This is a genomic window from Arthrobacter sp. UYCu723, from assembly GCF_054059215.1.
Genome location: NZ_JBSSBW010000001.1, coordinates 1,927,425 through 1,982,360, shown reverse-complemented (window position 1 = coordinate 1,982,360; position 54,936 = coordinate 1,927,425). Strand labels below are relative to the sequence as shown.

54 protein-coding genes and 2 pseudogenes (2 of these 56 running past the window's edge) are annotated in these 54,936 nt (G+C 68.0%); 27 read left to right on the top strand and 29 right to left on the bottom strand.

All coding sequences use genetic code 11. The annotated features are described in order from the left end of the window. From ACVWZ8_RS09325 to ACVWZ8_RS09315, 3 genes are all read right to left on the bottom strand, one after another. Positions 1–356, bottom strand: partial view of an SGNH/GDSL hydrolase family protein gene (locus ACVWZ8_RS09325; RefSeq protein WP_456504468.1) — the beginning only. The gene continues 406 nt to the left of window position 1, outside the view; only the first 356 of its 762 coding nucleotides appear in the window; its start codon is at positions 354–356; its stop codon lies beyond the left edge, outside the window. 82 nt (positions 357–438) lie between these two features. Further along, positions 439–2,265 (bottom strand): glutaminase A, encoded by a 1,827-nt coding sequence (glsA, locus tag ACVWZ8_RS09320; RefSeq protein WP_456504467.1) that lies wholly within the window; start codon positions 2,263–2,265, stop codon positions 439–441. 56 nt (positions 2,266–2,321) lie between these two features. After that, positions 2,322–2,816, bottom strand: a complete 495-nt coding sequence (locus ACVWZ8_RS09315) for a MarR family winged helix-turn-helix transcriptional regulator (protein WP_456504466.1) — start codon at positions 2,814–2,816, stop codon at positions 2,322–2,324. A gap of 102 nt (positions 2,817–2,918) precedes the next feature. Here ACVWZ8_RS09315 and ACVWZ8_RS09310 point away from each other — a divergent pair, with 102 nt between their 5' ends. Then, positions 2,919–3,212 (top strand): YciI family protein, encoded by a 294-nt coding sequence (locus ACVWZ8_RS09310; RefSeq protein ID WP_426979598.1) that lies wholly within the window; start codon positions 2,919–2,921, stop codon positions 3,210–3,212. Here the strand turns inward: ACVWZ8_RS09310 and ACVWZ8_RS09305 are convergent. From ACVWZ8_RS09305 to ACVWZ8_RS09280, 6 genes are all read right to left on the bottom strand, one after another. Then, entirely contained in the window at positions 3,209–4,042 is an 834-nt protein-coding gene (locus tag ACVWZ8_RS09305) for an SGNH/GDSL hydrolase family protein (protein WP_456504465.1), read from the bottom strand. The two genes, ACVWZ8_RS09310 and ACVWZ8_RS09305, sit on opposite strands and share 4 nt — an antisense overlap. A gap of 90 nt (positions 4,043–4,132) precedes the next feature. Then, positions 4,133–5,209 carry a siderophore-interacting protein gene (locus tag ACVWZ8_RS09300; RefSeq protein ID WP_456504464.1) on the bottom strand — a complete coding sequence of 359 codons (1,077 nt, stop codon included), beginning with the start codon at positions 5,207–5,209 and terminating at the stop codon, positions 4,133–4,135. Further along, on the bottom strand, positions 5,206–6,036 hold the full coding sequence (locus tag ACVWZ8_RS09295; RefSeq protein ID WP_456504463.1) for an ABC transporter ATP-binding protein: 831 nt from the start codon (positions 6,034–6,036) through the stop codon (positions 5,206–5,208). Before ACVWZ8_RS09295 ends, ACVWZ8_RS09300 begins: the two co-directional genes overlap by 4 nt. Position 6,037: 1 nt before the next feature. Further along, the gene (locus ACVWZ8_RS09290) at positions 6,038–7,108 is read right to left on the bottom strand and encodes a FecCD family ABC transporter permease (protein ID WP_426979759.1); all 1,071 of its coding nucleotides are present in this window, start codon (positions 7,106–7,108) and stop codon (positions 6,038–6,040) included. 74 nt (positions 7,109–7,182) lie between these two features. After that, on the bottom strand, positions 7,183–8,214 hold the full coding sequence (locus ACVWZ8_RS09285; protein WP_456505926.1) for a FecCD family ABC transporter permease: 1,032 nt from the start codon (positions 8,212–8,214) through the stop codon (positions 7,183–7,185). Positions 8,215–8,329: 115 nt separating this feature from the next. Continuing rightward, on the bottom strand, positions 8,330–9,466 hold the full coding sequence (locus ACVWZ8_RS09280; protein WP_456504462.1) for an iron-siderophore ABC transporter substrate-binding protein: 1,137 nt from the start codon (positions 9,464–9,466) through the stop codon (positions 8,330–8,332). 241 nt (positions 9,467–9,707) lie between these two features. Between ACVWZ8_RS09280 and ACVWZ8_RS09275 the strand changes: the two genes are divergently transcribed. After that, entirely contained in the window at positions 9,708–11,660 is a 1,953-nt protein-coding gene (locus tag ACVWZ8_RS09275; protein WP_426979604.1) for an MFS transporter, read from the top strand. Then, entirely contained in the window at positions 11,657–12,205 is a 549-nt protein-coding gene (locus ACVWZ8_RS09270) for a TetR/AcrR family transcriptional regulator (protein WP_426979605.1), read from the top strand. Before ACVWZ8_RS09275 ends, ACVWZ8_RS09270 begins: the two co-directional genes overlap by 4 nt. A gap of 85 nt (positions 12,206–12,290) precedes the next feature. Here the strand turns inward: ACVWZ8_RS09270 and ACVWZ8_RS09265 are convergent, their stop codons facing one another. From ACVWZ8_RS09265 to ACVWZ8_RS09255, 3 genes and pseudogenes are all read right to left on the bottom strand, one after another. After that, positions 12,291–15,746, bottom strand: coding sequence for an ATP-binding protein (locus ACVWZ8_RS09265; protein WP_456504461.1), 3,456 nt, complete (start codon positions 15,744–15,746; stop codon positions 12,291–12,293). 194 nt (positions 15,747–15,940) lie between these two features. Continuing rightward, positions 15,941–16,714: pseudogene (locus ACVWZ8_RS09260) on the bottom strand (DUF4194 domain-containing protein); the annotation flags it as partial. Between the two features lie 2 nt (positions 16,715–16,716). Then, positions 16,717–18,189: a DUF3375 family protein gene (locus ACVWZ8_RS09255; protein WP_456504460.1), complete on the bottom strand. Its 1,473-nt coding sequence runs from the start codon at positions 18,187–18,189 to the stop codon at positions 16,717–16,719. A 153-nt stretch (positions 18,190–18,342) separates the two neighbouring features. Between ACVWZ8_RS09255 and ACVWZ8_RS09250 the strand changes: the two genes are divergently transcribed. The 4 genes from ACVWZ8_RS09250 to ACVWZ8_RS09235 all read left to right on the top strand — a co-directional run bounded on the left by ACVWZ8_RS09250 (position 18,343) and on the right by ACVWZ8_RS09235 (position 22,371). Next, positions 18,343–18,723, top strand: a complete 381-nt coding sequence (locus tag ACVWZ8_RS09250; protein WP_456504459.1) for a PepSY domain-containing protein — start codon at positions 18,343–18,345, stop codon at positions 18,721–18,723. Between the two features lie 185 nt (positions 18,724–18,908). Next, complete coding sequence (locus tag ACVWZ8_RS09245; protein ID WP_426979610.1) at positions 18,909–19,235, top strand: hypothetical protein; 327 nt, start codon at positions 18,909–18,911, stop codon at positions 19,233–19,235. Positions 19,236–19,298: 63 nt separating this feature from the next. Beyond that, positions 19,299–21,314, top strand: coding sequence for an acyl-CoA dehydrogenase family protein (locus ACVWZ8_RS09240; protein ID WP_426979611.1), 2,016 nt, complete (start codon positions 19,299–19,301; stop codon positions 21,312–21,314). 166 nt (positions 21,315–21,480) lie between these two features. Beyond that, complete coding sequence (locus ACVWZ8_RS09235) at positions 21,481–22,371, top strand: hypothetical protein (protein WP_456504458.1); 891 nt, start codon at positions 21,481–21,483, stop codon at positions 22,369–22,371. 46 nt (positions 22,372–22,417) lie between these two features. On the opposite strand, the gene ACVWZ8_RS09230 is transcribed toward ACVWZ8_RS09235, so the two are convergent. Then, positions 22,418–22,858: a YchJ family protein gene (locus tag ACVWZ8_RS09230; RefSeq protein WP_456504457.1), complete on the bottom strand. Its 441-nt coding sequence runs from the start codon at positions 22,856–22,858 to the stop codon at positions 22,418–22,420. A 230-nt stretch (positions 22,859–23,088) separates the two neighbouring features. Here ACVWZ8_RS09230 and ACVWZ8_RS09225 point away from each other — a divergent pair, with 230 nt between their 5' ends. The 5 genes and pseudogenes from ACVWZ8_RS09225 to ACVWZ8_RS09205 all read left to right on the top strand — a co-directional run. Beyond that, complete coding sequence (locus ACVWZ8_RS09225; protein ID WP_456504456.1) at positions 23,089–23,754, top strand: hypothetical protein; 666 nt, start codon at positions 23,089–23,091, stop codon at positions 23,752–23,754. Between the two features lie 40 nt (positions 23,755–23,794). Beyond that, positions 23,795–24,799 carry an aldo/keto reductase family protein gene (locus ACVWZ8_RS09220; protein WP_456504455.1) on the top strand — a complete coding sequence of 335 codons (1,005 nt, stop codon included), beginning with the start codon at positions 23,795–23,797 and terminating at the stop codon, positions 24,797–24,799. Between the two features lie 3 nt (positions 24,800–24,802). Then, on the top strand, positions 24,803–25,657 hold the full coding sequence (locus ACVWZ8_RS09215; RefSeq protein ID WP_426979616.1) for an SDR family oxidoreductase: 855 nt from the start codon (positions 24,803–24,805) through the stop codon (positions 25,655–25,657). A 145-nt stretch (positions 25,658–25,802) separates the two neighbouring features. Continuing rightward, a complete protein-coding gene (locus ACVWZ8_RS09210) occupies positions 25,803–26,936 on the top strand; it encodes a sulfite oxidase (protein WP_426979617.1) in 1,134 nt (377 codons plus the stop codon). A gap of 7 nt (positions 26,937–26,943) precedes the next feature. Next, positions 26,944–27,072 (top strand): annotated as a pseudogene (locus ACVWZ8_RS09205) (DUF1003 domain-containing protein); the annotation flags it as partial. 31 nt (positions 27,073–27,103) lie between these two features. Here ACVWZ8_RS09205 and ACVWZ8_RS09200 read toward each other — a convergent pair. The 4 genes from ACVWZ8_RS09200 to ACVWZ8_RS09185 all read right to left on the bottom strand — a co-directional run bounded on the left by ACVWZ8_RS09200 (position 27,104) and on the right by ACVWZ8_RS09185 (position 30,460). Further along, positions 27,104–27,883, bottom strand: a complete 780-nt coding sequence (locus ACVWZ8_RS09200; RefSeq protein WP_426979618.1) for an SDR family NAD(P)-dependent oxidoreductase — start codon at positions 27,881–27,883, stop codon at positions 27,104–27,106. 81 nt (positions 27,884–27,964) lie between these two features. Further along, on the bottom strand, positions 27,965–29,629 hold the full coding sequence (locus ACVWZ8_RS09195; protein ID WP_456504454.1) for a DUF4389 domain-containing protein: 1,665 nt from the start codon (positions 29,627–29,629) through the stop codon (positions 27,965–27,967). A 58-nt stretch (positions 29,630–29,687) separates the two neighbouring features. Next, on the bottom strand, positions 29,688–30,134 hold the full coding sequence (locus ACVWZ8_RS09190; protein WP_456504453.1) for a flavodoxin family protein: 447 nt from the start codon (positions 30,132–30,134) through the stop codon (positions 29,688–29,690). After that, positions 30,131–30,460: a hypothetical protein gene (locus tag ACVWZ8_RS09185; RefSeq protein ID WP_456504452.1), complete on the bottom strand. Its 330-nt coding sequence runs from the start codon at positions 30,458–30,460 to the stop codon at positions 30,131–30,133. The genes ACVWZ8_RS09190 and ACVWZ8_RS09185 overlap by 4 nt, the downstream gene beginning before the upstream one ends. Before the next feature lie 323 nt (positions 30,461–30,783). Between ACVWZ8_RS09185 and ACVWZ8_RS09180 the strand changes: the two genes are divergently transcribed. Continuing rightward, positions 30,784–32,295 carry an amidohydrolase family protein gene (locus tag ACVWZ8_RS09180; RefSeq protein ID WP_456504451.1) on the top strand — a complete coding sequence of 504 codons (1,512 nt, stop codon included), beginning with the start codon at positions 30,784–30,786 and terminating at the stop codon, positions 32,293–32,295. A 20-nt stretch (positions 32,296–32,315) separates the two neighbouring features. On the opposite strand, the gene ACVWZ8_RS09175 is transcribed toward ACVWZ8_RS09180, so the two are convergent. Further along, positions 32,316–32,825, bottom strand: coding sequence for a hypothetical protein (locus ACVWZ8_RS09175; RefSeq protein ID WP_456504450.1), 510 nt, complete (start codon positions 32,823–32,825; stop codon positions 32,316–32,318). A 162-nt stretch (positions 32,826–32,987) separates the two neighbouring features. Between ACVWZ8_RS09175 and ACVWZ8_RS09170 the strand changes: the two genes are divergently transcribed. Beyond that, positions 32,988–34,328 (top strand): HNH endonuclease, encoded by a 1,341-nt coding sequence (locus tag ACVWZ8_RS09170; RefSeq protein WP_456505925.1) that lies wholly within the window; start codon positions 32,988–32,990, stop codon positions 34,326–34,328. Between the two features lie 28 nt (positions 34,329–34,356). Here the strand turns inward: ACVWZ8_RS09170 and ACVWZ8_RS09165 are convergent, their stop codons facing one another. Further along, entirely contained in the window at positions 34,357–34,797 is a 441-nt protein-coding gene (locus tag ACVWZ8_RS09165; protein ID WP_426979623.1) for a fibronectin type III-like domain-contianing protein, read from the bottom strand. A 74-nt stretch (positions 34,798–34,871) separates the two neighbouring features. Here ACVWZ8_RS09165 and ACVWZ8_RS09160 point away from each other — a divergent pair, with 74 nt between their 5' ends. From ACVWZ8_RS09160 to ACVWZ8_RS09150, 3 genes are all read left to right on the top strand, one after another. After that, complete coding sequence (locus tag ACVWZ8_RS09160; RefSeq protein WP_426979624.1) at positions 34,872–35,123, top strand: type II toxin-antitoxin system Phd/YefM family antitoxin; 252 nt, start codon at positions 34,872–34,874, stop codon at positions 35,121–35,123. Continuing rightward, positions 35,120–35,392, top strand: a complete 273-nt coding sequence (locus ACVWZ8_RS09155) for a Txe/YoeB family addiction module toxin (protein ID WP_426979625.1) — start codon at positions 35,120–35,122, stop codon at positions 35,390–35,392. The genes ACVWZ8_RS09160 and ACVWZ8_RS09155 overlap by 4 nt, the downstream gene beginning before the upstream one ends. Before the next feature lie 335 nt (positions 35,393–35,727). Continuing rightward, positions 35,728–36,345: a uracil-DNA glycosylase family protein gene (locus ACVWZ8_RS09150; RefSeq protein ID WP_426979626.1), complete on the top strand. Its 618-nt coding sequence runs from the start codon at positions 35,728–35,730 to the stop codon at positions 36,343–36,345. Positions 36,346–36,393: 48 nt separating this feature from the next. On the opposite strand, the gene ACVWZ8_RS09145 is transcribed toward ACVWZ8_RS09150, so the two are convergent. Together ACVWZ8_RS09145 and ACVWZ8_RS09140 are read right to left on the bottom strand one after the other, a co-directional pair. Next, positions 36,394–37,635, bottom strand: a complete 1,242-nt coding sequence (locus ACVWZ8_RS09145) for a type II toxin-antitoxin system HipA family toxin (RefSeq protein WP_456504449.1) — start codon at positions 37,633–37,635, stop codon at positions 36,394–36,396. Continuing rightward, a complete protein-coding gene (locus ACVWZ8_RS09140) occupies positions 37,632–37,979 on the bottom strand; it encodes a type II toxin-antitoxin system Y4mF family antitoxin (RefSeq protein WP_456504448.1) in 348 nt (115 codons plus the stop codon). The genes ACVWZ8_RS09145 and ACVWZ8_RS09140 overlap by 4 nt, the downstream gene beginning before the upstream one ends. Positions 37,980–38,184: 205 nt before the next feature. On the opposite strand from ACVWZ8_RS09140, the gene ACVWZ8_RS09135 reads away from it, so the two are divergent. From ACVWZ8_RS09135 to ACVWZ8_RS09105, 7 genes are all read left to right on the top strand, one after another. After that, the gene (locus ACVWZ8_RS09135; protein ID WP_426979628.1) at positions 38,185–38,928 is read left to right on the top strand and encodes a FadR/GntR family transcriptional regulator; all 744 of its coding nucleotides are present in this window, start codon (positions 38,185–38,187) and stop codon (positions 38,926–38,928) included. A gap of 33 nt (positions 38,929–38,961) precedes the next feature. Next, positions 38,962–40,044 (top strand): asparaginase, encoded by a 1,083-nt coding sequence (locus ACVWZ8_RS09130; RefSeq protein ID WP_426979629.1) that lies wholly within the window; start codon positions 38,962–38,964, stop codon positions 40,042–40,044. 8 nt (positions 40,045–40,052) lie between these two features. Continuing rightward, on the top strand, positions 40,053–41,468 hold the full coding sequence (locus ACVWZ8_RS09125; protein ID WP_456504447.1) for an aspartate ammonia-lyase: 1,416 nt from the start codon (positions 40,053–40,055) through the stop codon (positions 41,466–41,468). Between the two features lie 13 nt (positions 41,469–41,481). After that, a complete protein-coding gene (locus tag ACVWZ8_RS09120; RefSeq protein WP_426979631.1) occupies positions 41,482–43,029 on the top strand; it encodes an amino acid permease in 1,548 nt (515 codons plus the stop codon). Positions 43,030–43,216: 187 nt separating this feature from the next. Further along, on the top strand, positions 43,217–43,846 hold the full coding sequence (locus ACVWZ8_RS09115; RefSeq protein WP_426979632.1) for a DedA family protein: 630 nt from the start codon (positions 43,217–43,219) through the stop codon (positions 43,844–43,846). Between the two features lie 124 nt (positions 43,847–43,970). Then, positions 43,971–45,287: an ATP-binding protein gene (locus tag ACVWZ8_RS09110; protein ID WP_456504446.1), complete on the top strand. Its 1,317-nt coding sequence runs from the start codon at positions 43,971–43,973 to the stop codon at positions 45,285–45,287. A 9-nt stretch (positions 45,288–45,296) separates the two neighbouring features. Further along, positions 45,297–45,962, top strand: a complete 666-nt coding sequence (locus ACVWZ8_RS09105) for a transmembrane-type terpene cyclase (RefSeq protein ID WP_456504445.1) — start codon at positions 45,297–45,299, stop codon at positions 45,960–45,962. Here the strand turns inward: ACVWZ8_RS09105 and ACVWZ8_RS09100 are convergent. Together ACVWZ8_RS09100 and gluQRS are read right to left on the bottom strand one after the other, a co-directional pair. Further along, on the bottom strand, positions 45,938–46,570 hold the full coding sequence (locus ACVWZ8_RS09100; RefSeq protein ID WP_456504444.1) for an HD domain-containing protein: 633 nt from the start codon (positions 46,568–46,570) through the stop codon (positions 45,938–45,940). The genes ACVWZ8_RS09105 and ACVWZ8_RS09100 overlap by 25 nt on opposite strands. A gap of 22 nt (positions 46,571–46,592) precedes the next feature. Then, on the bottom strand, positions 46,593–47,489 hold the full coding sequence (gene gluQRS, locus ACVWZ8_RS09095; protein WP_456504443.1) for a tRNA glutamyl-Q(34) synthetase GluQRS: 897 nt from the start codon (positions 47,487–47,489) through the stop codon (positions 46,593–46,595). A 400-nt stretch (positions 47,490–47,889) separates the two neighbouring features. Between gluQRS and ACVWZ8_RS09090 the strand changes: the two genes are divergently transcribed. Then, positions 47,890–48,348, top strand: a complete 459-nt coding sequence (locus tag ACVWZ8_RS09090; RefSeq protein WP_354239288.1) for an Lrp/AsnC family transcriptional regulator — start codon at positions 47,890–47,892, stop codon at positions 48,346–48,348. A gap of 25 nt (positions 48,349–48,373) precedes the next feature. Here ACVWZ8_RS09090 and ACVWZ8_RS09085 read toward each other — a convergent pair whose 3' ends face one another. After that, on the bottom strand, positions 48,374–48,826 hold the full coding sequence (locus ACVWZ8_RS09085; RefSeq protein ID WP_456504442.1) for an Lrp/AsnC family transcriptional regulator: 453 nt from the start codon (positions 48,824–48,826) through the stop codon (positions 48,374–48,376). Positions 48,827–48,933: 107 nt separating this feature from the next. Between ACVWZ8_RS09085 and ACVWZ8_RS09080 the strand changes: the two genes are divergently transcribed. After that, positions 48,934–49,590, top strand: a complete 657-nt coding sequence (locus tag ACVWZ8_RS09080; protein WP_456504441.1) for a LysE family translocator — start codon at positions 48,934–48,936, stop codon at positions 49,588–49,590. Positions 49,591–49,601: 11 nt separating this feature from the next. On the opposite strand, the gene ACVWZ8_RS09075 is transcribed toward ACVWZ8_RS09080, so the two are convergent. The 5 genes from ACVWZ8_RS09075 to ACVWZ8_RS09055 all read right to left on the bottom strand — a co-directional run bounded on the left by ACVWZ8_RS09075 (position 49,602) and on the right by ACVWZ8_RS09055 (position 54,433). Then, positions 49,602–49,958: a nuclear transport factor 2 family protein gene (locus tag ACVWZ8_RS09075; RefSeq protein WP_456504440.1), complete on the bottom strand. Its 357-nt coding sequence runs from the start codon at positions 49,956–49,958 to the stop codon at positions 49,602–49,604. A 109-nt stretch (positions 49,959–50,067) separates the two neighbouring features. Continuing rightward, positions 50,068–50,568 carry a DUF456 domain-containing protein gene (locus tag ACVWZ8_RS09070; protein ID WP_456504439.1) on the bottom strand — a complete coding sequence of 167 codons (501 nt, stop codon included), beginning with the start codon at positions 50,566–50,568 and terminating at the stop codon, positions 50,068–50,070. A 121-nt stretch (positions 50,569–50,689) separates the two neighbouring features. After that, positions 50,690–51,901, bottom strand: coding sequence for an NAD(P)-dependent malic enzyme (locus ACVWZ8_RS09065; RefSeq protein ID WP_426979648.1), 1,212 nt, complete (start codon positions 51,899–51,901; stop codon positions 50,690–50,692). A gap of 284 nt (positions 51,902–52,185) precedes the next feature. Beyond that, complete coding sequence (locus ACVWZ8_RS09060; RefSeq protein ID WP_456504438.1) at positions 52,186–52,887, bottom strand: helix-turn-helix domain-containing protein; 702 nt, start codon at positions 52,885–52,887, stop codon at positions 52,186–52,188. Positions 52,888–53,068: 181 nt separating this feature from the next. After that, on the bottom strand, positions 53,069–54,433 hold the full coding sequence (locus tag ACVWZ8_RS09055; RefSeq protein ID WP_456504437.1) for an MFS transporter: 1,365 nt from the start codon (positions 54,431–54,433) through the stop codon (positions 53,069–53,071). Between the two features lie 102 nt (positions 54,434–54,535). Here ACVWZ8_RS09055 and rraA point away from each other — a divergent pair, with 102 nt between their 5' ends. Then, on the top strand, positions 54,536–54,936 hold the 5' portion of the coding sequence (rraA, locus tag ACVWZ8_RS09050; RefSeq protein WP_456504436.1) for a ribonuclease E activity regulator RraA. The gene runs 76 nt beyond the window's last position; 401 of the gene's 477 nt are visible here — the first part of the coding sequence; it begins with the start codon at positions 54,536–54,538; its stop codon lies beyond the right edge, outside the window.

The window sequence follows — 54,936 nt, the reverse complement described above, 5'->3', positions numbered from 1 at the left end:
GTGAACATGACAATCGTGGCGCCGGTGGCCTTGAGCTTGCGGATGCCGGCGTCGTAGTCCACCAGCAGGTCGTCGATGTCCACCTTGGGCCGGAGGATGTCGTTGGCGCCGGCGTAGATGCTCACGATTGTGGGTTTGAGCGCGACGGCGGCATCGACCTGCTCGGCCATGATCTGCCGCAGTTTCCGGCCGCGGATGGCAAGGTTCGCGTACCCGAAGTCCGGATCGGCGGCGCCGAGCTGCTCGGCCACCCGGTCCGCCCAGCCCCGTACGCCGTTGGGACGGGCGGGGTCGTCGTCGCCGACGCCTTCCGTGAAGGAGTCTCCAAGGGCTACATAGCGGGACGTGAAATCCATGGACCCAGTCTGCCAGCAGTTGCCCCAAGCAAACAAAGCAGGGCAACAAAGCAGGCGCCAACACAGCCGGGCAAACAAAGCCCTACTCCCGGATCCGCACCGCCGATTCGCGCAGGTACTGCTCCACCCGGGTGTAGGCGTCCCGGGTGAGCGCCTTCCACAAGGCGATGGCCAGCCGCGGGTTGCTGCCTTCCAGTTCTGTGATCGCCTCGGCGCTGAGCACCATCACCCCCACCGGTCCGACCGCCCTGACAGTGGTTTCCTGCCGGCTGCCGCTGCCGAGCGCGAGCTCCCCGAAGGTCATGCCCGCGCTGAGGGTGTTGAGTTTGACCCGCTCCGCGGTGGGTCCCGGGGAGGTACTGCTGACCTTGCCGGAGGTGATGAAGTAGACCCCGCCGAACCGCAGCCCGACGCGGCGGATGACGTCGCCGTCGTCGTACTGCTTCGCCGTCATGAGCGCCGCCAGGGCCTCGGCGTCCGCCGCGTCCAGCGGAGCGAGGGCCGGCGAGGCAGTCACGGGGACGTGGTCCGGCAGCAGCAGCTGGGTCCCGTAACGCTCCAGCAGGCGGTTTTCGCAGTATTCGACGGCGGCGCTCCGGGTGGCGAACGACGGAACCCCGGGCCCGTCCGCTCCCGAGAACTCCTCCAGCGATGCCGCCACCGAGCCGTCCGTTTCGACCAGCACCAGTTCGCGGCCCGCATCGGCCATCCCCTGCCGGGCCAGGGCCAGCATCCGCAGGGCGACTTCGCTCACCTGATCCGTTCGGCGCAGGTCCAGGACGGCCAGTTCGACGTCGTCCTCGAGGCCGCTGAGTTCGCGCACCATGGATTCGGTCCCGGCAAAGAGCAGGTCGCCGTTGAGCTCGATCACGCGGGCACGGCGGCCATGTTCCCGGAGGACATCGGCGGCTTCGTCGTTGCGGCGGATCCCCGACGGTGTCTCGGTGACGTCGTAGGCGGCGAGGATGGCGGAGCGGCCGGTCCGCGCGGCCCGGACAAAGTGCAGTTCCATGTCCCGGGACAGCCGCTGCGCCGTCGCCAGGCCGCGCACGCTGCTGCCGTGTTCATCCAGCGGCGGCGAGTAGACCGCCAGCCCCACTTGCCCGGGCAGGACCGCGATGATCCCGCCGGCCACCCCGCTCTTGCCGGGCATGCCGACGCTGCTGATCCAGGCACCGGCGTCGTCGTACATGCCCGAGGTCATCATCACCGACAGCACACGCTCCACCGGGCCGATCTCCAGGACCCGCTTGCCGCTGAGCGGATTCCGGCCGGCGTTGGCGAGCGTAGCGGCCATGATCGAGAGGTCCAGGCAGTTCACCAGCACCGAGCACTGCCGGAAATAGTCCTCGAGGACCGGCGCGGGGTCGTCCTCGATGATGTTGAAGGAGCGCAGCAGGTGGGCCAGGGCCGTGTTGCGGTGGCCGTGCTTGAGTTCGGATTCGTACACCCTCTCGCTCACCGAGAGCTGCCGGCCGGCGAAGGCCGAGTACGTGCTGAGGATCCGTTTGAAGCCGGACTGGCCGCCGGAGCCCTTGATCAGGGAGGTTGCCGTCAGGGCGCCGGCGTTGATCATGGCATTCGCCGGACGCCCGGTACCCTCGGCCAGGGAGATCTCGTTGAAGGAATCACCCGACGGCTCGACGTCCACCTTGGCGTCAACAACCTCATCGCCCAGGTCCTCCAGGGCCAGTCCGTAGGTGAAGGGCTTGGAGATCGACTGGATGGTGAACTCCTCACGGGTGTCCCCAACCTCGTACACCTTCCCGTCCACGGTGGCGAGTGCGATGCCGAAGTTGTCCGGATCGACATTCGCCATCGCCGGAATGGTGCTGTAGGGCTTGCCGTCCCTGAGCTGGGCTATCTCGGCGTGGATCTGGCGCAGGTAGCTCTGGATCGGCGATTCCATAGGACCAACACTAAGCGTCGCCGTGCGGCGGGCCCGCGGCTGACCTGCCGGCCGGCCTACTGCCCGGCCTGGTCGGTTTCGCGCAGGATCCAGTGGTCGTCGTCGAGCCGGGCCACGATTTTCTCGCCGATCCGGGCGAGGTCGGCGACGTCTTCCTCGCTGAGGGCATCGAGGAACAGCGAACGGACGGCCTCGACGTGGCCCGGGGCGAGCTGTTCGATCGTGACCATTCCGGCGTCGGTGAGGTGCGCGGTCGTGACTCTGGCATCCCCGGGGTGCGTGCGGCGCTCCACCCAGCCACGGTTCTGCAGCTTGGTGACCACATGCGAAAGCCGCGACAGGGAGGCGCTGGTGCGCGCGGCGAGTTCGCTCATGGGCAGGAACCGGCCCTCGGTCTCGGACAGCATCGCCAGCACGTTGTAGTCGAAGAGGGAGAGCTTCCCCGCGTTGTGCAGCTGCGTGTCCAGGGCGGCGGGAAGCAGCGTGTTGATGCTGAGCTGGGCCAGCCAGGCCCGGCGTTCGTCGGCGTTCAGCCAGCGCGGTTCGGTCATGGCTCCATTCTAGGAGATGTGAAGCTTGACAGTTCAACCTCGGGGAGCCGCGTCCTTGGCTCCGCCCGGGTGGGTGCCGCGGGCAGGCGGTAGGCTGACCGTATGTACGTAGTCTCCCTGACCTATAAGGTCCCCGACGAGATCGTTGAATTCCATCTTCCGGCGCACGTGACGTGGCTGCAGAAGGCCTTCGACGACGGCGTCTTCATGGTTGCGGGACGCAAGATTCCGCGCACCGGCGGGCTGCTGCTCTCCAATGCGGACCGGGCGGTCCTGGATGCATCACTGGCCCGGGACCCTTTCTACGTCAACGGGGTGGCCCACTTCGAGGTGATGGAGTTCCATGCCAACCGGGTGGCCCCGGGCTACGAGAACCTGCTGGACAGCCCGGCTTAGTCCGCAGGTATTCTGTCGGTCAGTTTCTTCAGGCCTTTCCGGGGAACCCTGACCGGCTCCGGCCAGCGCGGGCTCAGCTCGTCCCCGAGGGTGACGCCGCGGAGCTTGCGTCCGAAAAGCGGCAGCACCCAGTCGTGGACCCAGCGGCGCTGCCGGCGTTCCCAGTCCCGGAGCCCGAGCTTCGCGGGCGCCTCCCGGTCCTTGAGCTTGAACTTGTGCGGCACGCCGAGCTGGTCGAGGACCTGGCCGGCGAGGTATTTGTGGCCCACCGTGGACATATGCAGCCGGTCCGAATCCCACATCCGGGGATCGTGGAACGCGTCAAAGCACCAGTAATCGACCAGTACGGCCTCGTAGCGGGCCGCCACTTCGCGGACGCGCTGATTGTAGATGGCATTGCGCCTCTTCAGCGGTTCAAGCAGGGGCGAGACCTTGACGTCAAAGCCCGTGAACAACACCACCGTGGCCCCGCTCGCGGCCAGCGTGGCGACGAGGATTTCGTAGTCCTTCATGAGGGCGTCGATGTCGGTGCCGAAATCGAGGATGTCGTTGCCGCCCGCGTACAGGGTGATGAGCGTGGGTTCCATGGCCAGCGCCGGTTGCAGCTGTTCGGCGGTGACGTGGCGCAACCGCTTGCTGCGGATTGCAAGGTTGGCGTACTCCCATCCCGGCTCCGCCTTGGCCAGCTTCTCCGCCACCCGGTCCGCCCAGCCGCGCACCCCGTTGGGCAGCCGGGGGCTGTAGTCCCCCACCCCCTCGGTAAAGGAATCCCCCAGGGCAACATAAAGCCGCCGCCCGCCCGGGCCCGGGTTCAGAAGGTTCTCGGCCATGGCGACACGCTATCCCCCCCGAACGACGTCGGGGTTAACAAGCGGGGCACAACACGTGAGCGGCCGGAAGCCGACACACGGGAGCCTCGCTCAGAGCTCGGCTTTCCCCTGCCGCCAGTACCCCATGAAGGCGACCTGCTTCCGGTCGATCCCCACGTCCCGCACCAGGTAGCGGCGCAGCTCCTTGATGGCCCCGGCTTCGCCGGCAATCCAGGCGTAGAACGGCATCGCCCCGGCCGGCTTGTCCGGATTCCGGCTGGCACCGAGTGCGGCGGAATCCATCCGGGCCGGGGTTTCCCACAGAATGTCCTGATCCACGTTGACGTCCTCAAGCTCCGGTCCGGCAGCGTTGCCGGTGGTCTTGATGCCCACCCAGCCGGGCACGGGCACGGCGGCGCGGACCGCTTCGCCCAGCAGTTCGCCGTGCGGACGCGAGCGGCCGATTGCTGCACCGCGCGCCAGCCAGGTGATCTCGACGTCGGCGGCAGAGCTGAGGTCCTGGAAGTCACCGGCCTCCGGGACTTCCAGGATGGCGTGCCCGCTCATGTAGGCCGGGAGGCTTTCGAGGATGGCGCCGATCGCCGGAACAGCAGTTTCGTCCCCGGCGAGCAGCACGCGCTGGGCCAGGCCCGGCCGCCATTCGATGCCGGAGTAGGTTTCCGCGGTGACGCAGTGGGCCGCCCGGTTGTTGGGTCCGATGAGCGTGAGGGCATCCCCCGGCTTGGCCGTCAGCGCCCAGTTTGCGGCGGGACCGCCGTTCCCCGAACCGTCGAAGTGCAGCACGAAGTCGACGTCGATTTCCGGGTAGACGGCGTCGAGTCGTTCCCGCCGCACGGTGTAGGTGCGCATGGATCCCCGGGTGGCCGGGTCCATGGCGAGCCATTCCCGGTACCAGCCGGACTCCGCCATCCGGAATTCCGGCAGCGGCACCTGCGTTCCGTCCGCGGCCAGTGAGAGAATCATCAGCTTGACCCGTAGATCCAGGGTGCTGCCGTGTACACCGAAGCCGCGCAGCGAGTAGCCGCCGAAGGTGATCCGGCGGAAGTTGGGGCTCAGCTCCTGGACTGCCGTGACCTGGACATCGAACGCCAGCGTCATCGGTTCGGTGGCCGGTGCGGATATCACGGAGGCGGCCGCGCGGGCCGGGCTGTTGTTGACTGCGCTCATGGGACCAGCTCCAGGGTTGTGGGTACGGTATGCGGGGACTCGGCATGGTGGCGGCCGAGGGGAATGATCAGCGGGGTTCCGGACACCGGGTCCGGGACCACGCGGGATTCGAGTCCGAATACGTCGCGGATCAGCTCCTCAGTGACCACCTCGAGGGAGGTGCCCTCGGCCACGATCCGTCCGGCTTTCATGGCGATGACGTGGTCCGCGTAGCGGGCGGCGAGGTTGAGGTCGTGCAGCACGATCGCCACCGTGGTGCCCCGACGGCGGTTCAGGTCGGTAATGAGGTCCAGCACTTCCACTTGGTGGGCGAGGTCAAGGTACGTGGTGGGCTCATCCAGCAGCAGCACCTCGGTTTCCTGTGCCAGGGCCATCGCAATCCACACCCGCTGGCGCTGCCCGCCGGAAAGCTCATCGACGTTCCGCGCCACGAGCTCCAGCGTCTCCGTGGCGGTGAGCGCATCCTGCACGGCCCGCTCGTCGTCCGCCGACCAGGATCGGAAGAAGCCCTGGTGCGGGTAGCGGCCGCGGCCCACGAGGTCCCTCACCGTGATCCCGTCCGGTGCCGTCGGGTGCTGCGGGAGCAGGCCGAGGGTCCGGGCGACCTCGCGCGCGGGGCGGCTGTGGATGTCCTTCCCGTCGAGGGTGACCATGCCGGAGGCGGGCTTGAGCAGCCTGGACAGGCCGCGGAGGAGGGTGGATTTCCCGCAGGCGTTGGCGCCGACAATCATGGTCACCCGGCCCGCCGGGATGCCGGCGGACAGCCCCTCGATGATGGTGCGCTGACCGTACTTGAGCGTCAGGGCTGAGGCGTGCAGAGCGGCCATCTCAGGCATCCTTTCGGTTGGACGTGACGAGGAGCCACAACAGGAAGGGCGCGCCGAGCGCACCCGTGACCACACCGACCGGCAGGACGGTGCCGACCAGCAGCAGCGGGGCAATGTTCGCGGCGAAGTAGTCTGCCGCGAGGACGATCAGGGCACCGACGAAGGCCGACGCCGGGAGGCTGGCTTTCCGCGTGAAGCGGCGCGCTATGGGACCGGCCAGGAAGGCAACGAACGCCACGGGGCCGGCCGCGGCGGTGGCGACTGAGGCGAGGGCGACGGCGGTGGCCACCAGGCCGAGCCCGGCAGGACCCACGCGGATGCCGAGCCCTGCGGCGGCGTCGTCGCCGAGCTCCAGGATCCGGAGCGGTCCGGCCAGGACAACGACGGCGGGCACCAGGACCAGCAGTGAGAGGCCCAGCACGCCGGCACGGTCCCACGTGGCGGAGTTGAGCGAACCATTCAGCCAGATCAGGGCCTCGGCCGCGGTGCGGATGTCGGTGCGGGTCATGAGGAAATTGACCACGGCGTTCAGCGCGGCGGCGATGCCGATGCCGGCCAGGATGAGGCGGCTGCCGGCGGCGTTGCCGCGGTTGCCGCCGCCGGATCCGAGGGAACCGCTCCTGGAAATTCCGTAGATTGCTGCCGCGACCCCCAGTGCCCCGCAGAGCGCGGCTCCGGAAACGGCCGCGCCCGATGCCCCGAAGATGACGATCGCGGTGACGGCGGCGGCGCTGGCCCCGTAGCTGATGCCGATGACGTCGGGGCTCGCCAGCGGGTTGCGCAGCATGGTCTGGAACACGCCTCCGGACAGTCCGAAGGCAATGCCGATCAAGGTTCCGATGACGGCCCGCGGCAGTTTGTTTTCCATCACGATGAAGCTGGCGCCAGGGATCTTCGGGCCGCCAGTGAAGTGTGCCGCCAGAATCCTGAAGAAGTCTGGAACGGTCACGGTGTAGCTGCCCAGCAGCACTCCCGCGGCAAAGAGGGCCACCACGGCGAGGGCCAGGGCGGCGGTGCGGACTGGCAGAGTCCGGCGCAGGGCTGGCCCCGGCAGGGAGGCGCGAGCGGACACTAGGGGCCCGGTTTCTGCGGATTTCGGGGCCTCAAGTGCCCGCTCGCGCTCAGCGGTGGAGAGGTCGGGGGTGCTCACAGCCCGGCCCCCTTCCCGCGCCGGACCAGCCACACGAACACCGGGGCACCGACGAGGGCCGTCATGATCCCGGCCGGGACCTCGCCGGGGAGCAGGATGACGCGGCCGGCCACGTCGGCCGCCAGCAGCAGAGCCGGGGCAAGAATCATCGACAGTGGCAGGATCCAGCGGTAGTCCGGGCCGGCCAGGAAGCGGACGGCGTGCGGAACCACCAGGCCGACGAAGCCGATGGGGCCCGCGAGCGCCGTGGCCGAGCCGCACAGCAGGACCACGCCCAGGGCGGTGATGCCCCGGACCACCCCCACGCGCTGGCCCAGGCCGCGGGCAATATCGTCGCCGAGGGCAAGGCTGTTCAGGATCCGGCCGGTGCCAAGCACAACCACCGCACCAAGCGCGAGGAACGGCAGCCCGGGCAGGACGACGGACCAGTCACGGCCCGCGATCCCGCCGACCTGCCAGAACCGGAACCGGTCCAGGGTGTCCTGGCTGGAGACCAGGATGACGTTCATCAGCGAATACAGGCCGGCGCTCAGGGCCGCGCCCGCCAGGGCGAGTTTGACCGGCGTCGCGCCTTCCCGGCCCATGGACGCAATCAGATACACCACGACGGCGGCCGCCGCGGCGCCGATGAACGCGAACCAGATGTACCCGGTCAGGGATGAGACGCCGAAGACGTAGATCCCGGTGACCACGGCCAGGGCGGCGCCGGCGTTGACGCCGATGATGCCGGGGTCCGCGAGCGGGTTGCGGGCGACGCCCTGCATGGCGGCACCCGCGAGACCCAGGGCTCCGCCTGCCAACAGGCCCAGGACAGTGCGCGGGATCCGCGCGTGGATGACGGCGTGGTTGCCGTCGGCGGGGTCGAACTGTGTCAGCGCCTGCCAGACAGTGCCCAGGGGAACCCCCCGGGCACCGACCGTCAGCGACGCTGCGCAGACCAGGACAAGTACGACGACGGCGGCCAGCAGCCAGGCGGCCTGCTTTCCGGCCTCCCTTTTCTGCGCGCGAACGGGCAGTTGCGGCCCCATTTCGGGCGTTTTCAGGGCCTCAAGTGCCCGTTCGCGCGGGGTGAGGCGGGCCGAAAGTGCGCTGAGGGCACTGCCGGCGGGCGCCGTCGTCGTACTTTTCGTCATGGAAGCGTACTTACTTCACCGCGGCTGTGACGTTATCCGCTGCGTTCGCCAGCTGCGGCAGGAACGTGTCCAGCGACCACGGCAGGCTCAGGGGCGAGGAAGCGGAGATGGACAGGGTCAGCGTGTTGTCCGAGTCGGCGACCAGGGCGCCGTTCTTGATGGCCGGGATCTGGCCGAGCAGCGGGTCGGCCTTGATGGACCCGGTGGTGGCCGCGTCCGGGACCCAGGTGACGAAGACGTCCGAGTTGAGCTCGTTGGCCTTTTCAGCGGACCACGGGATGAAAAATTCCTTGGAGCCCTTCGAGTTGTCCTCCACAACGGACGCCAGCTTCATGCCGATTTCGGTGAGGAAGCGCGGACGGTTGTCGTTTGCGGTGTAGACGTTGACGCCGTCGCTCTTGTCCGGTTCCAGGTTGCCGTAGATGAAGGATTTGCCGGCGATCTGCGGGTATTTGGAGACCCTGTCCTTGATGGCGGCCTCGGTGTCGGAGACCAGCTTGGCGGCTTCGGCTTCCTTGCCCAGGACCTTACCGATGATGGCGGTGGACTCCTGCCAGGGCGTGCCGTAGGCCAGCTCCGGGTGCGCCACGACGGGTGCGATTTCGCTGAGCTTCTTGTAGTCCTCTTCGGTCAGGCCGGAGTAGGCGCCCAGGATGACCTCCGGGTTCAGCTTGGCGATCTCGGTGAAGTTGATGCCGTCAGCCTCGGAGAACTGGACCGGGGCCTTGTCCGTGCCGAAGCCGGCGCCGAGCTTTTCCAGCGCGGCGTCCTTCCACGGCGTGGAACCTTTGTCGTTGCCGCCCCATTCATTCTTGGGGACGCCCACGGGAACCACTCCGAGGGCGATGGCGACGTCGTCGTTGACCCAGGAAACAGTGACAACGCGCTTGGGCTGTTCCTTGATGGTGGTCTCACCGAAGACGTGCTTGACGGTGACCGGGAACTGCGAGCTGGATGACGTGCTGGCGGCCGAGGAGCCCGCGGAGGCGGAGCCGGCGGGGCCCGTGGAGCAGGCGGTCAGGGAGAGTGCGGCTGCGGCGAGGACGGCCGTTGCCTTGCCGGCTGTCTTGAGCAGGGCGCGGCGGGACGGGCCGGCGGTCAGGCCGCGGCGGCCTGCGCCCGGGCCGGAGAAGAGGAGGGAAGTCACGGAACTCCTTAGGTGAGTGATGCAAACCTAAGTAAGGCTAGCCTATCCTACGGCTAATTAAGCAAGGTTAGCGTAACGTAATTGTCTCCATCGCACTCCCGAAGGGGATTCCCGGCCCCAGCAGTGGGCAGCCACACAGCGCCAGGTGTTGATTTCAGGGGGTGAACGATGGTTCACTCGAAGGAGTAAACGAGCGTTCACCACCCCGGAACCGCCGTCGCGCAGCAGGAGGCTCCCGCCCATGACACAAAACAGCACCCGATCCCTGTCCCCGGGAGCCATCACCGCCGTGCTGGCCCTCAGCGGAACCCTTGTCGCCCTGATGCAGACTCTCGTCGTGCCGCTGCTGCCGGACTTCCCCCGGATCCTCGACGTCACCTCCGACGACGCCTCATGGCTGGTCACCGCTACCCTGCTGTCCAGCGCGGTGGCCACACCGATCGTTTCCCGCAGTGCCGACATGTACGGCAAACGGAAAATGATGGTGGTGTGCCTTGCCATCATGGTGGCCGGCTCCGTCATCGCCGCGGTGGGCGGCTCCTTCCTGTGGCTGATCATCGGACGGGCCCTGCAGGGCTTCTCAGCGGCCCTGATCCCCGTTGGCATCAGCATCATGCGTGACGAGCTGCCGAAGGAAAAAATGGGATCGGCCGTGGCACTGATGAGCGCCACACTGGGGATCGGCAGCGCCATGGGCCTGCCGCTGGCCGGGCTGCTGTACGAAAGCCTCGGCTGGGAATCGATCTTCTGGGTGTCCGCCGGCGCGGGCGCCCTGCTGCTCCTGGCCGTGGTGCTGGTGGTGCCGGAGTCCCGCGTGCGTACGCCGGGCCGGTTCGACTACCTCGGCGCGGTGGTGCTCTCGGCCGCCCTGGCGTCACTGCTCCTGGCCATTTCCAAGGGAGGCTCGTGGGGCTGGGGATCGGAGCCTGTGCTGCTGCTGTTCTGTGCCGCCGCATTGCTCCTCGCGGCGTGGGTTCCCTATGAACTCAAGATCGGCCAGCCGATGGTGGACCTGCGCACATCCGCCCGCCGCCCCGTGCTCCTCACCAACCTGGCCTCGCTGCTGATCGGCTTTGCCATGTTCGCCAATATGCTCCTCACCACCCAGCAACTCCAACTGCCTGCCTCCACCGGCTACGGGTTCCAGCTGAGCGTCGTCACCGCGGGCCTCTGCATGGTCCCGTCCGGGCTGGCCATGGTGCTATTCGCACCGGTCTCAGGCGGCATCATCAGACGCTTCGGCGGACAAACAGCCCTCATCGCCGGTGCCGCCGTCATGATCGCGGGATACGTGGGGCGCGTCTTCTTCTGGGACTCAGTCGTCTCCGTAATCATCGGCTCCACCGTCGTCAGCATCGGCACAGCCATTGCGTACGCCGCAATGCCCACGCTGATTATGGGAGCCGTACCGATCACGGAAACGGCGTCGGCCAACGGGCTCAACAGCCTCGTGCGCTCCATTGGAACCTCGACGTCGAGTGCCGCCGTCGCCGCCGTCCTCACGTCAGTGACGCTGACTGCTGGAGCTGTCCGCCTTCCGTCCTTCGAAGCGTTCAGGGACGTGTTCTGGATGGCGGCCCTGGCCTCGACGGCATCCATCGCCGCGGCCGTCTTTATTCCCCGCGCCGCGGCCACCCCCAAAGCCGCAGCCCCGGCCACGGCCGCGCATGAACTCGTGGTCCAGGGCCGCGTCCTGACGGCGGCACACCGCCCCGCGACTCCCGCCGTCGTGACTGTGCTGCAGACCACGGGCGAGCCGGTGGACTGGAGCAGGGTGGACAGTGACGGCAACTACTCGGTGGCGCTGCCCGGCGCGGGCAAGTATCTGATGGTGGCCAACGCCGCCGGCTGGGCGCCCATGGCGGAAGTGTTCGACTTCGACGGCCGTACTCTTCAGCAGAACTTCCACCTGGACAACCGGCTGGAGCTCGACGGCGTGGCCAGCGTCGGGGGGACACCGGTCCCCGGCGCGGTGGTCACCCTGCTCCAGGCCACCGGCGAACACCTCGCCACCACGCTTGCCGACGCGGCGGGCAGGTATGTGTTGCCCCTTCCCGTGGCGGGGCGCTACATCGTGACTATGCTTCATCCCGTGACACATCAAGCCGCGGCCCGCAAGCTCGCCGTCGATAACCGCTCCCTTGCGGCCGATCTCGACGCCGACCCCCTCCGCGCGGAGCCGGTGCACGCGTGAGCAGCCCGAGCCATGCCGCCATCCTCGACGCCGCCGGCCGGCTCTTCGGCGAGCGCGGATACCGTGCCGTGACGGTGCGTGACATTGCCGCCGACGCCGGAGTGTCTGCCGCCCTGGTGATGAAGCTGTTCGTCTCGAAGGACAAGCTGTTCGCCGCCGCGCAGCCGGACGAATCGCTGCTGACGGACCTGGACGTCCCGGCGTCGGAACTCGGCAGCGCCCTGGTGTTCCGTGTCCTGATGCGGCGGGAACGCGGGATGCAGGAGCCCTGGGCCATGATTCCGTTCACCATCCAGGACTCACCGGATCCCGACGCCGCCCGGGGAGAAACGCGCGAACGGTACCTGGCCAGCATTGCGGGCCTGGTCGGGGACTCAACGCCGGACCGCAGGTTCGCCTCGACAGTGATCGCCCTGATGACGGGATTCGGCGAAACCGTCCGGGCGCTCGGGCTGTTCGACGGCTGGGACTTCGACGAGCTCGTGGCGTACTACGGGGCGATCGTCCAGGCCCAGATCGACGCGTGCCAGGCCGCACGGCCCTGACCGCCCCTGGATTCGGCTCCCCCTCAGCTCCCGCAACCCAAACGCCGACGCCTCCTCACATCAGGTGAGGGACCGTCCGGGGTGGTCACCGGAGCACGATGTCCACGGGATTGGCCTCGGATCGCCATAGACCCTCGCCGCCCGGGCGCGGCCCGATCACCGGAGCCGTGAGCACACCGGAACGGTTGGTCCGCTTGTCCCGCAGGATCTCGGTGACCGATCCGAGGTGCCGGGAAAGGTCGATCACGTTCTCCGGGGCGGCCAGGAGCAGCTGGAAGCCGAACTCGTGCAGCGCCTTGATGCCGGCGCCGGCGAATTCCTCCGACGCCAGCACGAAGGCCTCGTCCATCATCACGGTCCCGTACGTTGTGAACCCCTGCTCGGCGATCCCCAGCTGGTAGCTGAGGGCCGCGGCCATGATGAACGCGGTGAAGCGCTGCCGCTCGCCGCCGGACATGGAGCCGGTGTCCGCGTGCATAAACACATCTGTTCGTTTGCCGCCGCGCGGGCCCTGCACTTCCCGGTGCTCCTTGCACTGGATGAACAGGTGACCGCGCACATCAAGCACCTCGGCCCGCCAGCGCCGGTCCTCCGGGGTCTGCGAACCGAGCCGCTTCACGAGTGTTTCGAGCGACTTGTACCGGTTGGTGAGCTCGGCGTCGTCGTCCGTCTCCGAGCCGGGCGACGTCCCGGCGCCCCTCACCGGCCGCGCGTGCCGGACCTTGAGCGCGTTCTGGATGGCGTCCTTGAACTGCCTGGCCGTGGCCGGCAGGGTCTGCTTGATGTCAAGTTCCAGGAAGCTGCCCTCGTGGAAGTTCACCCCGGACAGGATGCCGTTCAGCGGAAGGATGCGGCTGGTGATGGACCGGCGCTCCTCGTCCAGCAGGTGCAGCAGCGTGCTGAAGGATTCGTGGGTGCGCTGGTTGAAGAACTGCCGGAACTCGGCCTCCTGCGCGGGCAGGCCGTCGCTGACAATGGCGTGGTAGCGGCCCTCGAACTCTCCCGCGGCCCCGATCGAGGTGCCGTGGTCCGCGGAGATGGCCGTGCCCCATTCGCGCACGAATCCCTCGAAGATGCGGGTGAGCCGCTCCGAGGTGGCCTGCCCGCGGGATTCGGCCGCGTGCAGTTCGGCGAGCAGCCTGGTCCGGACCTGGTTGGCCAGGTTGTCCAGCTCGTGGATCTCCACGACGTCGCCGAACCCAGCGAAGTACGGTTCCAGCGCGACGGCGGTGGCGTCCGACGGCGGCGACTGCGCCACGCGCGTGCGCGCCGCGTCCAGCAGCGAGTCAGCCGCCGTCAGCTGCTGGTCCAGCGCCTTGTATTCGCTCTGCAGGACGGCCGCGGCCTCTGTACTGGACTGGTGCTTCTGCCGTGCTGCCTCGATGTTGGCACGCAGCGGTTCGAGGTCCGCCTGCGCAGCGAGGGCGTCCTTGAGCCGCTGCTCGATTTTCGCGAGCTCAGCGCCGGCGACGGCCGCCGAGACCTGCTCCCACGGGCGGTGGTCTTCGGCAATCCGGCGCAGCGCGTCGAGCTGCCGGGTCATGCCCTGGTGCGATTCTTCCCGGCTCCGCGCCAGTTCGGCGGCCTTGGCGAGCTCCTGCTGGAGGTCCTCGACCTGGGCTGCGACGAGCTCCAGCTTGGAGGCGTTGTCGAAGCCGAGGACGTAGTCCTGCCGGCCGGTGAAGCGGTCGTCCTTTTCCACGGTGTGGCGGTTGCGCTTGACCACCCCGCCCAGGCTCAGGCCCTTGTCCAGCCGGGCGAGCTCGTCAGGGTCCTCGACGCAGGGGTAGGCAAAGTCGAGGGCGATCCGTTCGCGGATCCACTCGCCGGCTTCCCCGGCCGGTCCGGCGGTGAGGATGTCCAGCTTCCCCAGCAGGTCGCCGTCGGCCGCGTTCTCCAGGGCCAGCGCCCCGCCGGCGAGCGGCTTGGAGACATCCACGGCGCGAAGTGCGCCCCGGACGGTGTTGTCGTTGAGGTAGCGGGTGACGGCGGCGAAGTGCTCGCCCGGGACCAGAAGCGTGGTGGCGAGGTTCCGCAGCGCGCGCTCGGCAGCCGGCCGCCACTGTTCCTGCCCGTCGGCGAGGTCGATCAGCTCGCCGCCGAATGGCATCCGCTCCTCGGGAATGCCGGTGGCGGCCGCGATGGCGCTCCGGTTTTCGATGCTCGACGGCGGCAGCAGGGACTTGCGCGTCTTCAGCGAGACGAGCTCCTGCTGGGCCGCGGCGAGTTCGCGTTTCCTGGTGGCGTGGCCGTCGAAGGCCTCGAAGCGCAGCTCCTTGAGCGCCTCCGAGTCGTCCTTCAGCTCGGCCGAGCGTGCGGCCGCGTGCTCGTGGGCCTGCTCCCAGCCGGCCGCCGTCCACTGAAGTTCCAGTCCGGCGTCGGACAGCGCCTTGCGGGCCGATTCCTCCACTTGCTGGCGGAGCTTGAGCCCCACCCGGGCGTTCTCAAGCGACTGCTCGATCGCCGAGATCGCGTTGCCGCCCTGGTTGTTGTAGTCCGCCTCGAGCTGGCGCAGCTCCTTGGCCAGGCCGTCGCGGACCCCGCGTTCGGCGCCGAGCTCCTTGGCCTTCGCCTGCGCGAGGTCCTTGAACCGGGCAAGCGTTGCCTCGTGCACCGTGACGGCCAGCTGCTGCTTGTAGGCCTCGAATTCCTCCCCGGCGAGGTCCCGGAGCCGGTTCGCGTCGAGCAGGGACTGGGCGTATTCCTTGTTCAGGCCCGGGACCGGTGCCAGCTGGTCGCGCTGCTGCCGGACATCCTCGAGGCGCTGCCGGATGGACATCAGGTTGCTGAATTCCTCGACGACGTCGTCCGCCGCCGCCAGCGTGGCCGGGGCATCCAGCACCTGGTCGCGGAAGAAGGTGTTGACGCTGCCGCCCAGGCCCTTGCCGGCCTGAATCACGCGGAGCAGCGGGAGTGCCTGGTCCGAGTTGATGCCCAGCAGGCGCCGGAAGCGCTCGGCGAACGCCTTGTGGACGTCGAAGATCTGGGCGTCCGGGAAGATGGCGTCCAGGGCCGCCTTCGTGAAGCGCTTCCCGGCAATGCCCTCGATCGCGGCCAGGTCCAGCGGCGTGTTGTCGATCATGTAAAAACGCCCGACGCTGGACTCCGTGCCGTTCTTGGGCAGGTCAAACAGCGCCGACACCGTCACTTTCGTTCCGGCGGCGTTATCGAACGTCAGCGCGACGGCGGACCAGGTGGCGCCGGGGCGCTGGAAGGCACTCGCCGAACCCTCGCCGACGGCCTTGTCGCCCACCTTGCCGCGCATGTAGGTGAACGTGGTCCGCTTGTCCTCGACCGCGCCGCCGGCGCGCTGGGCCGCGGCCTCGTTGGAGCGCGGCCGGGCGTCGAAGACCCGCAGCATCGCGTCGAAAAGCGTGGACTTGCCGACGCCGGAATTGCCGGTCAGCAGGGTGCCGTTGCGGTCCACGTGCATGGTGTGGGCGCCGTGGAATGTGCCCCAGTTGACCACCTGCACGAGTGCCAGGCGCATCTGGCCGGGGTTGGTGAGCTCGCCCATCGGCAGCATGGTTGCGATGCTCACTTGGCTGCCTCCGCTTCGGTGGTTGCGTCGGTCGTGGTTGCCTTTGACTCCGCAGCCGATGCCGCCCCCGCCCCTTCGCCGGACAGCAACCGTCCTTCGGACGATGCTGCCGGCTCCGACAGGCCCGATGCCACTCCCTGGGCGGCATCGGCTGCTTCGTCGTTGTTAAGGTCACCATCACCGTTAAGGTCACCATCACCGTCGTCGTCAGTGTCGTCCGCGTTCCCGGTGGTGTCGCCGTCGAGCTCCAACAGCGGCTCTGTGCCTGACGGGTCGGTGGCGGCGGCCATCAGGGCTTCGATTTGGGCGGGGATGTCGCCGATGTTTTCGAAGGGGAGGGCCAGCGGGAGGGCGTTGGAGATGGTGTAGACCTCGTCCAGGCCGGTGGTGAGGAGGAGCTGGCGGGCCAGGAGCTTGGTGACGGCGCGGTTGACGACGTCGGAATCGCGCAGCGCGTCCTGCTGGCCGGAGGGCTGGTAGTGGGCCACGAGCTCGGCGATTTCCTCGCGCGTGATCGTGGGGTCGGTCTGGGCTGTGACGTGGCGGTCCAGGAGCAGGCGCAGGCGCAGCAGGACGATGGTTTCCACCCGGCTGAGGGCGCGCTGCTGGCGCAGGATGCTGGAGCGGGTGCTGCCGCCGATCGCCTCGGGGTCCACGGGCCGCAGGACTGCCACCTTGCGTTCGTGGTCCAACTGCAGGGTCAGGAAGAGCTCGGACAGGCGGCTGCGCAGGATCAGCTGGTTGTCCAGCAGCGTGGTCCACAGCTTTTCGTCCCGGCCGCCGTCGATGTACGGGCCTTTGAGGAGTTTCACGAGGGCCTGGCGGACCTTCATCGGGAGCACGCCGGTGTCCCCCGGGAAGAGCGCGGCGCCGTCCACGAAGGTGTCCCGCGGGGTGACCGTGAACGGGTCGGCGTGGACGTGCTGGGCAGGCTCCGCACCATGTGCTTCTTGGGAAAGTTCAGTCATCTTCAATCCTTCTTGAGCGTGACCACTGGCAGGTACGCGGTGCGCGTGGAGCCGTCGATCTGTTCGAAGTCGAGGGTGTTCCAGGCTCCGCGGTCGAAGCCGGCGCCCTCGTGGAGGGCGTGGGAAAGCAGGGCGCGGATGGAGTTGATGTGCTGTTCCCCGGCCGGCAGCTGGGACCAGGCCTCCGCCAGCGTTGACGCCCCCGCGACGGCGGCCCGGATGGCCTGGGGTTTCGCCTTGCCCGTCCGCGGCGAGCGCACCCGGTCCGAGTCGCTGAACGCGATGGGATCGGCAAGCTTCGGCGGCGCGGCGAACTCGTCCGGGTCAAAGAGCTTGACCATGGACAGGGACTCGAAACCGGCGTTGAACAGCACCGGGCCACGGACCAGTCCGGGACGTTCGCGCTCGTACGGCAGGGTGCGGATGGCCTGCTCGGCCTCACGGAGCACCTTCCGGAGCCGGACCGACTGGCGGAAATCGTCGCTCTGGACGTAGGTGTTGAGGCTCTCGCTGAGCTTGCCGTAAATCCGCTGGATCTGGCTGTGCTGGGTGCGGAGTTCCGCCACGAGGTTCTTCAGGGTCTCGCGTTCCTCGTGGCTGAGATCATCGGCGAACTGCCGGCTGAGCACCTCGCCGATCGCGAAACGGAAGCGCAACTGCTGCTGGGGATCCTCCAGGAACGCCGTGAAGGAGCGGAACGTCCTGCCCTCGGGACTCTGCCGGAGCCGTTTGTCCGCTTCCAGCACCTGGGCCATCGTGGCGCCCTTGCTGAGCGACTCCTCGATGATCTGGTTGCGGAGCTCCCCCACCAGCTCCTCGATCCGGTCACGCATCTTCTTGTAGTCGGCGGGCAGGCTGGCGGCGAGGTCCAGGATGTTGCCCGCGGCCTCCACGGCCTCGTCGTCGTCGAGCAGGCCGTCGAAGTCGCCGGAGCTGATGTCCTCGATCAGCTGGCGGCGTTCGCCGATCTCCTCCTCGAGGGACTCCAGCCGCGCGCTCTGGTCCGGATTCGTCTCATTGGCGAGCTTTTCGACGTCGCCCAGCAGCGTCCCGAGCCGGGAACCGTTCAGGGTGGAGCGTTCGCTGGAGAGGCTGTCCAGGAACGCGAGGACGCGGGCCGCGGGTTCGGTGACCTCGTAGACGATCTGGCCGGACTGGTTGCGCCGGGTCAGGAAGTTCTTCCGGGTCCACTCATCAGCATATTTTTTTCCGGAGGGCGCACCGTTGGAGCTGCCGCTCTGTTGATCTCCCGTACCGGGAGCCTGGCGGCGGAGTTGCTCAAGGAAGGCGTCGACGTCGGCGTGGAACTGCTCCAGCGGGAGCTGCGGCCGGGTGCGGGTGAAGGAGGCCTGCAGCACGGCGATCACCCATGGTGCGGAGCGGGTGAGTGCCCAGGCCGGTCCCTTGGTGAGCAGTTCGAGGTCCCGGAGGCGGGCGCTGATGGCGTCGGCCGAGGACACGGCGGAGCGGGACACGCATTCTCCTTCAGCTGCCTTAGGGGTCTTGGTGGGCAGCGGATACGAAAAACTGCCAGCTACAAGGTTAACGCAGGCCTTCGCTTTGCATTCATCGTTGTCTGCTGTCCGGTTCAGGAGCACACTATTTACACCACATGAGAGGAGACAGTCATGCGTAAGAAAACGTTGCTGATCACCGGGGTGGCGGCGGCCGCCGTGGTGCTGGGCGGGGCGACGGTGGCGGTCGCGGCAGCTAGCACGCCGGCCGGCCCTGCGGGCAGTTCGATCCGCGTGCAGAACCTCATCGGCCCCGAGCGGGACGACGATTCGGACAACGGTCCAGCGCTGAGCGCTGCCGACTGGGACAAGGCCGCGAACGCCGCACTCGCCAAGGTCGGCCAGGGCCGGGTGAGCGAAGTGGAACGCGAAAACGAGGGCGGCTCTGCCTACGAGGTGGAGGTGCGCCTGGACAACGGTTCCGAGGTCGAAGTCCAGGTCGGTGCGGATTTCCAGGTCCTGAACCAAAGCGCCCCCGAAGCCGACGACGACTGACCGGTTCCGCGGGCCACAAGTCACGGGCCGTGAGGCTTCCGCAACCGCTCCGTGACCTACGCCCCGGTAGCATTTCGATCCCATATCAAGAGTCCCGGCTCGCCCCGAGGACTCTGGTTGACCGCGTCTCCTGCACCCTACGCTCAGCGTACTGATTCAGCCGAAGCGATGGTGCAGGAGGAAGAATGCAGTTCGACCTAAGCGCAGTGGAAACGGGAACCATGGTGTTCATCGGGACTCTCGTTTTTGCCCTGGTGATCACACTCTTCATGATGACGGCGGCCTTCACCGCCCTGGTACTGGTGGGCGTCGGACGCCTCGCCTGGCTGGTCGCGGCAAATATCCTGCTGGGACTGGTCCACGGCCTCAACCACGCGTGGGACCGGCTGGTCCACCACGCCTCCACGGTGGAGCTGCCCGGTGATCTCGCCGGTGACTTCGCGACTGACTTTATGGGCCAGCCGGCCCCTAGCACGGGCACTTACCCGCGGGTAGTATTGCGGGACAGCTGAAGGGTCCTCCACCCACGGCGGATCCAGCGCTCAAGCCGGTCACCCGGTTAGAGGAGATGCCCGATGAGCTCCGCCGTCGAAAATCCAGCCACTGAAAATCCCTCAACCGACGGTCCCGCGGCGGACGGCCCGGTCCCGCCGGGCGCCATCGGCCCGGAGGCCACGGAGGCCGATGCGCGGGCCATCACCGAGGCAGCCCGCGAGACGAGCTGGGACAGGCCCAGTTTCGCCAAGGGGCTGTATCTCGGCAGCTTCGACCTGAGCCTGATCCACCCGTGGCCGGAAGCCCCCGCGGACGACGTCGAACGCGGCGAAGCGTTCATGGCCCGCCTGACCGCCTACTGCCGGACGATGTCCGGGCGCACCATCGAGCGCCACGCGCTGATCCCGGACGAGTACCTCAGGGGCCTCGCGGAGCTGGGCGTTTTCGGGATGAAGATCCCCCGCGACTACGGCGGTCTGGGCCTCTCCCTCGTCTACTACGGCCGGGCGCTGGCCCTGCTGGGCTCGGTCCATCCCAGCCTGGGCGCCCTGCTCTCAGCCCACCAGTCCATCGGCGTCCCCGAACCGGTCAAGGTATTCGGCACCCCGGAACAGAAGCAGGAGTACCTGCCCCGCTGTGCCGCCGGCGCCATCACCGCGTTCCTCCTCACCGAGCCCGACGTCGGCAGCGACCCGGCCCGGATGGGCAGCACCGCCGTCCCCTCGGATGACGGGGAGTCGTATGTCCTGGACGGCGTGAAGCTCTGGACCACCAACGGAGTGATTGCCGAACTCGTCGTCGTCATGGCGCTCGTCCCGGCCCGCACCGATGCTGACGGCACGGTCCACAAGGGCGGGATCAGCGCCTTCGTGGTGGAGATGGACTCGCCCGGCATCACAGTGGAAAACCGCAACGCCTTCATGGGGCTGCGCGGCATCGAAAACGGCGTGACCCGCTTCCACCAGGTCAGAGTGCCGGCGGCCAACCGGCTGGGGCAGGAGGGCCAGGGCCTGAAGATCGCGCTCACCACCTTGAATACCGGCAGGCTCGCTCTTCCTGCGCTCTGCGTAGCCTCCGGGCGGTGGAGCCTGAAGATAGCCCGCGAATGGTCCAATGCCCGCACCCAGTGGGGCCGGCCGGTAGGCAAGCATGAGGCCGTGGGCAAGAAAATCGCCTTCATCGCCGCCAGCGCCTTCGCCCTGGACGCCGTGTTCGAGCTGACTGCCGAGCTGGCCGACGCCGGACAGAAGGACGTCCGGATCGAGGCGGCCCTCGCCAAGCTGTGGTCCACGGAGATCAGCTGCCGGATCGCCGACGAGCTGGTCCAGATCCGCGGCGGCCGCGGTTTCGAGACGGCGGACTCACTTGAGGCCCGCGGCGAGCGCGCCGTGCCGGCCGAACAGCAGCTGCGTGACCTCCGGATCAACCGGATCTTTGAGGGGTCCTCGGAAATCATGAAACTGCTGATCGCACGGGAGGCCGTGGACGCGCATCTGGCGGCGGCGGGGGACCTCGCCTCGGAGGATGCCAGCCTGTCGGACAAGGCGAAGGCCGCAGTCGGGGCTTCCGGTTTCTACGCCAAGTGGCTGCCCAAGCTCGTCGCCGGCGCCGGGATGGACCCGCGTTCCTACAGCGACTTCGGCCGGCTTGCGAAGCAGCTGCGCTTCGTTGAGCGGTCCTCCCGTCGGCTGGCCCGCCAGACCTTCTACGGGATGGGCCGCTGGCAGGCCAAGCTTGAGCACAAGCAGGCGTTCCTGGGCCGGATCGTGGATATCGGGGCCGAGCTGTTCGCGATGGCTGCCTGCTGCGCGCGCGCGGAGATGCTGCTGCGTACCGCGCCGGAGCGGGGCGCGTCAGCTTTCGAGCTCGCCGAGGCGTACTGCGAGCAGGCCCGTGTCCGGGTGGACGAATACTTCGACCAGCTGTGGAGGAACACGGACGACGGCGACCACGTGCTTTCCCGCAAGGTGCTGGACGGCGACTACGTGTGGCTTGAGGCCGGCGTGCTGGACCAGTCCGAGGGCACCGGACCGTGGATTGCCGACGCCAGCCCGCGGGCCTCGGTGAAGGAGAACCTGCACCGGAACTACCGCTGAACCGGGCTTCGGACGCCCCGCTGCCACCACAGTTGAATAGTAAGCACCCTTGCTAACCGGCTATTCAGCGTGGTTAGGTGGACATGAGACCTCCACCCCGGTCTCCGCCTTGCGGCGCCGGTTCAAACCATGAATCCGGGTCAGTCAGTGAAAGCGAGCAATCCTCATGAGCAGCACAGTAGGCCCCGAAAATCGATCTCCCCGTCGCAGCGAGGACGGGACGCCCTCCCAAGACGCCCGGATTCACGACGCACGCGAGGCCGCCCGGCACGACGCAGTACGCAAGGACGCCGTCAGCAGCGAGCCCATCCGGGATGAGCCCACCCGCAACGGCCGGACTGACGACACCCGGGCCTTCCCCACAGCCCCGGCGTCCGGCGCGGCAACATCCCGGATGGACACTCCCGTCCACGGCGAGAAGCCCATGCCCTCTGGCCAGACCCACGACACCCGAACAGACGCGATCCGCGACGAGGTACCCACCCGCGAGACCGTGGTGGCCCGTGAGAGGGAGCAGTTTGGCGGCATCCAAATCGGCTCGGCGTTCTTCGGCTGGCTTGCCGCTACCGGTACCGCCGTGCTGCTGACAGCACTGGTCGCCGCGGCAGGAACCGCCGTCGGACTCGCCACGAACACCAGTGTCAACGAAGCGGTCAGCGGCGGCAACGAGACCGTGGGACTCATCGGTGTCATTGTGCTGCTCGTGATCCTGTTCGTGGCCTACTACTGCGGCGGGTACGTGGCCGGGCGGATGGCGCGCTTCAATGGCGCTAAGCAGGGCTTCATGGTGTGGGTCTGGGCCATCATCGCCGCAGTCGTGGTGGCAATCCTGGGCCTCGTAGCCGGCCAGAAATACAATATCCTGGCCAATCTGAACAGCTTCCCGCGGATCCCGGTCAACGAAGGCCAGCTCAGCACCATGAGCATCATCGCCGCCGTGGTGATTGCTGCGGTTGCCCTGCTCGGCGCCGTGCTGGGCGGCCTTGCCGGAATGCGCTTCCACCGCAAGGTGGACCGCGCCGGCTTCACGCCGGTGGAAACTGTCGAGGACCGCTAGGCCGGCGGCATCGCGAAGCGTCCGGATCCTGCCGGACGCCGTCGCGTCAGGCTGCCCAGAGGGCGTCCAGGTAGTACCAGCGGCGATCCACCCGCAGGAAACGGCTCGTTTCGTGATGGACGCCGCGTTCGCCGTCGTGCCGGAAGTGGGCCTTGAACTCGACGGTCCCCTCGCTGTCCAGCGGGCCTCCCCGGCTGGTGGAGACGATGTCCAGGCGGCGCCACCGCATCTCCGGATCCAGTTCCAGCCCGGCCGGCCGGGTATCGGGATGCCAGGTCCGCAGTAGGTACGCGGCGTCCAGAACCACAAAGGCGCTGTAGCGGGAGCGCATGAGCTGTTCCGCCGTCGGCGCCTCAGCCTCCCCGCGGTGGAAACGGCCGCAGCAATCGCTGTACTGCTCCCCCGAAAGGCACGGGCAGTTCCCTTCAAAGGTGCTGCGGCGCCGGTGGGCGTCCGGCCCGGGAGTGGTGGAAGCAGGGCGCGTCACGGGGTGTCCTTCCGGCAGGCCGGACGACGCCGGCGGGGGCTTGTTCCGACTATAGACGCAGGTCTCCGGGGCCGGTCCGTGCCCCGGACGGTAACAGCTTTGAAACGTCTTGGCGGACAACGGTGATCCCTGCGTGTCCGGGGAAAAAAGTCCGTATGGTTAGGAGGTGCTGTTGCCCGCCACGAACTTTACGGCGGGGACGACGCTGCAGGCCAGATTGGAGAGGTGAAGTGGAAGATCCGACAACCATCGCCATAAACCTGACCTTCCTCGGGACCCTCGGCGTGGCGTTCGTCATGTTCCTCGGCCTCTTCGTCGTATTCGTCGCCACGCTGGTGTTTGCCGGCGTCGGGCGGCTGACGGTCTTCATCGTCATGGCCATCGCAGGCGTCCTGGCCAGGCCCGCCGGAGCGCGCACCAAGGCCACCCAGCCCGGACTGCCCGCTAACCCGGCCAGCCTCGCGAACCCGGCACGTCCCGCGAGCGCCAGGCAGCCCACGTCTTTCGCGAAGTCTTCCAAACTTCCCAAGCCGGCCCGGTCCGCCCGGAAGGAAGCCCCGCAGTTGTCGCCGGAGTGGGCCGCCGCCGTCGCGCGGGCGGATGCACGCGCCGCCGCGAGGTCCAAGGCCGCAGTAGCCCCGGCCGTCAAGGTCTCCGTCCGCGACCTTCCCAGTCCCACGGCTCCGGCGCGGGACATCACGAAAGTAGCTCCGCTCGTGGAATCGGCCACGGACCGGAATGGCGAGCTCAACTCCGTCGCGCGGGCCTTCAAGAAGCCGCCGATGCCCGTCGCGAAGTCCCTGCTGGACACCGGCTCGCTCGTTTCCTTGCGCGGGCGGCCACCGCTAGGAACAGACAAGCGCGCCCCGCAGGCCCAGGAGCGCAAAGCCGGCTGAGCCCTTACCCCGGGCTGGCAAGTCCGATACGGTGAAACCCATGGAATTCAGATACCTCGGGGCCAGCGGCTTCAAGATTTCGGAAATCACCTTCGGCAACTGGCTCACGCACGGCTCCCAGGTGGAGAACGACGTCGCCACCCAGTGCGTCCGGGCAGCGCTCGACGCCGGTATCAGCACCTTTGACACAGCGGACGTTTACGCGAACACGGCTGCGGAGACCGTGCTGGGCAAGGCCCTCAAGGACGAGCGGCGGCAGTCGCTGGAAATCTTCACCAAGGTATTCGGCCCCACCGGCCCCAAAGGCCACAACGATCTTGGCCTGTCCCGCAAGCACATCATGGAGTCCATCGACGGCTCGCTGACCAGGCTCCAGACGGACTACGTGGACCTGTACCAGGCCCACCGCTACGACTACGAGACCCCGCTCGAAGAGACCATGCAGGCCTTCGCGGACATCGTGCGGCAGGGCAAGGCGCTCTACATCGGCGTCAGCGAGTGGACGGCCAGCCAGATCCGGGACGGCCACGCCCTGGCCAAGGACCTCGGATTCCAACTGATTTCCAACCAGCCGCAGTATTCGATGCTCTGGCGGGTCATTGAGGCCGATGTGATCCCCGCCTCCGAGGAACTGGGCGTCTCCCAGATCGTCTGGTCTCCGATGGCGCAGGGCGTGCTGAGCGGGAAGTACCACCCGGGCAAGCCGGCGCCGGAGGGTAGCCGCGCCACGGATGCCAAGGGCGGCTCCAAGATGATCGAGCGCTGGATGTCCGACGAGGTCCTCAGCGGCGTGCAGCAGCTCAAGCCGATTGCCGAGCAGGCCGGGCTCACCATGGCCCAGCTGAGCATCGCCTGGGTGCTGCAGAACAAGAACGTGGCGTCCGCGATCATGGGCGCCTCCCGGCCGGAGCAGATCGAGAAGAACGTGGCGGCCGCCGGTGTGAAGCTGGATCCGGTCATCATGGATAAGATCGACGCCGCCATCGGCTCATTGGCGGAGCGCGACCCCGCGCAGACCAAGTCGCCCGCCTCGCGGGAGGCCTAGGCCATGGCATCTGCTCCTGAACTCGCCGTCACCGGTTCCACCGGGTACCTGGGCGGGCTGGTGGCCCACGAGCTGGCCGACGCCGGCAGCCCGCAGCGGCTGCTGGTGCGCGACGCCGGCCGGGCACCGGAGCTGGAGGGCGCCGTTCCGGTGGTCTTCACCTACGCGGATTCGATGCTCGCAAAGGCGGCCCTCGAAGGGGTGAAGACGCTCTTCATGGTCTCCGCAGCCGAAGCCGAGGACCGGCTGCAGCAGCACCACACGTTTGTAGACGCGGCGGCCGCCGCCGGCGTGCAGCATATCGTCTACACCTCGTTCTTCGGGGCGGCGCCCGACTCAATCTTCACCCTGGGCCGGGACCACTACGCCACGGAGGAGCGGATCAAGGCCTCCGGAATGGACTACACCTTCCTGCGGGACAATTTCTATCTCGACTTCCTGCCGCTGCTGGCCGGGGAAGACGGCGTCATCCGCGGACCCGCCGGGGACGGCGTGATGGCCGCCGTCGCGCGTGCCGACATCGCCCGTTCCGCCGTTACCGTGCTCCGGGACCCGGCCCTGCATGTGGGCAGGACCTACGACCTCACCGGGCCTGAGGACATCTCGCTGGCTACGGCCGCTGAAGTCCTGACCGCAGGAACCGGCCGCACCATCACCTTCCAGAACGAAACGCTCGTGGAGGCCTACGCCTCACGGGCGCCCTACGGCGCGCCGCCGTGGCAGGTGGACGCCTGGGTGAGCACCTACACCGCGATCGCCGCGGGTGAGCTCGCCGGCCCGACGTCGGCGGTGCACGAACTCACCGGCCGCGAACCGCTGGGCCTGGCCCAGTTCCTGGCCGAGTCACACACGCTCTAGGCACGCCACGGCGGCGGCCCGCGGCGGCCCGCCCCGCGGCGCGCCGGCTGGCCCAGTATTGACGGCATCCGGGCTCCGGCGTAGACCTTAAGGCAGATGACACCGGCCAAAACCGGGCTGGTCCGGAGCAGAATCGCAGCACGCCATGCCGAAGCAGATGTCCAGACACTCCTCCATCCTGAAGACCCCTCGCCGCCAGGCCCAGAAGCTCACGCCGCATCCCGGCGAACCGAGCCACGGGCCGCTGACGGCTGAGGAGCTCCAACTCGCCGTGCGGAACCATTCGATGCCACTCGAGGCGCTGCGGAATGACACCACACCGGCCGGGCTGCACTACCTGCTGAACCACTTCGACATCCCGTTCATCGACGCGGACCACTGGCACCTGCGGATCGGCGGCGCCGTACAGCGGGCGTTCGAACTGAGCCTCAGGGCGCTCCGCCGGGCACCGAGCATCACTGTCCCGGTGACCCTGGAATGCGCCGGCAACGGGCGCTCCCTGCTGCGGCCCCGTCCGCTCAGCCAGCCCTGGGTGCTGGAGGCGGTCGGCACCGCCACCTGGACCGGCGTCCCGCTGGCCTACCTGCTGACCCAGGCGGGCGTGGAGGACGACGCCGTGGAGGTCGTGTTCACCGGCGCGGACACCGGATTCCAGGGCGGCGTCCGCCAGCAGTTCGCCCGCAGCCTGCCGATCGCCGAGGCCCTCCGGCCCGACGTCGTACTGGCCTACGGGATGAACGGCACCGCGCTGCCGCCGCAGCACGGGTACCCGCTCCGGCTGGTGGTCCCGGGCTGGTACGGCATGGCGAGCGTCAAGTGGCTGACCTCGATCAAGGTGGTGACCAAGCCTTTCGACGGGTTCCAGCAGCAGGTCGCGTACCGTTACCAGCAGGACGCGGACGACGCCGGTACCCCGGTCACGTGGATCAAGGTCCGCTCGCTGATGGTCCCGCCGGGGGTACCGGACTTCTTCACGCGGAGCCGGATCCTGCCCGCCGGACCGGTAATGCTGACCGGCCGGGCCTGGTCCGGGCAGGGCGCCGTGCAGCGCGTCGAGGTGGGGATCGACGGCAAGTGGGCACCGGCCCAGCTGGAGCACCCCGCCGCTCCCTTCGCTTGGTGCGCCTGGTCGATGCCGTGGGTGGCTGACGCGGGCGAACACGAGCTGTCCTGCCGCGCCACGGATGCCAGCGGTGCGACGCAGCCGCTGGAGCAGGTGTGGGACTACCAGGGGATGGGCAACAACGCGGTGCAGCGGATCCAGGTGAGCGTCGAGTAGCTGTTCCCTGCTGAACCTCTTCCTTTCCATGCTCGCCGGGCTGCAGGGTGCCATCCTGCTCATCGCCGCCAAGCGCCAGGATGCGATTGCCGCCGCGATGGCGCAGCACGACTACGACACGGACCTGCAGTCCAAGGCCGGGAGGCCCCGGGCGGTGACAAGCCGCGCTAGTAGTCCACGATCGCGCCGGCGGAGATATTGACCGTGGCGTCGGTGATGGCCCCGGCTTTGTCCGAGGCGACGAAGCACGCCACGCTCCCGACGTCGGCCAGGGTGGCGGTGCGGTTCAGGTGGGCGGCCTTGGCGATCTCCGCCACGATCTCCTCACGCCCCTCGGCCTGCCAGGGAATCGTCTCGATAATGCCGCCGGAGACCATCGTGACCACCCGGATGCCGTGCCTTCCCAGCTCAAGGGCCCATTGCCGGCGCAGGCCCTCCATCGCGTCCAGGGCCACCTTGAAGCCCCCCAGTCCGGGCAGGGTCTGCGGCCCGGAGCCGCCGAACATCAGCACGACGCCGGAGCCCTGCTTGATCATGTGCGCGGCCGCGGCACGGGTGGTGAGGAAATGCGTGCGCGTGGCCAGGGTCACCGGCTGGGTGAAGTCGTCCACGTCAATCTCCATCAGCGGCTCCTGGATGTCGCCAAAAGAGATGACGTTGAAGGAGATATCGATCCGCCTGCTCTTCTTGGCCACCCGGGCGACAAACGCGTCGACCTGCTCTTCGTTGAGGGCGTCGACGACGGCGGTCTCCGCCTTGCCACCGTCCTGGTGGATGTCCCGGGCGACTTTTTCCAGCGGCGGTTCGGTGCGCCCGGCGAGGTGAACAAAGGCGCCCTCTGCCGCGAAGGCCCGGGCCACGGCCCCTCCGATGGCGCCGCCCGCACCATAGATCAGGGCGGTCTTGCCCAGCAGCAAACCGTTTCCCGGCACCTGGACGTTCTGCATGGTCGCCTGCCTCCTGCTGCGGAGTGGTAAATTCCCTCAACTATGTTCTCGCCGGGGCGCGGTGGCAAGGGGCAGGAGACGCTAGGGCCGGGGCGGGGTTCCGGGCCCGGGTTCAGGCCCAGGTTCGGGTTCAGGCGAGCCGTCCGGTTCCACGTGACCGCCCGTTCCCTCATGGTCCTCCGGGCCGGCGGACGCCGCTGGCCCGGCGGGAGGCCCGGCGTAGGGAAGCGCCTGGGCATCCGCCGGATCCACTGGACCCATGTCCAGCTGGAACGGCGGGTATTCGTCCCGCATCAGGGCCGCGTAGGTGACCACACGGTAGATCCAGCGGTTCAGTCCCAGCAGTAGGTCAAACAGGCCGCGCGAGTATTGCCCCGTGAAGAGCAGGATGACGCCGGCGATGAACACCAGCAGCCCAAGGAGCGAAATACCAACACCCTGCTGCACCGAGTCGCCGTCGCGCACCACCCACGTCCGTGCCGTTCCCGTCAGCACGCCGATGATGAGCAGATGCGGAATGGCCAGCAGCCAGGACTTCACCAGCACCAGGCCCCGGGACAGCCCCTCGGGATAGTCGACGTCGAAGTCCGCCGGGTAGTCCGTGCGGGCGAGGGTGAACGGCGGGTAGCGGTCCGTGCCCAGCGCGCCGTAGGCGTAGTAGGACACCCGCCAGTTCCAGCGGATGACGCCGACGCTGAAGTTGAACAGCGAGCGCGGATAGCGGCCGGTGAAGAGGATGGCGAACCACGCCGCGATGGTGACCACGATGAAGGCGAACCAGAGGAAGAACAGGAGGATGAAATGCGGGATGGCCAGGAACCATTTCACCAGCCACAGCCAGCGGGACAGATTGGGGTCCAGGTAGGCGTTGAGTCGTGCCGGATACACCACCGGGCCGGCGCCGGCCGGGGCACCCGCCGGATAGGGCTGGGCTGGATAGGGTTGCCCCGCGGGTGGCGGCATCCCGGAACCCTGCGCCCGATATCCCTGGGTCCGGTACGCCTGCTGTTGCCCATGGCCCTGCGCCCCGTAGGGCTGCCGGGGATGGCCCGGGCCGGACGGCGGCGGTCCGGCGCGTCCCAGTCCCGCTGCGCCGGCCACGATCAGCGGCACGCCGACGGCGAGGAGCACAATCCCGCCGATCAGCAGACCGAGGAAGATCGGCCAGAGCAGGTCGGAGCGGGCGCCGGCGCGAAGGTCAACGGCCACCGGTGTGCTGGCGTCTGCATTCATGATGACGACGGCCCAGTTCCCGGACCGCAGGTTCCATTGGAGCTCTTGGGCCCCCAGCCCGGTGGCCGATGCTGTCCAGAAACTTTGATCGGCCGGCCGCGGCGGGGTCTTGGCGCCGGGAACGTCGCGGTACTGCGCGCGGAAGGGGGAGAATCTGACCTCGATGAACTCGGTGTGCTTTACGTCGGCCAGATAGGCCGCCACATCGGCCTGCGGGGCGATCCCGATGAAGATCGCCTTAGCCGCATCGGCCGCGGAGCCCCGGATCATGATGCTGCCCGGCACGTTTACAGGACCCGCCTCGGGGAAGCGGCCGTCCGTCATGACGTCGAGGCGTGGAGAAGTGAGGGCGTACGAATCGGCAGCGTAACGTTCCGAGGGCGTACTGAAGAACCCGTTGTCGCGCTGCTGGTAGTTGGCCCACCCCGCGGCGCCGGCACCGGCCAGCAGCCCCAGGCCCAGGAGTGCGCTGAGCGTGCCCAGCACGAGCATGACAATCCGGCCTGGTCGCATGACCGCCGTCCTTTCACAAGTTCCTTTTCAGGACTCCCGGTTCAGCCTGGACGCTGTCTCACCCACCCGCAGACGTCAGGAGGGCCCGCGCCCAGGCCGTGGCCTTCCCAATCTCGCCGCTGCGCAGGGGTCCCTCGGTGCCCTTGACATAGAAAGGCATGGGTTCGGAAACGATCTCGGCGCCGCCCGAGCGGAGGGCATGGGTCATCTTCTTCGCGGCATCCCCGTGGATGAACATCCGCACGCGGGTGTCGAACGCGGCCGCTTTGACCCCCTTGAGCGGGCCGTTCCCGAGGGCCGAGAGCAGCTCGGTGATTTTCGGCGTCGGACGCCAACCGTTAATGGGACTGCCGACCACCAGGAGGTCCCCCGCGGCGAGCACGCCGGGATTGAAATCCCCCACCGGGACTGCCGTGGCCTGCAGCCCGTCGAGTGCGTCCGTGATCGCCTCGGCTACCGACTTCGTGTTCCCGTAGGCGGAATCGTAGACAACATGGGCTTTCATGCGATCTCGTTGGTTCTGATGATGCTTGGGGGGTCCACGATCCGCAGGCGGCAGGGCGTCACTGAGGCATCGATTCCGGAGGACAGCAGGGACAGCCGTGCGCGTTCACGGAGTTCCTCGATGGCGTCGGCTGTCACCCGTGCGTGGGCAAGATCGATCACGATTTCGTGGTCGGGCAATTTGGTGCTGACCCGGCGGCAGACGACATACAGGGCCCGGATGTTGGCGGCCGACACGACACCATGGACCTCGATCCGGGACGTCTCCAAGTTGTCGTCGATCCGGACTGTCACTTTCAGCCGGGGAGTCCTGGCGTGGGCGTCCATTAGCCCGCCAGTGCGCAGATGAGAGCGGTCTTGGATCTCGAGTGGTTTTCTTTGTACATTCATGGCCGTGGTCTCCTGCTATTTCCTGCCGACGCGGGAAAGTGCGAAGCGCCATTTCCTTCCCCAAGGTTCCAGCGAGACCGGTACTGCGTTACAAAAGGCGGTTCATCCCCAATGGCCGTGCAGGAACCGCCCCAAATCCAGCATGCGGTGTGCTTGCGACCCGGGTAAGGGGCGAAAGTCCCTTGTCCGGCGGCGTGCGGTCGGGGCGCTGCGGCGAGTCCGGATTGGTGCTGGGCGTTCCGGCGCCTAGCCTGTTTCCTATGCCTGAGACGCCTGCCGATGCCGTGACCGACCTCGTTCTTGCCGCCGTGCGGTTCCCCGGCGAATCGGCGCTGCGCGATGTCCACGTGCTGGAAGGTTTGGTTTCGAGGATCGCTCCGGCCGGGGAGCTGCCCCGTGTCCCCGGATCCCGCGTGCTGGACCTGGACGGACGGTACGTCATCCCGGGGCTCTGGGATGAGCATGTCCACATGACCCAGTGGGCCCTCGCCACCAACCGGATTGACCTGTCCGGCGCCGCCTCGGCCCGCGAGGCGGCCGACGTCGTCCGGTCGTATGTCGCGGACCACGGCCCTACAGAAGGCAACAGCGACGCCGGCGGCGGCCTGGCCGTGGTGGGCGTCGGCTTCCGGGACGCCGTCTGGGGCGATGTTCCCAGCCTGGACCTGCTCGACGGCGTCACCCGCGGCCGGCCGACCGCCCTGCTCAGCCACGATCTGCACTGCGTCTGGCTCAACAGCGCGGCGGCTAAACGCTTTAACGTGCCGGTGGACGAGTCCGGGCTGCTCCGCGAGGGGCCGGCCTTTGAACTGACCCGCGAGCTGGGCCGACTGCCCGACACAGTGGTGGATGCCTGGGTCCGGGAATCCGCGCAGGCAGCGGCCGCGCGCGGCATCGTGGGGATCGTCGATTTCGAGATGACGTGGAACCCGGATGTGTGGCTGCGGCGGGTGGCGGGCGGCTTCGGCTCCTTCCGGGTGGACGCCGGCATCTACCCGCAGGACCTGGACCGCGCCGTTGCAGAAGGCCTACGCACCGGGCAGGTGCTCGACGGCGGGGCGGGACTGCTGCGGGTGGGCCCGCTCAAGGTGCTGATCGACGGCTCGCTGAACACCCGTACGGCGTACTGCGTGGACCCGTATCCGCACGGCGGCCGCGGCCTGCTCACGGTGAGTGAGGCGGAGCTGCTGGACTTGCTGGTCCGCGCCCGGGAGTCCGGCTTTGTTCCGGCGGTCCACGCGATCGGCGCCAACGAGGTGGCCCTGAACGCGTTCGCTGCCGCCGGGGTCCGCGGAAGGATTGAGCATGCCCAGTTTGTCCGCAGCCAGGACTTCGTCCGCTTCGGCGAGCTGGGCCTGACCGCGAGCGTCCAGCCCGCCCACGCCCTGGATGACCGTGACGCCGCCGATTCGAACTGGGCAGGCCGCACCGACAGGGTCTTCCCGCTGCGGTCCCTGCTGGCTGCCGGCGCCACGCTGGCGCTCGGTTCCGATGCCCCGGTGGCGCCGCTGGAGCCCTGGCTTGCCATGTCCGCGGCCACCACGCGGGCGCGCCAGGACGGGCGCGGGCCCTGGCATCCCGAGCAGGCCCTCACCCGGCCGGAAGCCCTGACCGCCTCAACCCGCGGGCGGGGAAGAATCATGCTTGGTGACCCGGCTGATCTCGCGGTGCTCGACGGCGACCCGCTGGAGGTGTCCGATGCGGTGTTCGCGGCGATGCCGGTGGCCGCGACGCTCGTGGCGGGGCGGTTCACGCACGGCAGCGGTATCTAGCTCTAGCGGCCCTTTGGCGGTTAGTTCCCCTTGACGCGGGCCTGGACCAGGTTCGCGAACGGGGGGCGGCCGAACTCCTCCCGGAAATCGGCGTGGTACCCGGCCTCGGCCGGGTTGAGCTCCGCTGCGGGAAGTTCCTTCCACGCGATGATCAGCGATCCTGCACTGGCGAGCTGCCAGATCAGCCGGCCGTCCCAGTGCCCCGGCGGCTTGCCCTTGCCGAAGTCGACGAACTCCTGGATCTGCCGGCGGAGCCCGCGGTTGCCCTTACTGCCGGGGCCGGCCTTCCCGACGTAGAGGACGTCGGCGTTGTCGACCCATTCGGCAGCGAGCGCCGTTACCTGCAGGGACGGGTCCTTCTTCTTGAAGGTCCCCGCCGTGCTCTTGGCCAGGAACCGCGGCTCATAACCTTCGGGCCGCAGCACCGCGAAGATCCCGGGCTTCTGCGGGATCCGGTTGATTTCGAGGTCCGCCAGCGTCCTGAAGCCGGTGAACCCGTCCCGTTTCAGTGACTGTCTGTTGATCGGCATGGGTTCCTTGGATCGGGGCGCGGGGCGTTTCCTAGAAGCTTACGGATACGCAGGTTCGGTGGCCGCTTTAATGTCGGTGGTCCCGGAGACACTTTAAGTGTGGACGGCGAGCAGGGGCCCAAAGTGGCTTCGAAAGCAGCGGTTGGTGCGGCGGTTACGGAGATGATCCGTAACCTGGCTGACGCACGGCCGGCCGCGGACGGTGCCGGGATGATTGACCAGCTCCGTAAACTCGAGGATTTGAAGTCCGCTGCGGCCGCGCTGCAGGCCCGGATCGCCGTCGCCTTTGATGTGCGGCAGCGCCGTGACCAGGCCCGCGCGGGCGTGCCGGCCGAGCAGCTGGGCGCTGGCATCGCGGCGCAGATCGCCCTCGCCCGCCGGGAATCACCAGCCAGGGGCAGCCGGCTCCTGGGTCTGGCCAAGGCGCTCGTCACCGAGATGCCGCATACCCTCGCCGGGCTGGAGACCGGCCAGCTCAATGAATGGCGGGCCACACTGCTCGTGAAGGAAACCGCCTGCCTGTCCGCGGCCGACCGCTGCGCCGTCGACGAGGAGCTGGCGCCCGACGCCGGGACGTTCAGTGGAGCAGGCGACCGTGCGGTTGTTTTCGCGGCCCGGTCCGCCGCCTACCGACTGGATCCGCGGTCCGTTGCGGACCGCGCCAGCCACGCCGCCGCCGAGCGCCATGTCAGTCTCCGCCCGGCGCCCGACACCATGTGCTATCTGACTGCTCTCCTCCCAGTCGCCGAGGGCGTGTCCGTCTATGCGGCGCTCACCCGGCACGCCGACGCTTTCCGTTCCGACGGAGACCCCCGCTCGCGAGGCCAGCTCATGGCCGATGCGCTGGTTGAACGCATCACGGGGAAGGCACGTGGAATCAGAGGCATCGAGATCCAGCTCGTTATGACCGACCGCACACTGTTCCAGGGAGACAGCGAACCCGCCCGGCTTCCGGGTTACGGCATCGTCCCCGCCGGGTGGGCCCGGGAGATCCTCGTCGCGGATCAGAACCAGGACCAAGACCAGAACCAGCCCATGAACGTTTGGCTCCGGCGGCTCTACACCGCCCCGGGCACCGGAGACCTCGTCGGGATGGAATCCCGGGCACGGCTCTTCCCGCCCGGGCTGCGCCGCTTTGTCCAGGCCCGGGACCACACCTGCCGTACGCCGTATTGCGACGCCCCGATCAGGCATCTGGACCACATCCTCCCCTGGCGCAGCGGCGGCACGACCACCCACCTCAACGGCGCCGGGCTCTGTGAAGCCTGCAACCACACTAAGGAAGCGCCCGGCTGGAGCGCGCACCCCCGGCCGGGGCCACGGCACACGCTCCAACTAACGACGCCGACCGGGCACAGCTACCAGTCCACAGCCCCGCCGTTACCGGGACCTCCGTCTCCCGAAACAGCAGCGTTCCAGCACCGGCGCGAACTCCGGCACCTCGCCAAGGTGCTCAAGCACGCCAGACCTCGAGCAGCGGCAAGGGCAGCGGCCGCGGCCTGAGACCCTGCTGAATTCGCCGGCCGGCCGGCTACCGCCCGAACCACGACTCGGCCAGTGACGCGTCAGCCTCCAGGGTGTAGTCACCGGCCGAGTGCCCGAGCGCCAGGCGGTAGCTGCCACCGGTGTTATGCCACTGCCCGCGGCCGGTGTCGTAGGATGCCGGCGGCCGCGGATCGACGTTAAGCGAGACGGTCCGTGATTCGCCGGGTTCGAGGTCCACGCGCTCGAAGCCGAGCAGCCGCATCCGGGTCCCCGCAGGATCCTCGAGGAGGTAGAGCTGGGGCACATCGGCCCCGCGTCGCGGCCCCGCATTGGTGACGGTGAACTCGGCACGCACCCCGCCCCGGTCCTGCACTGTCAGGTCCGCATAGTCGAACCGGGTGTAGCTGAGCCCGTGGCGGAAGGGGAACAGGGGTTCCTGCCCGGTCTTCGCGAACCAGCGGTAGCCGACGTCGGATCCCTCGCTCATCGGGACGTCGTCCGGGATGAGCGGAACCCGCAGCTGCCACAGGCGTACAATAAGTTGTACGCAAGGAGGACTCCATGAAAACACTCACGTACTCCCAGTCACGCGCGCATTACAAGGAGACCCTCGACGCGGTCACCGACGACCGCGAGGAGGTCGTTATTACCCGCCCGGGAAAAGAGGACGTCGTCATGGTGTCCCGGTCCGACTACGAATCGCTGCGGGAGACGGCCTACCTGCTCCGCAACCCGGCCAACGCCCGACGCATCTTGGGCTCGATAGAAGAGCTGGAATCCGGCCGTGGTGTGGTGCGGGATCTAGCTGAATGAGGCTTGTCTGGTCCGAGACGTCGTGGGAAGACTACCTTTGGTGGCAATCCCAGGACCGCAAAATCCTTAAACGGATCAACGCACTCATCAAAGACATTGCGCGCAACGGCAATGAAGGAATCGGAAAACCTGAGCCGCTCAAACACGGATTCCACGGCTACTGGTCCCGCCGCATCACCGACGAGCACCGGCTGGTCTACAAGTTCGCCGAGACGCCCGGCGGCGTCGAAATCTTGATTGCGGCCTGCCGCTACCACTACGGAAACTGAGTCGCCGACTCGTGGCTAGGGTGGACTCGTAGCCGGGTGCGCCTTAAACGAAAGGCCTGCAGGTGCCTTCGCGATCTCGCTATGGAGATGGCTCGGACACTTACATGTCCTGAACGACCCAACTAAATCAGATGGCTACCTGCAGGCGCTTTAAGCGTACGCCCGGCGATCGGCCATGACCAGTGGTTGTCTGCCTCTTGGGCCGGCGTCGCGGATCGGCGCCGTCAGCGCCCATCCTGCGACCCAAACCGCCCCTCAAAAAACGCCCTCGCGCCCAAAAGCGTAGAGTGGAACAAGACGCCTGATTCTGGACGCCGAGCGCTGAGGGAGAAATCGTGACGATTGACTGGGACGAAAAAAAGGCCCTGCTGCAGGAACCGAACATCGCCGCCGTAACGCAGCTTTGCGACGAACTGATGGAAAAGAAGCCGGGGTCGGTCGTCCCCTACATCGATCCCGTCCATGACGAGGACGAGTGCCGGATCGTCAGCCTCCACATCGCCCCGGGCAAGGGCACCGAGTCGGGCTTCGTCTCCCACTTCAACGACGACGAGGCTGCCCGCCGCGCCACCTCCATCTACGACGCCGTCGAGCTCGACCCCCGCTACGTGATGCCGTGGAACGCCTACCCCTGGGTCCGCGACCCCGAGCTCCCCTCCGCCCTGAACGTCCAGGAGAAGACGGACGGCCTGCGGCCCTTCCGCCAGTTCCTCAAGATCAACAAGCGCGTCTCGGCCGTCATCGCCCACGGCGCCGACGCCCACGCCTTCCTGACGCTCTTCGAGAAGACCTACCACTCGTCACTGAAGAACCGCGGCGTCAAGATCTACAAGGCCACGGCCCTCGGCGGCCGCGCCTTCGCCGTCTCGGCCGCCAAGCAGGACGAGCTCCTGGCGAAGAACGTCGAGGTCTACAAGGACGCCATGCAGCGGGCAGGCATCCAGCACCTCTAAGGCCGCCGGGCAGACGCCCGACGCCGGCAGTCACCGCCGCCGTCAGCCTCACCCCTCGAGCAGCCTGCGCCGGTGCTTGAGCTCCTTGATCCAGGCCCGGGTGACCATCTCCGGAAACGGCGAGCCGTCGTCGTTGGTTGACGCGAACGCGGTGCCCGCCTCCAGGTCCGCCAGCAGCGGCCCGGACGCCTTCAGTGCGAGCTCCAGCAGCTGCACCGCCGCCCGTTCGATCAGCCCCAGCCCCGTGGCCCAGGCCAGGAAATGCCGGCGCGAGATCCCGGTCCGCTTGCCGTCCAGCGTCAGGGCGAGCGTCTTGTCCCCGTAGACCATCGTGGAGGGGATGTCATACACCGGGGCGATGGACCACTCCCCCGAGGGCTGCTGCACCATGGACACGTTCTTGGCATGCAGGTCCCCGTTCCCGCTCAGCCACGCGAACGCCGCCTGGATGGCCAGGTTCCGCAGTGCCGGAAGCGGCGCCGCACAGTAGTCGGCGAGCCCCCGGGCCACCGTCCCGTACCCCACGTTGTACTTGTCCGCCGGGTACAGCCCCAGCACCTGCGCCCCGTCCTCGACCGCGAGCCGCCGCACCGCATCATGCGCCGCACCCCACCCTTCCACTTCAGAGAGGGGGATCCGGTCGAAGCGCTCCACCAGCAGCCCCGCCCGGCCCGCGACGTCGCGGATCAGCTGCACCCGGCTCAGCGGGATCCGCAGCCTGGCCGCGTAGCGGAACATCACGAACTCGTTCTCCACCACGTGCGGGAACTCGGGCGCGTTGAGCTTAAGAATGAACCGCCGGCCCGCCCGCGCCACCGGCACGGAGATCACCCCGGCGGAGAGCTTGTCCTGCACCCCGGCGAGCGCCACCGGATCGATCAGGCCCGAGTCCCCCAGCAGCGCGTCGAAATCCCCCGGCGTCTTCGGATCAAGCTGCACCGCTTGCTCAGCCGGGTCCAGTTTCTCCCCGTGGCCCACGATCTGCACGTCACCCACCGGGTTCGCGTCGGCCGCGATCAGCAGCGAGAGCTCGTCATCCACACTGGTCTTCACGGACCAGCGCAGCGCGTTCAGCCTCCTGCCCTCCGGCAGCAGCCCGGTGAAATACGGCGGCGCGGCCCCCGCGGCGGAGAGCACCGGTTCTGCGGACAGCGGCAGGGAACTAGCGACGGCGGGGCCGCCCGACGCCAGGTACGCCGGGAGATAGCTGAACCTGGTTCCGCCGCCGTGCCGCTCCAGCCTGGCAGCCAGCACCCCGGCCTTGTAGACGTCCGCGACGCGGTGCCTCATGGCCGGGGCTCCCCGGGCCCTTCGGCAGGTTCGACGGCGGGCGTCTCAATGGCGGGCGTCTTGTAGGGGGGCAGCGTGCCTTCCTTTGGTCCACCTGCCGGAGACCCGCCGGCGAGTGCCCGGGCGGCGGAGCTGGTCCGGGTGGCCAGCTGCAGTTCGAGCCCGAGCGTGCCCAGGAGTGCCAGCAGCGAGTCCAGCTGGACGCTGCGCTTGCCCTGCTCGACGAACCGGACGAACCGTTCGGACACCCCGGCAAGCTCGGCCAGATCGCGCTGGCCTAAACGAAGCGTCGCCCGGCGTGCGCGGACTGCCGCGGCAAGCTGGTTGGAGAACAATTCAGCCAAGGCGCCTCCCTCCGGCGATGCTGCGCCTGCCAGCGACGACATGAGGTACGATCGTGCCGTTTTCACTGAAATTCAAGTCTAGTCCCGCGAACCGCTCCTGTATAAGGCTCATTCCGGTACGAACGTGCCGGAGGTTGCCGTACCAAGTCCCGCGGCCGGCCGTCCTACGTTGACACCGCCCTGTGATCCATGCCATATTTTTAGCGTGAACCTGTCAGACAGCCGGACAGCAGGACAGCCTGCTACCACCTCCCCGCCCCATCAGGGGACCGGCGCGCCCGGCCAGCCGCTGGCCCGCCTGAGCGCTGCCGAAGCAGTCTTTAACGCCCTCCGCGCGGACATCGAATCCGGAAAGGTGGAGGTGGGCGCCAAGCTCAGTTCCGAGACCGCCCTCGCCCAGCGCTACGGTGTGAGCCGCTCGGTAGTCCGCGAGGCATTGCGCTCCTGCAACGCCCTGGGCCTGACCGTCACCATGACGGGCAAGGGAACGTTCGTCGTGGCCCACCAGGTGGCCAAGGACCTCGTCCTGGGCCACTACTCCGCACGGGACCTCACGGAAGCCCGCCCGCACATCGAGGTACCCGCCGCCGGACTCGCCGCGCAGCGCCGCACGCCCGAGGAACTGGAGACCCTCCGGGCCATTGTGGCTGCCATGTCTGCGGAAGACGATCCCGAAGCATGGGTCAGCCTCGACTCCAGCTTCCACGCAGCCATCGCCCGGGCCAGCGGCAACAAGGTCTTCGAAAATGTGGTGGCCGATATCCGCGAAGCTCTGGCCCATCAGTCAGAAACCCTCAACATGGTGGCCGACCGTCAGTTCGCATCGGACCATGAACACCAGCGCATCCTGCAGGCCATCGAAGCCGGCAACGCCGCCGAGGCCCGCGCCGCCATGAGCGAACACCTCCACGCCGTAGGCGTGGCCCTCGATTCCATCCTCACCCAGTAACCGCCAGCACCCAGTCAACATCTCAAGGACTCCATGCCCTTCCCTGCCTTAGCCGAAAACGCCGCCGCCCTGGAGCTCAACAGCCTCCCGCGGCACGTTCCCCTGGCCGCCCAGATCCGCGACGGGCTCGCTGAAAGCATCCACTACGGCTCGCTGATCGCCACCGCCGCGGAAGCCACCGGCACCCGCACCCTGTTCTCCGCGGGCGATCCCTTGGTGCCCTTCTACCCGCGCTCCGCGCTCAAGCCGCTGCAGGCCGTGGCCATGGTCCGGGCCGGACTGGACCTGCCCGCCGACCTCCTGGCCCTCACCGCCGCCAGCCATTCCGGCGCGGCCATGCACCGCGGCGGCGCCGCCCGGATCCTGGAGATCCACGGCCTCACGGCGGCAGACCTCGAAAACAGCACCGACCTCCCCTACGGCGTCAGCGAGCGCGAAGAATGGCTCCGCCGCGGCGGCGTGCCCACGCAGCTGGCCCAGAACTGCTCCGGAAAGCACGCCTCCATGGCCGCCACGTGCGTCATCAACGGCTGGCCCGTGCAGGGGTACCAGGATCCCGGGCACCCCCTGCAGAAGCTCGTGGCCGGCACCGTCAGTGACCTCACCGGCGAAGTCCCTTCCCGCACCAGCACCGACGGTTGCGGCACGCCGCTCTTTGCCCTGACCCTCCGCGGGATGGCCCGGGCGTTCGGCCGGCTGGCCTCGGCGGAAGTGCACAACCACGCTGCCCCCACCGAAAGCCCGGAAGCCGCCGTCGCGCACGCCATGCGCCGGCACCCGGAAATGGTGGCCGGTGAGGGCCGCGACGTCACTGAGCTGATGCGGCTGGCGCCCGGAATCCTTGCCAAGGACGGCTTCGAAGGCGTCCAGCTGGTGGGTCTTCCGGACGGCCGCGGCGTCGCTGTGAAGATTTCCGACGGCGGAGACCGCGCCCGCATGCCCGTCACCGTCCGCGTCCTGGAGGCGCTCGGCGTCGACACCGCGCCGCTGGAGGGCATCGCCACCGGCACCGCCCTGGGCGGAGGCCGCCCGGTGGGCGAGCTAACGGCCACCGATTTCCTCTTCCCAGCCTCCCCTGACACTGCGACCCAAACCGACGCCGACGAAGCTCTTTGAGGACACCCATGACTGCCGCCGCTGCCAGCTCCGCCTTCCGCTCCGAACACGACCTCCTGGGCGACCGCGACGTCCCCGCCGGCGCCTACTGGGGTGTCCACACGCTCCGCGCCGTGGAAAACTTCCCCATCACCGGCCAGCCGCTGTCCACCAACTTGTACCTGGTCCGGGGACTGGCAGCCGTGAAGCTGGCAGCCGCCCGCACCAACCGCGAGCTCGGGCTCCTTGACGCCGAACGCGCCGACGCAATCGAGCGCGCCTGCCAGGACATCCTGAACGGCAAGCTCAGCGAGCAGTTCGTGGTTGACGTCATCCAGGGCGGCGCCGGGACGTCGTCGAACATGAACGCGAACGAGGTCATCGCGAACCGGGCGCTGGAAGTCCTGGGCCGCCCCAAGGGCGACTACGCCCGCCTGCACCCAAACGACCACGTCAACCTCAGCCAGTCCACCAACGACGTCTACCCGACGGCCGTGAAGCTGGGCACCATTTTCGCCGCCCGGGAACTGCTGGAGGCCCTCACCGAACTCGAAGAGGCCTTCGCCGCCAAGGCCGTGGAGTTCCGCACCGTCGTGAAGATGGGGCGCACCCAGCTGCAGGACGCCGTCCCCATGACCCTGGGCCAGGAATTCGGCAGCTACGCCGTGACCATCGGCGAGGACCGGCTGCGGCTGGCCGAGGCGGACCTGCTGATCCACGAGATCAACCTCGGCGCCACGGCGATCGGCACCGGGCTGAACGCCCCCGCCGGCTACGCCGAGGCGGCCTGCCGGCACCTGGCCGAGATCACCGGCCTGCCCCTGGTCACGGCCGTGGACCTCATCGAGGCCACCCAGGACGTGGGCGCGTTCGTGCACCTCTCCGGTGTGCTCAAGCGCGTGGCCGTGAAGCTGTCCAAGATCTGCAACGACCTCCGGCTGCTCTCCTCCGGCCCGCGGGCCGGCTTCGGCGAAATCAACCTGCCCGCCGTGCAGTCCGGCTCCTCCATCATGCCCGGCAAGATCAACCCGGTGATCCCGGAGGTGGTCAGCCAGGTGGCCTACGAGGTCATCGGCAACGACGTCACCATCACCATGGCCGCCGAAGCCGGGCAGCTCCAGCTCAACGCCTTCGAACCGATCATCGTCCACAGCCTTCACAAGAGCATCTCCCACCTGGAAGCAGCCTGCCGCACCCTGACGGTACGTTGCGTCCGGGGCATCACCGCCAACACGGAACGCCTCCGGCTCACGGTGGAACAGTCAATCGGCCTGGTCACAGCGCTGAACCCCCACCTTGGCTACGCCACCGCAACCGCCATCGCCCAGGAAGCCCTCGCCACCGGCAAGGGCGTTGCAGAGCTGGTGCTCGAACACGGCCTCCTCACGGCCGAGCAGCTCGAAGACCTCCTCAGCCCGCAGCGCCTCGCCAACCTGAGCAAATAGACAAAGGACTCCCATGACCCAGCCACAAGCGGCCGCCACACAGACGCCGGCCATTACCGACCACACCGTTCCGGTGCATGCCCACGCCTCCGAAGCCACCCTCCACGTCGAGGATGAGGGCTACCACAAGGGCCTCAAACCCCGCCAGGTCCAGATGATCGCCATCGGCGGTGCCATCGGCACCGGGCTCTTCATGGGTGCCGGCGGCCGGCTGGCCACGGCCGGCCCCGCCCTGGTCATCAGTTACGCTGTATGCGGCTTCTTCGCGTTCATGATCCTCCGCGCCCTCGGCGAACTGGTGATGCACCGGCCCTCATCGGGTTCGTTCGTCTCCTACGCCCGCGAATTCTTCGGCGAGAAGGCGGCCTTCGTCACCGGCTGGCTGTACTGGCTGAACTGGGCCATGACCGCGATCGTGGACATCACCGCCGTCGCGCTTTACATGAACTTCTTCAAGAAATACTGGGCTCCCATCGCGGATGTGCCGCAGTGGACCTGGGCGCTGGCCGCCCTGGTCCTGGTGCTCGGCCTGAACCTGATCTCCGTGAAGGTGTTCGGCGAACTCGAGTTCTGGTTCGCGCTCATCAAGGTGGTTGCCCTGGTGACCTTCCTGCTGGTCGGCATCTACTTCGTCGTCTTCGGTACTCCCGTGGACGGCCAGCAGGTGGGCTTCAGCCTGATCGCGGACAACGGCGGCATGTTCCCCAACGGCCTCCTGCCCGCGATCGTGGTCATGCAGGGCGTGGTGTTCGCCTACGCCTCGATCGAACTGATCGGCACGGCCGCCGGCGAAACCGAAAACCCGGAAAAGATCATGCCCAAGGCCATCAACACGGTCATTGTCCGAATCGCGGTGTTTTATGTCGGTTCCTTGGTACTGCTCTCGCTCCTGCTCCCGTACACGTCCTACAAAGCAGGCGAAAGCCCGTTCGTCACGTTCTTCGGCTCCATCGGGGTGGAGGGTGTGGACGCCATCATGAACCTGGTGGTCCTCACGGCGGCGCTGTCCTCCCTCAACGCCGGCCTCTACTCCACCGGCCGCATCATGCGCTCCATGTCGGTCACCGGCTCGGCCCCCAAGTTCGCCGCCCGCATGAACAAGGCCGGCGTGCCCTACGGCGGCATCGCCCTCACCGCGGCAGTGGCCGTCCTCGGCGTGGTGCTGAACGCGCTTGTTCCGGCTGAAGCGTTCGAGATCGTGCTGAACGTCGCGTCCCTGGGCATCATCAGCACGTGGGGAATGATCGTACTGTGCCAGATGCAGCTCGCAAAGCTGGCCAAACGCGGCGAACTGCTGCGTCCTGCTTTCCGGATGCCAGGGGCGCCCGTCACCGGCTGGATAACGCTGGCCTTCCTGCTGGCGGTGCTGGTCCTGATGGCCTTCGACTCTCCCGTGGGCACGTGGACCATCGCCTCGCTGGCGGTCATCATCCCGCTGCTGATGCTCGGCTGGCGCCTCTGCCGGGACCGCGTTATGGAACTCGCCGCGGTCCGCGACGGCTTCACCGGCCCCTACCCGTTGGTGGCCAACCGGCCCGTCCGCGGCGCCGGGGACGAGTAGCCTCCCCGGCACAGCATTCCGTAGTGCCCGACGGCGGCACCTCCGGTTCTGATCGCATGGAACCAGGCGGTGCCGCCGTCGGGCGTTTCCAGGCGCACATCCTGTTGGCACAATGGTGGGTACTGGACGCGAATCAGCAAAAGCGGGCGCAGCATCCCTACCGGCACCTTGCAAAGGAAGTATTCCGATGGGCGCGTTCATCGACGGCATCCTGAACGTCAGCCCGGCCGTGGCATACACTCTGGTGGCGTGCCTGGTTTTCGCCGAGGACGCCCTGTTTGTCGGCTTCGTTATTCCCGGCGAGATTGCAGCGGTGCTCGGCGGTGTGATCGCCAGCCGGGGAGAGGTCGAACTGTGGCTCATGATGCTCCTGGTCATTCTCGCAGCGGTGCTTGGTGACACGGTGGGTTATGAGATCGGCAGGCACTTCGGACCGCGGTTGCCGGACCTGAAGATCCTGGACCGGCACCGTGCCAGAGTCACGAACGCCCAGGAATTCCTGCGCCGCCGCGGCGGTCCCGCCGTGTTCCTGGGCCGCTTCGTTGCCGTCTTCCGCGCCGTCATGCCCGGCCTGGCCGGCATCTCACGGATGCACTATCCGCGGTTTCTGGCCTTCAATGCCGCGGGAGGGGCCGTCTGGGGCGCCGGATTTGTCCTTCTCGGATTCCTGTCCGGCCATTCCTACGAGGCCGTCGCCAAGACTGCCGGGCGGGACATCGCAGCCGTGGTGGCTGTTCTCGCCGTCGTGGCCGTGATCATCTGGCGCGTGCGCGCCGCCCGACGGGAACGGCAGTCCACAGAAGGGGCTGATTCTTAGCCGAGGCCGCGCACCAACGTCCCGCGTCATGCAACCCCACCGCAACCTGTCGTGCTCCCGGTTCGCATATGCTCAGCGGACAGGCTCAACTTGGCTCAGCGACGAACCACCCGGGAGACACCACATGACCAACTGGCGGATCAGGGATTTCCATTCGGCCGATCTTGACGGGATCCTGCATCTGTGGGAGTCCCTCAAGGCCAGCAACGTCGAGCCGGTCTACGCGCTTTCCGAGGTGCTCGCCTCCTGCGAAAAGGACCACGCCGTCGTCGCGGTGCAGGGCGATCAGCTGGTGGGCGCCGCCGTCGGACGGGCCGCGCACGACCAGGGCTGGATCGTCTTCCTGGCCACCCTCCCGGAATCCCGCGGCCGCGGGATCGGCACCTCGCTGCTTGCCGCCGTCGAGAACCGGATGGCCCCGCACGGGCTGAACAAGCTCTCCGCGCTGATGCCGGAATCCGAAACCCGGGTGGAGGCGTTCCTGAGCCGCGGTTTCGTCCTGAAGAAGAACCTGCGCTACTTCGAGCGGAAAATCCCGGTCCAGCGCCAGGAACTCGAGCCGCTGAGCCAGCTCGGCGGCCGGATCCTGGCCCGCGACCTCTGGGAAAACGTGGCGGGCATGCGGAACGAGAAGGAACTGCTGGAACGCCGGCTGGTCCTGCCGCTCGCCGAGGCCGACCTCGCCGACGAATACGGCGTGGTGCCGCCGCGCGCCGTCGTCCTCTTCGGCCCGCCCGGCACCGGCAAGACGACGTTCGCGAAGGCGATTGCCTCCCGGCTGGAGTGGCCGTTCGTGGAGGTCTTCCCCTCCCGGCTGGCCTCCGACCCCAAGGGGCTGGCCGGTGCGCTGCGCGAGACGTTCCTGGAGATCGCCGAACTGGAGCACGCCGTCGTGTTCATCGATGAGGTGGAGGAGATCGCCTCCCAGCGTTCCGGTGAACCGCCGTCGCCGCTGCAGGGCGTCACCAACGAGCTGCTCAAGATCATCCCGGCATTCCGCGAACAGCCCGGCCGACTGCTGGTCTGCGCCACCAACTTCATCCGGGCCCTCGACTCCGCGTTCCTGCGCCATGGCCGCTTCGACTACGTCATTCCGATCGGCCTGCCGGACCGCCAGGCCCGCGAGGCCATGTGGCAGCGCTTTATCCCCGCCACCGTGGTGGACGACGTCGACGTCGAGCTTCTGGTGGACCGCACCGAGGGCTTCTCCCCCGCGGACATCGAGTACGCGGCCCGCAGCGCCTCCCAGCGGGCGCTGGAAAAAGCGGTGTACGACGACGGCGGCGCGGCATCCGGGGGCAACGCCTCAGTCCGCGAGGCCGTCCGGAAGGGCCCGTCCACCCAGGACTACCTCGATGCCATCGGGGACACCCGTACCACGGTCAGCGAGGAAGTCCACCAGCAGTTCCTCGAGGACATCGACGACCTGGGCCGGGTGTAGCCGGAAACCGTGATCCTGTTTCTGACGATTGTGAGCGGCCTGGCCTGGACGGTGGTCTACGTCGATGCCATCCGGATCGGATTCAGGGACAAGAGCTACGCGATCCCGGCCGCCGCGCTCGGGCTGAACTTCGCCTGGGAGGCCATCCACGCCACACGCTCCGTCGCGACCGGGATTACCGCCCAAGGGGTCTTCAACATCGCGTGGGGACTGGCCGACGTCGTGATCGTGTACACCTTCCTGAAATTCGGCCGCTCCGAGCTGCCGGCCTGGGTCACGCGGAGGCTGTTCATCGGCTGGGCGCTCCTGCTGGGCCTCGCGTCCTTCGCCGTGCAGCTGCTGTTTGTCGTCGAGTTCGGCTGGGAGGACGCTGCCCGCTACGCGGCCTTCCTGCAGAACCTGCTGATGTCCGGGCTGTTCATCGCCATGTTTGTTGCCCGCGGGGGCTCCCGGGGCCAGACCCTGCTGATCGCCGTGGCCAAGTGGATCGGCACTCTTGCGCCGACCATCGTCTTCGGCTGGTACGGCAACTCGCCGCTGATCCTGGGCGTCGGAATCCTCTGCGGCATCTTCGATCTGGCCTACATCGGCCTCCTGTGGCGGGCACGGTCCGGCCCGCCGGCACGGCCCGTTACGGTGGCCCCGACAGACTACGCCTCCGGGGCGTCGTCATAGGAGAGGTTCTCGTAGTCCGTGTCGTCCGCCTCGTCGAGCCTGTCGTCCAGTTCCTCGAGCAGCCACGGGTTGACCCGGGCCAGGATCTTCCGGGTTTCCTCGACCGGGACTGCGGCGTAAAGCACCGGGCGGGCTTCGTCGTACCGGGTGACCGGCGGCTTCTCCGGCCACTTCTCGGCCAGGGCCTTGACCCGTTCCGGCAGTGAGTTGTGGGCGTTGTCCGCGATTTTGACCAGCGTGGCGTCGTGGTCCTCGGCGATGTACCGGATGCCGGCCTGGTAGTCGTCCGGGTTTTCGTGCAGGCGCATCGTGACGCGCTCGATGATGTCCGCGGCCCGCTCGGAGACGCCCATGTCCAGCAGCGCCTGCCGGGTCATCGGGGTGTCCTCGGCGATGTCGTGCAGGTAACCGGCGATCCGGATGTCGTCGTCGAAATCCGCCAGCGCATCCCCGACGGCCAGCACGTGCTCGCGGTAGGGCCGCTTGAGCTTGTCCTTCTGGCGGTTGTGCGCCACTTCGGCAAGGATTTTCGCCGTCTCCACGGTGAATTTCGGTTGAGCGGACTGCGGTTCAGGGGGGCGTGCTTCCGTGAATTCAAGTTCAGACATGCTCCCAGACTACGGGTCCAGCCTAGCCGGCGCGTGTGTCCAGCCCCGGCCACACCCATGGCTCCCGCGGCAGCGCAGCAGGGTCGAAGACGGCGAGCGCCCGCCCCAGCGGACCGGGCGGCAGCCCGAGGGAAGCCAGCAGGACGTCCCGCACCCGGTCCACCGCCACGCCGGTGAGGGCGAGGTCCGCGAGTGTGACGGCGCCGTCGCGCTTGGCCAGCCGGGCGCCACCGGCGTTCAAGACCAGCGGCACATGGGCATATTCCGGAACGGGCATATTCAGCAGCGACACGAGGTAGGCCTGCCGGGGTGTGGACGGCAGCAGGTCATCGCCGCGGACCACCTGGTCGATGCCCTGCGCGGCATCGTCCACCACCACGGCCAGGTTGTACGCGGTGACGCCGTCATTGCGCCGGAGCACGAAGTCATCCACGACGCCGGTGTAGCTGCCGTGCAGCACGTCCTGCACCGTCGCTTCAGTGACGGCGGAACGGAGCCGGACCGCGGCGGGCCGGGCAGACCGTTTCTCCTCGCGCTCGGCGGCGGTCAGGTTCCGGCAGGTGCCCGGATACGCGCCCTGCGGGGCATGCGGCGCCGACGGGGCCTCCTGGATCTCGCGTCGCGTGCAGAAGCACTCATACGTCAGGCCCCCCGCGCTGAGCCGGGCGATCGCCTCCGCATAGTGGGCGCCACGGTCCGTCTGGCGGACGACGCCGCCGTCCCAGCTCACGCCGATGGCCGCCAGATCGCGGAGCTGCTCCGCCTCGGCGCCGGCCCGGGCGCGGTCCAGGTCCTCCACGCGCATCAGGAACCGCCGGCCGGTGGAGCGGGCGAAGAGCCACGCCAGGATGGCCGTCCGGAGGTTGCCCACATGCAGCTCGCCGGAGGGGCTGGGGGCGAAGCGGCCGGCAGACGTCATGGCACCAGCCTAGGCGCAGCAGCCACAAGAGCCCCCCCACAGCAACACAAGAGCCCCTCAGCTACCGATGACTTCGGGAAAACCGACGTCGGTGACTCAGGGGCTCTTGCCGTGCTGGGCCCGGGGCGTTGCTCCGGGCCGTGGCACTGCGAATGCGTAGATTTGTGCGGAGTGACGATGGTGTGAACAAGAGTCAATCAGCGGCGGGTTCCTTGCGGGAAGCCTCATCCAGGGTCCGGGTGGTGTGCCGGGGTGCCCGTAGCCTATTGGGATCCGGCGGTGGCCTTGTCCCTTTGTTGTCACCATTTCAACAGAAGCCCTACAGTTGGTGCAACGGACACCACTCACACTGGTCAGCCTGACCAATGCAGGCCGTGATGACAGACAGGAAGTGGTCACTTTGCAGGAACTCGACGCGACGGACCGGCGCCTCCTGGTCGCCCTCGACGAGGACCCCCGGGTGCCGATCATGGTGCTCGCCCAGAAACTGGGCCTGGCGCGCGGAACGGTGCAATCGCGCCTGGAGCGGATGACGGCGTCGGGCGCCCTCCGTCCGAACAGCAGCCGCGTGCTGCCGTCCTCCCTGGGCCGGGGCGTCGCGGCGTCGGTGAGTGCCGAACTGGACCAGAGCCACCTGAACGAGGCGATCGCCGCACTGCGGAACATCCCCGAGGTACTTGAGTGCCACGCGCCGGCCGGTGACACGGACCTGCTGATCCGGGTGGTGGCCCGGAGCCCGGACGATCTGTACCGGGTCTCCGAGGAAATCCGGCTCTGCCCCGGGATTGTGCGGACCTCCACCAGCATGTTCCTCCGTGAGGTCATCCCGTACCGCACCACCGGGCTGCTGGGCGCCTGAGGCGGACCGCATCAGGCCATCAGGACTACACGGGTGGCCCGGTATTTGTTTTCAGGTTCTTCATCACCAGCGTCGAGGTCAGCCGTTCGACGCCTGGCAGCGAGGTCAGTTCGGCGTCGTAGAAGCGCTGGTAGGCGGGCAGGTCCTCGGCGATGACCTTGAGCAGGTAGTCGGGCGAGCCGAACAGCCGCTGGGCCTCCACGATGCTGGGGTTGTCCGCCACGCGGTTCTCGAAAATCTCCATCGTGGCGCGGTCCACCTGCCGCAGGGTGACAAACACGATGGCTTCAAACCCCAGTCCGACGGCGGCGGGGTCAATGTCTGCCCGGTAGCCGCGGATCACGCCGGAGACCTCCAGGTCACGGAGCCTCCGATGGCAGGGCGCCACGGTAAGCCCCACCTTGGCGGCGAGTGCCGTGGCCGTCATGCGCCCGTCCTCTTTGAGGTGGCGCAAAATATTTCTGTCAATGTGGTCCATTACGCAATAATCTTACTGCACTGACGCGTTTCACCGCGAAAAAAGCGAACACTTGTGGCCCCGATTTGCCTAGACTTTCTCCTGTAACCACGCCTCAGGAGTCCCGCATGAATCCCCAGCTATTTCTTGCCTTCATGGTTGTCGCCGGCGCACTCGCCTGCACCCCTGGTGTGGACTGGGCGTATTCCATCACCGCAGGCCTGAGGCAGCGCAGCTTCGTTCCTGCCGTTGCGGGACTCTGCGGCGGCTACCTGCTACACACGGTCCTCCTGGTGGCGGGCCTGGCCGCCCTGCTCACCGGCATCCCGGGCGTGCTGGGCTGGCTGACCGTGGCCGGGGCTGCCTACCTCCTGTGGCTCGGAGTCACCACCATCCGGTCCTGGCGCGGAGCGAGTTTCGGCGGCGGTGCCGCTGACATGACGGCACCGGCGAACCAGTTCCGGACGTTCCTCCAGGGCATGGGCACCAGCGGCATCAACCCGAAGGGCCTGCTGTTCTATGTGGCGCTGGTGCCGCAGTTCGTCAGCCCCGAAGCGTCCCTGCCGGTGCCGGTACAGTCCGGGCTGCTGGGCCTGACCTTCGTCCTGCTGGTGGCCGTGGTCTACAGCTGCGTGGCGCTGCTGGCACGGAAGCTCCTGCACTCCCGGCCGGGAGCAGCCCGGCGGGTGACCCTCGCCAGCGGAATCATCATGGTGGTGCTGGGCGTCGTCCTGCTCTCCGAACAGCTCGTGCCGATGCTGAGTCACGTCCTGACGCGCGGCTGAGCCACCGCCCGTCACTTGCGCGGCATGTACCACTCGGTGAAGGACGACGCACGGCCGTCCGCGGTGAGCTGGATGATCCAGAGGTTGTCGTAGCTGCGGTGGTCCCCCTGGTAGGTGGTGAGGCCTTGCACGAAGGCCCGGCCGCCGTCGACCGCCAGTAGCTTCCACTCGAAGGTCCAGTCGCCGGGCTCGTCGCGGGCAGCAAGCCAGCGCTCCACGATCTGCTCCCGCCCGCGCCACGGCTCCGCCTCATCCGGGCTGGTGAAGTAGACGGCGTCCTCTGTGAACAGTGCCCGGATGTCGTCCGGCTCGTTGGAGCCCCAGGCCGTGATGTAGTGCTGAACCCAGCGGGCGGCGGCGTCTCTCATGCCTTGTTTGTACCCCCTGTTCCCGGGGCCCGCAAGGGTACCGGGCACCTGAATATGCGGCCTGAGCTGGGACGGGAGCACGTCAGCGTCAGCCGCCGTCGCTGGCGCCTTAGGCGGCGGCCGACACCCAGAGGCCGATCACCCAGGTGCTCGCCGCGAGGCAGGCGAGGCCGAACTCGACCATCATGCCGAGCCCCGTGGCCTTCAGCGCGGCCCAGCTGGAGGCCACCGCGGTGCCGAAGGCGCGGGTGCGGTGCAGCTCGCTGAGCAGAAGCCCGGCGGCGAAGCCCACGAACAGCCCCACGACGGGGATGATGAACATGCCCACCACGCCCAGGACCAGCCCGGCCACGACCGAACGGCTGGGGATGCTGTGCTGTTTGAGCTTGCGTCCGGTCAGGACGGCACTGGCCGCCATCCCGGCCAGGACGAACACCAGGCCGATGCCGAACACTACCCAGCCGGTGGTTCCGGCGCCGCCCCAGATCGCCCAGGCCAGCAGGCTGAGGCCGATCAGAAGACTGCCGGGGAGCACTGGGATGATGGTCCCCGCCACGCCCACCAGAATGGCCAGGCCGCAGAGGACCGTCACAACTGTCTCCGGGTTCATCGCCCCAGTCTACGGTTCGGGCCATGGTGCGGACCCCCGAAGAGGCCGCCGAACAGCCGGAGACGACAACGGCGCCGCATCCCCCAAGGAAGCGCCGCCGTCGTCGTCTGTTCAGTTGTGGTTACTCCGCTTCCACCGCCGCGGCGACGGCGGCCGAAACGGCCGGGGCCACGCGGGGATCCAGCGGGCTGGGCACGATGTAGTCCGCGGAGAGCTCGTCCTCGGCCAGCGCGGCGATGGCGCGTGCCGCGGCCAGCTTCATGGCCGGCGTGATCCGGCGGGCGCCGGCGTCGAGGGCGCCGCGGAAAATCCCGGGGAACGCGAGGACGTTGTTGATCTGGTTCGGGAAGTCGCTGCGTCCGGTGGCGACGACGGCCGCGTACTTCCGCGCGACCTCCGGCAGGACTTCGGGGTCCGGGTTGGACAGGGCGAAGACGATGGAGCTGTGGTTCATGAGTTTCAGGTGCTCCTCGGCCAGCTTGGAGGAGGAGACGCCGATGAAGACGTCCGCACCCAGCAGCGCCTCGCCGGGGCCGCCGGAAATGCCGCGGGGGTTGCTGCGCGCGGCGAGCTGGGCCTTCTTGCTGGCCGGGTCCGCGGCGATGTCGGCGCGGTCCTTGTTGATCACGCCGCGGGAGTCCAGCAGCACCACGTCACCGATGCCGGCGGTGAGCAGGATCTCGGCGACGGCGATTCCGGCCGCACCGGCGCCGGAAATCACGACGCGCAGGCCTTCCAGCTCCCGTCCGGTCACCTTCGCGGCGCCCGTCAGGGCGGCAAGGACGACGACGGCGGTGCCGTGCTGGTCATCGTGCATGACGGGGCAATCCAGGGCCTCGATGAGCTTTTCCTCGAGCTCGAAGCAGCGCGGCGCCGAGACGTCCTCGAGGTTGACGGCGCCGAAGCTCGGGCGCAGCCGGACGAGCGTCTCGACGATCTCGTCAACGTCGGTGGTGTTCAGCACCAGCGGGATGGAGTCGAGCCCGCCGAAGGCCTTGAACAGGGCGGACTTGCCCTCCATCACGGGCAGCGAGGCGCTGGCGCCGATGTCGCCGAGGCCCAGGACGGCCGTGCCGTCGCTGACCACGACCACGAGGCGCTGGGCCCAGGTGAGGGTCTTGGCCAGCTCCGGGTCGGCGGCGATGGCGCGGCTGACCTGCGCGACGCCCGGTGTGTAGGCGATCGAAAGGTCGCGCTTGCTGGCGAGCGGGACGGTGCTGGAAATCGAAAGCTTGCCGCCCTGGTGGGATGCGAAGATTTCCTCGTCGCTGAGCGCGGCTGCCGGCTCTGCGGGGGAAGTGGAATCGGCGGGAATGATCGTTTCAGTGGACACGTCGTTGTCTCCTGGGGCTCACCGTGGGCGCACGGCTCATGGAAGCTCAAGCACAGGGATGCTCAAGATGGGCTGGGGGAACGTCGGTAGCGGCCCAAGGATGGCGGGCCGGCGGTGAAGCTCCGGGAACTGCTGGCGGCGGGGCCGCTCCGGTTCTGCAATGGTAAGCAATGCTGCACGCCGGCAAGGTGCCGGGAGACGACCGCGAAGAAATGGTGAAACGTTTCTCCGCGCGCTGCCGTGACATATTTCGCTGAGAAGTGTGACTTTTGGCCGTTACTGGTCTAGACCGGTGACGGGGTCTGGCGGGCTCGCGACAACAGGGAGCAGGCCTTCTTCAGGTCCTCCTCGGCCTCGAAGAGGGACAGGCGGCGGCAGCGGACCGACTGCACCAGGCCGGTGACGGTCTGCAGCAGCACGCGGGAAACGGCGGCGTCGCCGCTGGCTGCGGTGACGGCCTTCTCCGCCAGCGCGTCGATCTCGCGCAGCAGCCGGGTGGTGTCGGTGCCCTTCACGTAGACCGCTTTGCTCAGGCACTGCTCGACGGCGGGCTGCATGAGGCGCATGTGGAAGATCTCCATCGCCACCCCGGCCAATGCCTGGGCCGGCACGCTGCCTGCTGCCGGAGCGTCTGCCCGGGTGTCGGACCGGACACCGGCCGGGGCGCCGGCGTCGGCCGGGGCGCCGGCGTCGGGCGCTTGCGCACGCGGAGCAGTCCTCGTCAGCGGGTCAGTCCGTGTCCGCGCGGAGGCGGCCGGCGCCTCCGCCGCGGCGTGCAGTTCCGCCAGTTGCTTGCGGTACAGCGCCAGGACGAGCTGGGTGGCGGAGGGAAAGTAGCGGTAGAGGGTTCCCAGCGGAACGTCGGCCTTCGCCGCGACCTCGGACAGGACCACGGAGTCGAGGCCCTTGCGGACGAATCCGGCGGCGACCTCGAGAATCCGGGTGTAGCGCAGACGCTGCCGGGGCAGGGTGGGCGGAGGGGCCATCGGTGGCAGATCTGAGTGATTTTCAGGCATCAGCAGCGTTCCGGGGGTCGTTTTTCTCGGCAGCCGCAAGGAGTTCCTCCACAGCGCTGCCGCGGCAATTCCCGTCCACTATACGTCACCGGACCGGGCGCCCGGCCAGCACGACCTGGCTCCCCGGCCGCAATGTGCCGGGGTTCAGGGTTCAGTCAACGCCCTTGATTTTGACCACAAAGACGGCCCCCAGCAGGCCGATCACCGCGGCCGCCACGTAGAGCGAAACGTAGCCTCCCCAGAGCGTCACGAAAGGAAAGGCGATGAGCGGCGCGAGCACCTGGGGCAGCGAGTTGGCGATGTTGATGACGCCCAGATCCTTGCCGCGGCTCAGCGCCGTGGGGAGCACCTGGGTGATGAGGGCGAAGTCCACCGCCAGGTAGCAGCCGAAGCCGATCCCCAGCACCGAGGCGCCGATCAGGGCCCCGGTCCAGGTCGGCGCGAAGGCCAGAATGAGCGAGGCCACCGCGATGATGACAGAGGAGATGATGACAAGCGGCTTCCGCTTGCCCATCCGGTCGCTCAGCGGGCCGCCGATCACGCTCGTGATGATGACCATGACCGCGTACAGGCCCGTGAGGATCAGCACACCGAATTCCGGTTCGATGCCCTGGGTTTCTTTGACGTGGACGGCGTCCTTGAGGAAGAACAACAGGTAGAGCGTGACCATGTGGTTGCCGATGTTGACCAGCAGCCTTGTCAGCCAGGCCCACGCGAAGTCCGGGTAGAGCGCCGGGGAAATCCAGAAACTCTTGGCGAAGCCGGCCACGCTGAAGGGAGGACGGGCCTGCGCGGGCAGCGGGACGTCGTCGTTCTTGAAGAAATAAAGCACGACGCCGGCGAGCAGTGCCAGCGCGCAGACGAGGTACCCGGCGGCGAAGTTTCCCGTGACGGCGGCGGCAATCACCGCGCCGATGAGGATCCCCACGGTCTGGCCCATGGCGGCGAGGCCCCCCACCGTGCCGCGCTGCGGGACCGGCACACGGTCCGGGATGGCGGCCGTGATGGCAGCATAGGCGCCGTTGCAGCCGGCCTGCACGAGGCACCAGAGCAGCGTCATGACGGCGACGTTCGGCGCCCCCGCCAGCGCGATCAGGGCCGCGGCGCCGAGGACCGCCCCGAAGAGCACCCACGGCACCCGGCGGCCCAGCCGGGAGGTAGTGCGGTCGCTGAACGCACCGAACAGGGGGTTGGCCACCAGCGATACCGCGGCACCGGCGCCGGTCACAAGGGCGAGGATGGCCTCCTTGTCCCCTTCACTGAACGCCGCCGCCTGCTGGCCGAGCAGCACCTGGATCGGGCCGAAGAACGCCGCATTGATGCCGAGATTGACCAGGACCACGCCCGCGATCCAGACCGGACGGACGCGCCGCTCGGGCTCGGCGAGCGCCACCGCCGTCGCGCTTCCGGCGGGATGGCCGTTCGGGTTGCCTTTCGGGTGCCCGTTCACGTTGCCGTTGGGAGTGCCGTCGAAGGCAGGATCCGGAGCTGCTCCGGGTATATCGGACAGGCTCATGTGGTTCCCCCCGGAACTGACGACTCAGGCTGAAGATCAGTGTGGAGCCAGACTATCGTGGGGATCAAGATCCGCCGTCCTTTTCCAGTCCAAGGAGCACCAATGGCCGCACCCACCGTCAACACTGCCGACCTCTACGACGAACGGGGTGAGGAGCTCGACTCCGTGGCCCTTCAGTTCCAGTCCCTCGGTGGCCGCTCGCACTTCAGCGGCCCGGCCCGGACCATCCGCTGCTTCGAGGACAACGCCCTGGTCAAGTCGGCCCTGGCCACCCCGGGCGGCGGCGCTGTCTTGGTGGTCGACGGCAGCGGCTCGCTGCGCACGGCTCTGATGGGGGACATGATCGCGGCGAGCGCCGTCACTAACGGCTGGGCCGGCGTCGTGGTCAACGGCGCCATCCGCGACCGGACCGCCATCGCGGAACTCCCGCTGGGGGTGAAGGCGTTGGGAAGCAACCCGCGCAAGAGCGCCAAGGCAGGCGCCGGGGATCTCGACGTGGAGCT

Excerpts from the sequence above, each read along its gene's own strand:
- ACVWZ8_RS09180 (WP_456504451.1), top strand. The coding sequence starts at position 30,784 with ATGCCTGAGACGCCTGCCGATGCCGTGACCGACCTCGTTCTTGCCGCC.
- ACVWZ8_RS09310 (WP_426979598.1), top strand. The coding sequence starts at position 2,919 with ATGTACGTAGTCTCCCTGACCTATAAGGTCCCCGACGAGATCGTTGAA.
- gluQRS (WP_456504443.1), bottom strand. The coding sequence starts at position 47,489 with ATGACGTCTGCCGGCCGCTTCGCCCCCAGCCCCTCCGGCGAGCTGCAT.
- ACVWZ8_RS09275 (WP_426979604.1), top strand. The coding sequence starts at position 9,708 with ATGACACAAAACAGCACCCGATCCCTGTCCCCGGGAGCCATCACCGCC.
- ACVWZ8_RS09305 (WP_456504465.1), bottom strand. The coding sequence starts at position 4,042 with ATGGCCGAGAACCTTCTGAACCCGGGCCCGGGCGGGCGGCGGCTTTAT.
- ACVWZ8_RS09155 (WP_426979625.1), top strand. The coding sequence starts at position 35,120 with ATGAGGCTTGTCTGGTCCGAGACGTCGTGGGAAGACTACCTTTGGTGG.
- ACVWZ8_RS09145 (WP_456504449.1), bottom strand. The coding sequence starts at position 37,635 with ATGAGGCACCGCGTCGCGGACGTCTACAAGGCCGGGGTGCTGGCTGCC.
- ACVWZ8_RS09295 (WP_456504463.1), bottom strand. The coding sequence starts at position 6,036 with ATGGCCGCTCTGCACGCCTCAGCCCTGACGCTCAAGTACGGTCAGCGC.
- ACVWZ8_RS09190 (WP_456504453.1), bottom strand. The coding sequence starts at position 30,134 with ATGAAAGCCCATGTTGTCTACGATTCCGCCTACGGGAACACGAAGTCG.
- ACVWZ8_RS09085 (WP_456504442.1), bottom strand. The coding sequence starts at position 48,826 with ATGGACCACATTGACAGAAATATTTTGCGCCACCTCAAAGAGGACGGG.
- ACVWZ8_RS09245 (WP_426979610.1), top strand. The coding sequence starts at position 18,909 with ATGCAGTTCGACCTAAGCGCAGTGGAAACGGGAACCATGGTGTTCATC.
- ACVWZ8_RS09235 (WP_456504458.1), top strand. The coding sequence starts at position 21,481 with ATGAGCAGCACAGTAGGCCCCGAAAATCGATCTCCCCGTCGCAGCGAG.
- ACVWZ8_RS09195 (WP_456504454.1), bottom strand. The coding sequence starts at position 29,629 with ATGCGACCAGGCCGGATTGTCATGCTCGTGCTGGGCACGCTCAGCGCA.
- ACVWZ8_RS09055 (WP_456504437.1), bottom strand. The coding sequence starts at position 54,433 with ATGAGCCTGTCCGATATACCCGGAGCAGCTCCGGATCCTGCCTTCGAC.
- ACVWZ8_RS09285 (WP_456505926.1), bottom strand. The coding sequence starts at position 8,214 with ATGGGGCCGCAACTGCCCGTTCGCGCGCAGAAAAGGGAGGCCGGAAAG.
- ACVWZ8_RS09120 (WP_426979631.1), top strand. The coding sequence starts at position 41,482 with ATGACCCAGCCACAAGCGGCCGCCACACAGACGCCGGCCATTACCGAC.
- ACVWZ8_RS09160 (WP_426979624.1), top strand. The coding sequence starts at position 34,872 with ATGAAAACACTCACGTACTCCCAGTCACGCGCGCATTACAAGGAGACC.
- ACVWZ8_RS09130 (WP_426979629.1), top strand. The coding sequence starts at position 38,962 with ATGCCCTTCCCTGCCTTAGCCGAAAACGCCGCCGCCCTGGAGCTCAAC.
- ACVWZ8_RS09175 (WP_456504450.1), bottom strand. The coding sequence starts at position 32,825 with ATGCCGATCAACAGACAGTCACTGAAACGGGACGGGTTCACCGGCTTC.
- glsA (WP_456504467.1), bottom strand. The coding sequence starts at position 2,265 with ATGGAATCGCCGATCCAGAGCTACCTGCGCCAGATCCACGCCGAGATA.
- ACVWZ8_RS09315 (WP_456504466.1), bottom strand. The coding sequence starts at position 2,816 with ATGACCGAACCGCGCTGGCTGAACGCCGACGAACGCCGGGCCTGGCTG.
- ACVWZ8_RS09215 (WP_426979616.1), top strand. The coding sequence starts at position 24,803 with ATGGCATCTGCTCCTGAACTCGCCGTCACCGGTTCCACCGGGTACCTG.
- ACVWZ8_RS09075 (WP_456504440.1), bottom strand. The coding sequence starts at position 49,958 with ATGAGAGACGCCGCCGCCCGCTGGGTTCAGCACTACATCACGGCCTGG.
- ACVWZ8_RS09165 (WP_426979623.1), bottom strand. The coding sequence starts at position 34,797 with ATGAGCGAGGGATCCGACGTCGGCTACCGCTGGTTCGCGAAGACCGGG.
- ACVWZ8_RS09300 (WP_456504464.1), bottom strand. The coding sequence starts at position 5,209 with ATGAGCGCAGTCAACAACAGCCCGGCCCGCGCGGCCGCCTCCGTGATA.
- ACVWZ8_RS09100 (WP_456504444.1), bottom strand. The coding sequence starts at position 46,570 with ATGTCTGAACTTGAATTCACGGAAGCACGCCCCCCTGAACCGCAGTCC.
- ACVWZ8_RS09250 (WP_456504459.1), top strand. The coding sequence starts at position 18,343 with ATGCGTAAGAAAACGTTGCTGATCACCGGGGTGGCGGCGGCCGCCGTG.
- ACVWZ8_RS09060 (WP_456504438.1), bottom strand. The coding sequence starts at position 52,887 with ATGGCCCCTCCGCCCACCCTGCCCCGGCAGCGTCTGCGCTACACCCGG.
- ACVWZ8_RS09210 (WP_426979617.1), top strand. The coding sequence starts at position 25,803 with ATGCCGAAGCAGATGTCCAGACACTCCTCCATCCTGAAGACCCCTCGC.
- ACVWZ8_RS09200 (WP_426979618.1), bottom strand. The coding sequence starts at position 27,883 with ATGCAGAACGTCCAGGTGCCGGGAAACGGTTTGCTGCTGGGCAAGACC.
- ACVWZ8_RS09185 (WP_456504452.1), bottom strand. The coding sequence starts at position 30,460 with ATGGACGCCCACGCCAGGACTCCCCGGCTGAAAGTGACAGTCCGGATC.
- ACVWZ8_RS09080 (WP_456504441.1), top strand. The coding sequence starts at position 48,934 with ATGAATCCCCAGCTATTTCTTGCCTTCATGGTTGTCGCCGGCGCACTC.
- ACVWZ8_RS09220 (WP_456504455.1), top strand. The coding sequence starts at position 23,795 with ATGGAATTCAGATACCTCGGGGCCAGCGGCTTCAAGATTTCGGAAATC.
- ACVWZ8_RS09070 (WP_456504439.1), bottom strand. The coding sequence starts at position 50,568 with ATGAACCCGGAGACAGTTGTGACGGTCCTCTGCGGCCTGGCCATTCTG.
- ACVWZ8_RS09125 (WP_456504447.1), top strand. The coding sequence starts at position 40,053 with ATGACTGCCGCCGCTGCCAGCTCCGCCTTCCGCTCCGAACACGACCTC.
- ACVWZ8_RS09110 (WP_456504446.1), top strand. The coding sequence starts at position 43,971 with ATGACCAACTGGCGGATCAGGGATTTCCATTCGGCCGATCTTGACGGG.
- ACVWZ8_RS09170 (WP_456505925.1), top strand. The coding sequence starts at position 32,988 with ATGATCCGTAACCTGGCTGACGCACGGCCGGCCGCGGACGGTGCCGGG.
- ACVWZ8_RS09240 (WP_426979611.1), top strand. The coding sequence starts at position 19,299 with ATGAGCTCCGCCGTCGAAAATCCAGCCACTGAAAATCCCTCAACCGAC.
- ACVWZ8_RS09115 (WP_426979632.1), top strand. The coding sequence starts at position 43,217 with ATGGGCGCGTTCATCGACGGCATCCTGAACGTCAGCCCGGCCGTGGCA.